Genomic DNA, 54357 nt, shown 5'->3' with positions numbered 1-54357 from the left:
GCGTACGCCACCCTGGCCGAGCGCGCCCGGCGCGAGATCGCCCTCCATCCGTCCGAGCTGGCCTGTATCGACTTCCAGGTCGAGGTCCTTTCCCTGGCGTGGGACCCGAGCGGCGGGGCCATCGTCGTCGCGGGCCGATCCCGGTGGGTCCGCGTCTACGACACCACCGGTGTGGAGCGATCGAAGCTGAGAGGCGGAGGCTTGCGGTCCACCGTGTCCGCGGTGGCGTTCAGCGCGGACGGCCGCCGGATCGCCACGGGCAACGCGAGCCGTGCCGCGCGGGTGTGGGACTCGGTGACGGGCCGCCCGCTGCTGGATGTGAGCCACGCCTCGGGCGTGAACGCGGTGGCGTTCGACGCGGAGGGCGCCCGGCTGGCCACCGGCAGTTCGGATTCCACGGCCCGAGTGTGGGACGTCACGAGCAGCCACAAGGACTTGCTCAGCCTGCCTCACAAGGGCAGCGGGTGGGCCTTCGTAAACGCCGTGGCCTTCAGCCCGGACGGAACCCGGATCGCCACCGGCAGTTCCGACCACACCGCGCGCCTGTGGCCGGTCGGCGAGCCCTAGGAAGAGAACCGCGAGGGAAGGGAACACCTGGAATGGGACGTCTGGTTGAATTTCCCACGGCGGCGGGCGCCACCGTACTGATCGAGGTCAGGGACCCGCCGTCCGCGATGGTGACCCGCGGGCTCCGCGACACCGGGGTGACCGAACGGGCGCAGAAGACCTTCGAGGAGGCCGTCCGCTGTGCGCGGCCCGCGGTGGAGGGAGTGGTCGCCCAGCTCCGGGCGATCGCCGAGACTCCCGATGAGATCCACGTCGAGTTCGGTCTCGACCTGCACGCCGAGGCGGGGGCCTTCATCGCCGCTGCCAGCACCACCGCCAACTTCACCGTGGCCGTCACCTGGCGCCGGAAGGAACCCCGTCCGGCGGCCGGATGACCCCCTCCGGGGAGCCTGCCATCGAACGCCGGGCGGCTGGAACCGCTCTCCGGGCAACCCGGCGCCGCACCCCTTGGCCCCAGGGTCAGAGGGCCGCGGCCAGGGCGGCCAGGAAGGCGGCTACCTGGGGCGGGCCCGCGAGGGTCAGGTCGGCCCGGGCGGCCAGCTCGGGGACCTCGGCCGAGCCACTGCACACCAGCAGCCCCGGCACCCCCTCCGCCCGCACCTTCTCCACCGCGGAGAACGCGGCCAGGTCCCCCAGATCGTCCCCGGCGTACAGCACCGCCCCGGCCCCGACCTCCGCCAGGTACTCCGTCAGCGCGACCCCCTTGTCCATCCCCGGCGGCCTCAGCTCCAGCACGGCCCGCCCCGGCTCCACCACCAGCCCGTGCCGCGCCGCCAGCTCGCCCAGCGGCTCCCGCAGCGCGTCGAAGGCCGCCGCCGGATCCTCGGCCCGGCGGGTGTGGACGGCCAGGGCGCGGCCCTTCTCCTCGATCCAGGTGCCGCGCCACGCCCCGATGGAGTCCAGGAAGCCCGGCAGCTCGGCCCGTACGGCCGCCACCCCGGGGTGTTCGGCGGGGGTGTGGACGATCCCGGTGACCGCGTCCCAGCGCTCGGCTCCGTAGTGCCCGAGCACGACGAGGTGTTCCAGCCCCGGAACCCCCGCGAAGCCCCCGTGGCGGACGGCGACCCCGGCGGGCCGCCCGGTGATCACAGCCACCGAGGCCACCCGCGGCGCGAGCGCGGCCAGCGCGGGCACGGCGTCGGCGTGGGCGCGCGCCTGGTCGGGGTCGGGCACGATCTCGGCGAGGGTGCCGTCGAAGTCGAGGGCGATCACCGAGCGGCGCGGGTCGCGCAGCAGGGCGTCGAGCCCTTCGCGTCCGGCGGCGGTGACGGGCATCGGCAGGCTGTTGGCAGGCAGGCTGTGCGGATGGCTCCCCATGCCCACGACCCTAACGGTCCCTCCGGAGGAGGGCTATCGCCGGGCGCGCTGGGCTTCGCGCAGCCTGCGCAGCCGGTTGACGGTGCCGGGCGCGTGGGCGAGCGCGCGCGGGTCGTCCATCAGCGCGTTGAGCAGCTGGTAGTAGCGGACGGGGTGCATGCCGAGCCGCTCCCGTATGGCCCGCTCCTTGGCACCGGGACCGGGCCAGGTGCGCCCCTCGTAGGCGAGCACGGCGGCTTCCGTCTCCGTCAACCGCCCGCCCTCCGTCATACCGCCAGGTTAACTCCGCCCACCGACAGGACCACCGACAGCACCACCGGCAGCGGGAGCCACGCGCTCAGTGCGCGTCCTCCGCCCGCGCCGTGCGCGCCATCTCCTCCAGCGTCTTGCCGGGCTGCCCGCCCGGCTGGACGGTCTTGCCGATGTTCTGCTTGATGTTCTCGCTCACGCCCGCCCAGGACTTCTTGCCGACCGGGTAGAGCCGCGAGGAGGGCAGCGCCTGGAGGAAGGTCTTGAGCTGGGTCGAGCCCGCTCCGGTGGCCGCTTCCATCGACCGGTAGCCGCTGGTGGTCACCGGCAGCAGGTCGTAGCGGCTGGTGAAGGCGGTCTGATTGTCGGCCGAGTAGAGGAAGTCGAGGAACTTGCCCGACTCCTTGCGGTGGCCGTTCTTGAAGGCCATGACCCAGTCGGCGACGCCCATGGCGGGCTTCTCCGAGCCGTCGGAGGTCGGCAGCGCGACCATGCCGAACTTCAGGCCCTTCGCCGCGGCCTGCTTGATCAGCGTCGGGTGGCCGTTGAGCATGCCGACCTCGCCGCGCGTGAAGCCGTCGAAGGCGGCCTGGCGGTCCAGCTTCGCCGGTTCGACGGGGCCGGTGAGGCCGCCGCCGACCAGGGTGTCGCGCAGGTACTCGAAGGTCTTGACGTTGTCCGGGGCGTCGAGGGAGTAGGACTCCTCGTTGTCGGTGTAGCCGCCGCCGCCCGCGAGCAGCCAGTTCATGGTCTCGGCCTGCGCCTCTTCGCGGCCGAGCGGCAGCGCGAAGGGGGTGCGGACCTTGGCCGCCTTCAGCTTCTTGGCCGCGGCTTCCAGCTCGGCCCAGGTCTTGGGCTGCCAGCCCTTGCCGGTGCCGACGGCGCCCGCCGGGATGACGCCCGCGTCGGCGAAGAGCTTCTCGTTGTAGAAGAGCAGCCGGGTGCTGGCCACGAAGGGCATGCCGTACTGGACGCGCTTGACCTTGCCCGCGTCGGCGAGCGGCGCGAGGAAGTCGGCCTCGGTCTGTACGGAGAGCAGCTCGTCGGTCTTGTAGAGCTTGTCGGCGGCGGCGTAGTCCGCGTAGGCGCCGATCTGCGCGACGTCGGGGGCCTTGCCGGCCTTGACCATGTCGGCGACCTTCGCGTCGACCTCGGTCCAGGAGTAGACGTCGACCTGGACCTTGATGCCGGGCTGGTCCTTCTCGAAGCGGTGGGCGAGGTCCTTCCAGTACGTGGCGGAGGAGTTCGCGGGATTGTCCCCGTAGTCGGCCGCCACGACGTGCAGGGTCACCTCGTTGTTCCCGCCGAGGACCTCGGTTCCACAACCGGTCAGGGTCACGCTCATGCACAGTGCGGCGCCGGAGGCCACCAGGCTCAGATAACGGGCTCTCACAGCTCTCGGTCCACCCCATTGTCGTCCGTCAGATCCACGTAAGGTCTACACCACTTTCGCGGAGTGTCCACAACCGGACGGCACCCGGGGTCCCCCATTTGTATGGCTACTCAACAATCCCTCTCAGTGGACTAGACCTTTCCCTGCCGAGCACGCGAGACTGTCACCTGTGAAACCCGTGAAACACGTCATCGCCCTCGATGTGGGCGGCACCGGGATGAAGGCCGCCCTCGTCGCCCGGGGGCCCCACCCAGCGGTAGCTGGGGGAGGCTCCCTGCTCCACGAAGCGCGCCGCGCGACCGGCCGCGACCGGGGCCCCGACGCCGTCGTCGAGTCGATCCTGGAGTTCGCCGCGGAACTGCGCGACCTGGGGGTGGAACGGTACGGAGAGACCGCGTCCGCCGCCGGAGTCGCCGTCCCCGGGATCGTCGACGCCGAGAACGGGGTCGCCGTCTACGCGGCGAACCTGGGCTGGCGCGACGTACCGATGCGCGCCCTGCTCAGCAGACGCCTCGGCGGCATCCCCGTGGCCCTGGGCCACGACGTGCGCACCGGCGGCCTCGCCGAGGGCCGGATCGGCGCGGGCCGCGGCGCCGACCGCTTCCTCTTCGTCCCGCTCGGCACCGGCATCGCGGGCGCCATCGGCATCGCGGGCCGGATCGAGGCGGGCGCGCACGGCTACGCCGGCGAGATCGGCCACATCGTGGTCCGCCCCGGCGGCCCCGCCTGCGGCTGCGGCCAGCGCGGCTGCCTGGAGACCCTCGCCTCCGCCTCCGCCGTCACCCGCGCCTGGGCCGCCGCCTCCGGCGACCCCGAAGCGGACGCCGCGGACTGCGCGAAGGCCGTCGCCGACGGCGACCCGCGCGCCCAGGAGGTCTGGCTCGCCGCCGTCGGCGCCCTGGCCGACGGCCTGGTCACCGCCCTCACCCTGCTGGACCCCCGCACGCTGATCATCGGTGGCGGGCTGGCCGAGGCCGGGGAAACCTTGTTCACACCGCTTCGGACGGCCGTCGAGGAACGCGTGACGTTCCAGCGGCTGCCCGAGATCGTTCCGGCTGCCCTCGGGGACACCGCCGGATGCCTGGGCGCGGGTCTGCTCGCCTGGGACCTACTCGCCACGGAGGTACCAGCCTGATGGCCGGAAGCGCACACAGCACCGTTCTCTCCGGCGCCAAGGTGGTGCTGCCCACCGGGACCGTCACGGGCGGCCGCGTCATCGTCGAGGGCGAACGCATCGCGGGCAGCGCCCACGAGGGCGCCGCCGCCGTCGACCTCGCCGGCCACTGGATCGTCCCCGGCTTCGTGGACATGCACAACCACGGCGGCGGCGGCGCCTCCTTCACCTCCGGCACCCCCGAGGAGATCCTGCGGGGCGTGCGCACGCACCGCGAGCACGGCACCACCACGCTGGTCGCCTCGACCGTCACCGGCGAGCTCGACGAGCTGGCCCGGCGGGCCGCGCTGCTCGCCGAGCTGACCCAGCAGGGCGAGATCGCGGGCATCCACTTCGAGGGCCCCTTCATCAACCCCTGCCGCAAGGGCGCGCACAAGGAGGACCTGCTGCGCGACCCGGACCCGGCCGAGGTCCGCAAGCTGATGGACGCCGCGCACGGAGCGGCCCGGATGTTCACCCTGGCGACCGAGCTGCCGGGCGGGCTGGACTCCGTACGCCTGCTGGCCGAGCACGGGGTGATCGCGGCGATCGGGCACACCGACTCCACCTACGACCAGACCCGCGAGGCCATCGACGCCGGCGCCACGGTCGCCACCCACCTCTACAACGCGATGCCCGGCCTGGAGCACCGCGCGCCCGGCCCCATCGCGGCGCTGCTGGAGGACGAGCGGATCACCGTCGAGCTGATCAACGACGGCACCCACCTGCACCCGGCGATGCTGGAGCTGGCCTTCCACCACGCGGGCGCGCACCGCGTGGCGCTGATCACCGACGCGATGGACGCGGCGGGCTTCGGCGACGGCACCTACCACCTCGGTCCGCTGGAGGTCGAGGTCAAGGACGGCGTGGCCCGGCTCGTGGAGGGCGGCTCCATCGCGGGCTCGACGCTGACCCTGGACACCGCCTTCAAGCGGTCGGTGACCGTGGACCGACTGCCCGTCGAATCCGTGGTCCAGGCGATCTCGGCCAACCCGGCCCGGCTGCTCGGCATGTACGACCGGGTCGGCTCGCTGGAGCCCGGCAAGTACGCCGACCTCGTCGTCCTCGACGCGGACTTCGACGTCAAGGGCGTCATGCGGCACGGCGAATGGATCATCGACCCGCGCGCGTGAGCACGCGGCGCACCGGCGCGGGTGGCGGCTGACGGCCCGCCAACCGGCTGCAACGGCACGGCGGTCGGCCCGGGGGACTGGGCCGACCGCCTTCTGTTTGGCATGATCCCGGCAGACCGAGACCCGGGGGTCCGCCACATGATCGTCACCGTCACGCTCAACACCGCACTCGACGTCACCTACCGGGTGCCGCGGATGCTGCCGCACGCCTCGCACCGGGTGTCCGACGTCATCGAACGCCCCGGCGGCAAGGGCCTCAACGTGGCCCGGGTGCTCGCCGCCCTCGGCCACGCCGTCACCGCCACCGGTTTCGCCGGCGGGCCGGCGGGCGAGGCGGTCCGCGCGGGCCTGGCCGCCCACGCGCCCGGGGTCCTCGACGCGCTGCTGCCCTGCGCGGGGCCCACCCGCCGCACGCTGGCCGTGGCCGACGCGGCGAGCGGCGACACCACCCAGTTCAACGAACCCGGCCCGCTGATCACGGCGCCGGAATGGGCCGCCTTCCTGGAGCGCTACGACGCCCTCGTGGGGTCCGGCGCGCAGGCCGTGGCCCTGTGCGGCAGCCTCCCGCCCGGCGTCCCCGTCGGCGCCTACGCGCTCCTCGTCCGCAGGGCCCGCGCGGCCGGCGTCCCGGTGCTCCTCGACACCGGCGGCGAGGCCCTGCGCCGCGGGATCGCCGCCCGGCCCGACATGATCAAGCCGAACTCCACCGAACTCGCCGAGCTGACCGGCTCCCGCGACCCGCTCCCCGCCACCCGCGACGCCCGCCGCCGCGGCGCCCACGCGGTGATCACCTCGCTGGGCCCGGCCGGCCTGCTCGCCGCCACGCCCCAGGGCAGCTGGCGCGCCGCCCCGCCCCGCGCGCTGTCGGGCAACCCCACCGGAGCCGGAGACTCCGCCGTCGCGGGCCTCCTGTCGGCCCTGGCCGAGGGCCTGGAGTGGCCCGCCCGCCTCGCCCGCGCGGTCGCCCTCTCGGCGGCCACCGTGCACTCCCCGGTGGCGGGAGAGTTCGACCCCCGCACCTACGAGGAGGTACGGGGGTCGGTCAGCGTCACGCCGACGCCCGATCAGTGACCGGGCGGGACCGGGGCCGGAACCGGCCTCAGCCGTTCTCCAGCCACAGCTGGTCGATGACCACGTCGCACTGGTTGCCCGTCTCGCACGAGATCTTGACGGTGTTCGCACCCGCCTTGAGCTCGACCAGCGAGTAGGTGTTGGTCCAGCCCTTGTCCCACTCGCCGGGCTTCGCGTTCGCCCAGTTCTTCATGTTGATCGGGCGGCTCTGCGCCTCGCCGTTGACCGTCAGCGTGGTGCTGCCGTCCTTGCCGGGCACCCCGTACGTCATCTTCAGCTTGTACGAACCGGCCTTGGGCACGTCCAGCGACCAGGTCAGCGACGCACCGGGCTTGTTGAACCCGCCCGCGTACTGACCGGTGCTCGACTTAGCGCCCGGGATGGTGTTCTGCACGATCGCACCGCCCGCGAGGGCGAAACCGGAGCCCGTCGCGTCCGCCTTCGGCAGGTTCGCGGCCGCCGGGGGCGACGCCGAAGTGCTCGGCCCCGGCGAGGACGGCTGCTGGGACTGCGACTGGGTCGGGCCGGCGGGCTTGCCGTCCGCCTTCTCCTTGCCCTTGTCGCCGCCGAACATCACGGCCGCGCCGATGCCGATCGCCACGGCGGCGACCACCGCGACGGCGGCGATCAGCATGCCGCGGCGGCTGGAGCCGCCCTGCGCCGGACCCTGCTGGCCGCCGTGGTACTGCGGGGACTGCTGCTGCGGCGGTACGCCGTAGCCGCCCGCCTGGAGCGTCTCCGGGGCCTGGTACTGCGCCTGGTAGCCGGGCTGCTGGTAGGGGGGCTGGGCGGGCGGACCCTGCTGGTAGGGAACCTGCCCGCGCGGGCCGCCGTACGGCCGGTCGCCGACCGTGCGCACCTGGTTGTAGGAGGTCCTGGGGACACCTGGCTGCGCGCCACCGGCGGGGCCGGGGTAGCCGTATCCACCACCCTGTCCGGGCGGTGTGGCTCCGGCTGCCTGCCCGTCCTCGTAGAGGTAGCCGAACGGATCGTCGTCCTCGGGCTTGTTCGCCCCACCGTGCGAGCCGTTGTTCGCGGGCGTCGTCATCGCAGGTCACTCCTTTCGACCCACGGGAGCCTACCTCGAACAGGCGCGCTCTAGGTGTGGCGGCGCCCGGCGGACGGCCTCAGCCGGCCCTGCGGTGGGCCTTGGAGCGGGACCGCTTCTCGATGTACATCCGCTGGTCGGCGGAGCGCAGCACCTCGTCCGCGGACATCCCGCAGCTGGCCCAGCCGATCCCGAAACTCGCCCCCACGCGGACCGCCCGGCCGTCCACGCGGATCGGCGGGATGATCGCGTTGCGCAGCCGGACGGCGAGATCCGCGGCGTCCGCGGCGCCGAGCCCGTCGGCCAGCACCACGAACTCGTCGCCACCCAGTCGGGCGACGGTGTCACCGTCCCTGACCCCGGTCGTCAGCCGCCGGGCCACCTCGATCAGCACCGCGTCGCCGGTGTGGTGCCCGAACCGGTCGTTGATCGACTTGAAGCCGTCGAGGTCGCAGAAGAGGACGGCGAGCCCCTTGGTGCCGTCGTCGACCTCCGTCTCGGGCGCCACCGTGTGCACGTGGTGGTCGTACGGTCCCGGTCCCCCCGCACCGCCCGGTCCCCCCGCACCACCGGGGCCGCCGGCCTGCCCGGGCACGCCGGGGAACTCGAAGCCGTCGGGCCCGGCATCGGGGGGAAAGCCGTGCTCACCGCCGCCGCCCGCCCCGGCCCGACCGTCGCGCCCCTCGAAGGCGGCGTCCAGGGCCTCCACCGCCGTCGCCCGCACGGACTGGGGCCGGCGACACAGCCGGGCGCCGAGCCGGGCCCGTAGCTCCGCGCTGTTGGGCAGCCCGGTCAGCGCGTCGTGGCTGGCCCGGTGCGCGAGCTGGAGCTCGTGCCGCTTGCGCTCCTCGATGTCCTCGACGTGGGTCAGCAGGAACCGCGGCCCGTCGGCCGCGTCCGCCACGACGGAGTTGCGCAGCGACACCCATACGTACGTCCCGTCGCGCCGCCCCAGCCGCAGCTCGGCCCGGCCGCCCTCGGCGGAGGTCCGCAACAGGGTGCCGATGTCCTCGGGGTGGACGAGGTCGGAGAAGGAGTAGCGGCGCAGGACCGACGCGGGCCGGCCGAGCAGCCGGCACAGCGCGTCATTGGTGCGCAGCAGCCGCCCGTGCTGGTCACCGCCCATCTCGGCGATGGCCATGCCGCTGGGCGCGTACTCGAAGGCCTGGCGGAACGACTCTTCGCTGGCCCGCAGCGCCTGCTGCTCGCGTTCGAGCCGGACCAGGGCCCGCTGCATGTTCGCGCGCAGTCGCGCATTGCTGATCGCAATCGCCGCTTGGAAGGCGTACATCTGGAGGGCTTCGCGCCCCCAGGCCCCGGGACGGCGTCCGTTGCGCGGCCTGTCCACCGAAATGACGCCCAGCAGTTCCCCGGCGGACGCGTGCATGGGGGCATAGAGCCGGTCCTCGGGGTGCCACTCGTCCTCGAACCGCGGATCGGGGCCCTCGGTGTGCCACTGGGGGACGTCGTCCTCGATCAGGACCCAGCCCTCGGTGTGCGGGATGAAGCGCAGCCCGTCCCAGTTCTCGCCCATCGTCAGACGGCGGTCCCAGGAGGCGCGGGAGCCCACGCGGCCGGTGATGAGGGCCTCCGCGGCGGGGTCGCCCGCGAAGGCGGCGACGACGAGATCACCGTCAGGGCGTACGAGGTTGACACAGGCGAGTTCGTAACCGAGCCCCACGACGATGCCGTCCACGACCGTCTGCAGGGTGTCCGCGAGACTCCGGGCCGTATTCAGCTCGGCGACCACCCTGTGCAGCTGCCGCAGGGTCGCAAGACGGACGTAGGGCTCCGACTCGGTCTCCATCGTTCGCTCTCCCCGAGACCTCGACAGCAACTCCAGGTTTGTCATCGGCGTTTCGTTGCGGTGTCCCGCCCACTGAATCACAGTGAGCTGTGCCGCAGGTACACAGGGTCAACAAATCTTGCCCTCTGTGACTCAAGTCACATGAGATGGATAATGGGGCCCTTGCCACCTGGGAGCGCTCCCCTACATTCCCGTGAGCAAACGATACGCCGGGCACCGGGAAGACCGGGAGATATGGCCTAGGTCGCGGGTCGCGGAGCACCTGGGACCACGGCCCGATGTGGCGGGCGGGACGCGGGACTAGCGTTCCCGGTGTGCTGAAGACGAGACCCGCGATACCCCTGATCCCCACCGTGCTCCCCGCGCCCCCGGCCACCCCTCATGCTGAGGGAGTGAGCAACGACGAGTTCCGGGAAGCCATGTCCCGGCTGGCAGCGGGCGTGGTGCTGGTCACCGCACGCGAGGAACCCCTGTCCGCGGACGGCCCCGACGGCGAGGACGTCGGCATGACGGCGACCGCCTTCATGTCGGTCTCGCTGGACCCGCCGCTGGTCCTGGTGAGCCTGCGCGAGGGCTCCCGGATGGACGACCTGCTGGCCGAGCAGCCGCTGTGGGGGGTCTCGGTGCTCGCCGAGGGCCAGCGCCACGTGGCGGGCCGGTTCGCGATGAAGGGCCGGATCAGCGACCGGCTGCTCTTCGAGGACCTGCCCCGCACCCGGGGCCCGGCCAGCGGCGCACTGCTGATGGGCGGCGCACTGGCCACCTTGGAATGCCGGACCGAGAGCCGCGTCGAGGCGGGCGACCACACCCTGGTCATCGGGCGGGTGCTGAGCGCCGCCCTGCCGCCCCTGCCCCTCTCCGACGGCGGCCCCCTCACCTACTACCGGGGGCGCTACCGCCAGCTGGGGGCCTAGGGCGTCGCGGTCCGCTCGCTCACCAGTCCCGGCCGGTGCGGCCGCGCTTGGTCTCGGCCCGCGCCTTCTTCTCCCGCAGCCGGCGCTCGTTGATCCCGCGCGGGATCTTCGTCGCCCGCCGCGGCTTCGGCGGCGGCGCCGTCGCCTCCGCCAGCAGCGCGGCCAGCCTGACCAGCGCCATCTCCCGGTTGCGCAGCTGCGAGCGGTGCTCGGAGGCCCGTACGGTCACCACCCCGTCCACCAGCCGGGAGGCGAGCCGCTCCAGCGCCCGCGCCTGCCACACCTCGGGCAGCGCCTTGGTGGCGCCGATGTCGAAGAGCAGCTCCACCCGGGAGTCGGAGGTGTTGACGTGCTGCCCCCCGGGCCCCGAGGAGCGCGAGAAGCGCCAGGCGAGCTCGGCCTCGGGCAGCACGACCGAACCGCGGATGACATAGGGACCAGGCATGCCCCTATGATCCGATGCCGCCCGCCCCCGCGTCACCCGCATTTCGCACGGGATGTGACCCGCGCCCCCCGCTTTTGTGCCCGGGGCTGGAACCTCTGCACCCCCTCCCCGCGTTATGTCAGTCAGCGGTAACGTCACCAAGGCGTCAGAGGACGTCGCACGGCGTCGCAGGGCGCCGGCAGCACAGAGGAAAGGGACATCCCCATGGCTGTAAGCCTGTCCAAGGGCGGCAACGTCTCGCTCAGCAAGGAGGCTCCCGGCCTCGCCGCCGTCACGATCGGCCTCGGCTGGGACGTCCGCACCACGACCGGTGTCGACTTCGACCTGGACGCGTCGGCGATCGCGGTGAACCCGACGGGCAAGGTCGTCTCCGACGGCCACTTCGTCTTCTTCAACAACAAGTCCACCCCGGACCAGACCATCGTGCACACCGGTGACAACCGCACCGGCGAGGGCTCCGGCGACGACGAGTCCATCAACGTCAACCTGGCGGGCCTGCCGGCCGACGTGGACAAGATCGTCTTCCCGGTCTCCATCTACGACGCCGAGGCCCGCAGCCAGAACTTCGGCCAGGTCCGCAACGCGTACATCCGCGTCGTGAACCAGGCCGGTGGCTCCGAGATCGCCCGCTACGACCTCTCCGAGGACGCCGCGACCGAGACCGCCATGGTCTTCGGCGAGCTCTACCGCAACGGTGCGGAGTGGAAGTTCCGCGCGGTCGGCCAGGGCTACGCCTCCGGCCTGACCGGCATCGCCCAGGACTTCGGCGTCAACATCTAGTCACTGCCGCCGGACCACGACGCGGGTCCGACGCAGCTCGCCGCTCGGGACCCGTCCGTCCCGACGTCCCGCCGAGGCCCCCCGTGCCCGTCCGCACGGGGGGCCTCGGCGCACCCGCGTGCGGGTGGGGACTCCTCGCCGCGGTCGCGGGTCACCGTGGTCGCCGATCGCTGCGGTCATCGGTCACCGTGGTCGCCGATCGCTGCGGTCGCCGGTTGCTACGGTCATCGGGTGATCATCGAACCCCTCGTCCCCGTCGACGGCGCCCTGCCCGGCCCGGTCCTCACCGAGGTCGCCGCCCTCTACGCGACGAACCGCGCCTTCTTCGAACTCAGCGGAGACTTCCCCGACCCGGCGCGGATCACCGTCGAACAGGTCGCGGCCGCGCTCGCCGACGAGCTGGCCCACGACGGCGCCCAGGTGCTGCTGGCCCGCTCGGCGGGCCGCCTCGTCGGCCTGGCCGCCACCCTCGACCACCACCCCGACCCGGCCTCCGGCGACCCGGACCCCTGGATCGGCCTGCTGCTGATCGACGCGACCGCCCACCGCGCGGGGTACGGACGTACGCTCGCCACCCTCGTCGAGGACCGCTTCCGCGCCGCCGGGCGCGACGGCCTGCGCCTCGCCGTACTCGACGACAACGCGGCCGGCCTCGCCTTCTGGACCACCCAGGGCTACACCGAGGTGCGCCGGGGCCCGGACCTCGAACACGGCCGACCCTGCACGGTCATGCGCAAGCCGCTCACCGACCGTCGCTGACCTTCGGCTTGTCCTTCCCGTACAACCACACGTCCCAGACCTCGCCCAGGTCGTGCCCGGTCGACTTCTCGGCGTAGGCCGTGAAATCGCGCGTACCGGCGTTCCCGTGCCGGTGCTCGGCCGCCCAGCCGCGCACCAGCGCGAAGAAGGCCGGGTCCCCGACCTCCTGGCGGATCCGGTGCAGGACCATCGCACCCCGGTAGTACACTGGGTCGTCGGAGATGTGCTCGGGCCCCGGCGGCTCGGCCGGCGGGAACTCCCCCCACGGCCGGTCGGCGTCGGGATCGACGTGGGTGTCGCCCTCCAGGAAGGCGGTGAAGCGGTCCTGCGCGCTCGGCCCGCCGTGGTCCTCCGACCACAGCCACTCGGCGTAGGTCGCGAAGCCCTCGTTGAGCCACATGTCCTTCCACGCCTTGGGCGACACGGAGTTGCCGAACCACTGGTGCGCCAGCTCGTGCAGGACGAGCAGCTCGCTCGGCGCACCGGAGAACACCGGCCGGGTCTGCGTCTCCAGCGCGTAGCCGAGGGTGCCGCGCCGCTCGACGATCGCCCCCGTCGTACTGAAGGGGTACGGCCCGAACCGCCCGCTCCCCCACTCCACCATCTCGGGCAGCCGGGCGAGCGGGCCCGCGCTGGCCGCCTCCTCCTCCGGCGCGACGGCGTCGTACACGGGGATCCCCGACGGCGTCTTCCCCGTCGTGATCCGGTACTTGCCGATCGCGGCCACCGCCAGGTAGCTCGCCATCGGCTCGGCGCCGTGCCACGCGAAGACCGTCCGCCCGGCGCCGTCGTCCGTCCGGGAGCGCAACTCCCCGTTGGACACCGCCTCGTACCCCTGCGGAACGGTGAGCGTGATGTCGTACGTCGCCTTGTCGCTCGGATGGTGGTTGCCCGGGAACCAGGCCATCGAGCCGACCGGCTCGCCCACCCCCACCGCGCCGTCGTCCGTGGGGATCCAGCCCTCCTTGGAGTCGTCCACGTCGCGGATGACCTTGGGAGTGCCGGAGTAGCTCACCTGCGTGCGGAAGACCTCGCCCTTCTTCAGCTCCTCGGCGGGGCGCACCGTCAGCTCGTTGCCCGTCCGGTTGAAGCGGGCGCCGGCGCCCTCGACGGTGACGCCCTTCACGTCGAGCCCGGCGAGGTCGAGGTTGAAGGAGCTGAGGCCCTGGGTGGCGCGGGCCGTGATGACGGCGGTCCCCGTCAGGTGCCGCTGACGGGGCTCGTAGCCGATCTGGAGCGTGTAGTGCTGTACGTCGTAACCGCCGTTGCCCGCCTTCGGGAAGAGCGGGTCGCGCAGCCCGGACGCCCCCGGCTTGCCCTGCACCGGACCGCCCGTACACCCGGTGAGCAGTACGAGGAGCAGGGCGAGGCCGGTCGCGACGGCGGGGGCGGGGAGCAGGGCGCGGTGATCCACGCTCCGATAGTAGGGGTGTCCTACATTTCGGGACTTGCGCGGTGGGTGCGCGGCGCCCGCGACACCGCTACTTGGTGAGGGAGTCCGCGCCCGCCTTGGCGAACTTCTCGTCCAGGTCACCGCTCGGCGCACCGGCCACGCCGATGCCCGCGACCGGGGCGCCCTTGGCCTGGACCGGCGTGCCGCCGCCGAGGAAGAGGGTGCCCGGGATGTCCTTCAGGTTCGGGGTCTGGGCGAGGCGGCCCGCGAGGACGGAGGTCGGGGCGTTCCAGGACACGGCGGTGTACGCCTTGCGCTGCGCCGACTCGTAGGACTGCGGGCCGGCGCCGTCGCCGCGCAGGGTCACGATGGTGTTGCCGTTGCGGTCGACCACCGCGACCGTCACCTTCTGGTTCTCCTTCTCGGCCGCCTGCAGCGCGGCCTGGGCGGCGCGGGTGGCGGCGTCGATGGTGAGGTGGGTCGAGGTGGTGAAGTTCTTGTCGTCGCCCTTCTTCGCCGCGGCGGAGGCGGGGGCGGGGGCCGGGGTGGCGTCCGCCGCGCTGGCGCTGACGGCTCCGAAGGTGCCGGCGCCGAGGGCGAGGGCGAGGGCGGCACCGGTGAGGACGCGGGTACGGGTGTTCATGGCTGCTCCTGGGGTTACCGGGGGCCTGCTGGCCCGGGTTTCGGCTACCCCCCGATCGTGTCCCGGCGCCCCACCCCACCGGATCCCCGCACCGGCTCCCCCGCGCGGCCGCTCCGGTCGACCCGGGGGTCAACCGATCGGTCGATGCGGAGGCCGCCCGGAGGGGCCACGGTTGTCTTGCCCCGGCGAGCCCTCAAACGCCGGGCGGGCTTGATTTCAGCCGGGCCGGCCCTTGAGGCGCGGCCCCGGGGGCCTCCGGCAGGCCCTCAAACGCCGGGCAGGCTGGATTTCAGCCGGGCCGTACCCAGCCCCGCCGGCGTTTGAGGCGCGGCCTCGGGGGGCCTCCGGCGGGCCCTCAAACGCCGGGCGGGCTGGATTTCAGCCCCGCCGGCGTTTGAGGCGCGGGTCCGGGCCCGAACCCTTCGGGCCCGCCGGCGATCGAGGCGCGGCACCGCCCTCGGCCAGGCACGATGGACGGGACGCCCGCCCACCACCCACTCCGGAGGAGGAAGAAGAAGACCGTGACCCCGCCCCCACCCAGCCGCACGCTCACCACCGTCGTCCACGCCGCCTTCTTCCTCCTCCTCGGCTCCTCCGTGGCCCGCTTCCTCCTGCGCCACCCCGGCGAACCCCGCATCCCGTGGATCATCGCCCTGAGCATCACCCTGGCCCTGCTCTACGTCCTCGGCCCGACCACGGCCAGAGCCACCGGCAAGGCCAAGGCCACCGCCACCACCGGCACCGGCACCGGCACCGGCACCGGCACCGGCAAGGCCGAGCCCACCCCCCGCCACCTCACCTGGCTCGCCCTCGTCGTCACCACCTGGGTGGTCCTCGTCGTCCTCGCCCCCAGCTTCGCCTGGTGCGCCGTCCCGCTCTTCTACACCGCCCTGCGCACCCTCCCGCCCCGCGCCGCCGTCGTCCTCGTCGCCCTGCTCACCGCCTTCGTGGTCGCCGCCCAGCTCAAGCTCGCCACCGCCTTCGACCCGAACCTGCTGCTGGCCCCGCCCGCCGTCGCCGCCCTCGCGACCGCCGTGTTCGTCCACATGGAGCGCCAGACCCAGGCCCAGCGCACCCTCATCGACGACCTCCTGCGCACCCGCCGGGAGCTGGCCGCCACCGAGCGCCGCGAAGGCACCCTCGCCGAGCGCCAGCGCCTGTCCATGGAGATCCACGACACCCTCGCCCAGAACCTCTCCAGCCAGCAGATGCTGCTCCAGGCCGCCGAGCGGACCTGGGACGCGGACCCGGCCACCGCCCGGGCGCACGTCCGTACCGCCACCGACATCGCGGCCCGCGGCCTCGCCGAGGCGCGCCGCCTGGTGCACGACCTGGCCCCGTCCGAACTGGCCGACGGCGTCCCCCTCACCGAGGCGCTCCGCGGCCTGGACGCCGGCCCCGAGGTCACCGTCCGCTTCCACCTGGAGGGCGCACCCGTGCCGCTCCCGGCCCGCACCCAGTCCGCGCTGCTGCGCATCGCCCAGGGCGCCCTCGCCAACGTCCGCGAGCACTCCGGCGCCCGCACCGCGGCCCTCACGCTCAGCTTCCTCGGCGACCAGGTGGTCCTGGACGTCGCGGACGACGGCCGCGGCTTCCCCGCGCCCGCGACCGCCTCCGGGGCGCCCGCGCCCGGCCGCTCCGACCGGGGCCACGGCCTGCCCGCGATGCGCGCCCGGGTCCGCCAGCTGGGCGGCACGCTGACCGTCGAGTCCACCCCGTCCGAGGGCACGGTCCTCTCCGCGGCACTCCCCCTGACCCCCTCCCCCACAGCCCTGGAGTCCCCCCGATGACCTCACCGGCACGGCCGACGACACCGACGGCCGCGACGACGATCCTCCTGTGCGACGACCACCTCGTCGTGCGGGCGGGCCTGCTCGCCCTGCTCGGCAGCGAGCCGGACATCGAGGTGGTCGGCGAGGCCGGCAGCGGTGAGGAGGCAGTGGCCCTGGCCGCCGCGCTGCGGCCGGACGTCGTCCTGATGGACCTCCAACTCGGCGAGGGCATCGACGGCATCGAGGCCACCCGCCGCATCGTCGCGCTCCCCGGCCCGCCGCCGCCGCACGTGCTGGTGCTGACGACGTACGACACGGACGCCGACATCACCCGAGCCATCGGCGCGGGCGCCACCGGGTACCTGCTCAAGGCCGAGCGGCCCGAGGAACTCTTCGCGGCCATCCACTCCGCCGCCCAGGGCCGCACCACGCTCTCCCCGCCGGTGGCCAGCCGGGTGATGGCCCACATGCGCGGTACGAAGCCCACCCTGACGGAGCGCGAGCTGGACATCCTGGGCCAGCTCGCCCGGGGCCTGGGCAACCGGGACATCGCCCGCGCCCTGTTCATCAGCGAGGCCACCGTCAAGACCCACCTGGGCCGGATCTACGACAAGCTCGGCGTCGACACCCGCACCGGCGCCGTCTCGGTCGCCAAGGAGCAGCGCCTCCTCCCCTCCTGACCGCGCCCGGGCCCGTACCCGTACGCCGCCCCCGCACCCGCGCCCCGCGCCCCCGGCCCCCACCCGCCGTAATCCGGACAGTCACGCCCACTCTTCGGACAACCACGCCCCGGCACCCGTCACATCCCTGTCCCATCCGCACCCTCCGCTGGCACGCTCCGCTCACGCGCCACACCCCGGCCGCCGCCGCCAGCGAAGGAGCCAGAGTGACCCACCCCGCGTCCTCCCCCCGCACCCTCGTCCGACTCGCCACCGCCACCACCGCGGTGCTCGCCGCCACCCTCGCGACCCTCGCCGCCCCGGCGAGCGCGACCCCCGCGGGACCGGCCGGACCGAACGGCCCCGCCGCCGCCAGCGCCGAGCAGCTCACCGTCCGCCCCGGTGCCACCACCACCGACCCCGACGGCACCACCCACACTCACTACGACCGGGCCATCGGCGGGATCCCCGTCCTCGGCGGCGACCTGATCGTCCACCAGCGCCCCGACGGCACCCGCACCACCACCGACGCCGCCGCCCCGGCCGCCCTGCGGGCCGCCGCGGTCAGCGCGGCCACCACCTTCGCCGCCGCCCCGGCCGCCGCCCCCAGACCGGACGCCCGCCGGATCATCTGGGCCGCGACCGACACCCCCGCCCCCGCCTGGGACACCGTCACCCGCACTCCCCGCCCCGACGGCACCCCGAGCGAACTGCACACGGTGACCGACGCCCGCAGCGGCGCCGTGCTCGGCTCGTACGACACCGTCCACGCCGGCAGCGGCAACAGCCAGTACGCGGGCACGGTCCCCCTCGGCACCAACCCCAGCGGCTCCCTCTTCCAGCTGCGCGACCTCCCCCGCGGCGACCAGCGCACCCTCGACGCCCAGAACCAGAACACCGGCGGGATCCTCTTCACCGACGCGGACGACGTCTGGGGCAACGGCAAGCCGAGCAACCGCCAGACCGCCGGCGTGGACGTCCACTACGGCACCGCCGTCACCTGGGACTTCTACCGGGGCTTCCTCGGCCGCAACGGCATCCGCGGCGACGGCCGCGGCGTCGTCTCCCGCGTCCACTACGGCACCAACTACAACAACGCCTTCTGGGACGACTCCTGCGGCTGCGTGAGCTACGGCGACGGCGCCGCCGGCAGCGGGAAGCCGCCCACCTCCCTCGACATCGTGGGCCACGAACTCGCCCACGGCCTGACCTCCGCCACCGCCGGACTCCTCTACTCCGGTGAATCGGGCGGCCTCAACGAAGGCACCTCCGACATCCTCGGCACCGCCGGCGAGTTCTTCGCGGAGAACCCCACCGACATCGGCGACTACCTCATCGGCGAACGCGTCTACAAGGGCGCCCTGCGCACCATGGACCGCCCGAGCAGCGACGGCGTCTCCCGCGACTACTGGTCGAGCGACATCGGCACCCTCAGCCCCGACGCCGCCTCCGGCCCCGCCCGGCACTTCTTCTACCTCCTCTCGGAGGGCAGCGGCCGCAAGGTGATCAACGGGATCACCTACGACTCCCCCACCTACGACGGCTCGAAGCTGCTCGGCATCAGCCGGGAGAAGGCCGTCCGCGTCTGGTACCGGGCCCTGAGCGTCTACATGACCTCGACCACCAACTACTCCCGGGCCCGCGCGGCCACCCTCCAGGCCGCCACCGACCTCTACGGCGCGGCCGGCCCCGAGCGCGCGGCGGTCGCCGCCACCTGGAACGCCGTCAACGTCCACTGACCCGGACGACGGGCGGGCGGCCGCGGGGAGCGCGCCGGAGGGCCCGCGGGCTCCCCGCGACCGCCCCTGCGGCCGCGCGCACCCCCCACCCGTGACACCATCGACCACGTGCTCGACATCGGCTACTCCCTCTCCCGGCGCTTCCCGGACCCCCCGCAGACCGACTACCGCTCGGCGGACGTCCACTCCCTGCGCCACGACCTCTTCTGCGGCGACGTCTACCTCGCCGACACCAACGCGGACCGGGAAGTATCCACAGCCTGGGGATGGGTGCCCGTCCTGGACTTCGCCTGGGCGCTGTGCGACATCGTCGAGCAGCTCGACCAGGACCCCCGGGGCAGCCGCGCCGCGAACCGCCAGTACGCCGAACTCGACTTCACCGAGTCCTCGGACCGCATGCTCTTCGAGCGCCGCTTCGGCTGGGTCGACATCGAGGCCGACTGGATGGACGCCGAGGAAGCCCCCATCACCTTCAGCCACCGACTGCTGCGCCGCGAGGCCCGCGACTTCCTCCACGACGTGATCGCGGACCTCACCGACATGCACGACGGGCTGGCCGACAACCCGACCATCTGGACCCTCCAGACCCGCTTCCCCCGCGTCCCGGCGTAACCAGCGGTACGGGTATCGCCCCCTACACCTCCACCCGCAGACCCACCTGCGCCGCCAGCGCCGGAGCCAGGTCCAGCAGCTGCGGCGGGCTGATCACCGCACCCGCCAGCGACTCCACCCCCCGCGCGATGTCCAGCTCGGCCGCGCCCCGCAGGTCCACGTCCGTCATCCGCACCCCGCTGAAGTCCACCCCGCGCAGCGCGCAGTCACGGAACTCCACCCGCTCCAGCACCGCGCCCGCGAAATCGGCCTCGACCAGGACGCAGCCCTCGAAGACCACGTCCTTCAGCCGGGCCTTGCGCAGGTTCAGGTAATCGATCTTCCCGCCGCTGACCAGCACCCGCTCCAGCACCGCCCCGTGCAGCTGCACCCCGCCCAGCCGGGCGTCCCGCAGCTCCACGTCGCGCAGCGAAGCCGCCGCCAGATCGGTGCCGACCCCGCGCACCCCTTCCAGCACCGCGTCCATGAAGCGGGCCCGCGCCAGCCCCGTCTCGTCCAGGGCGCAGCGCCGTAGCGCGCAGTCCATGAACCGGGCCCCGACGCCCTCCTGCCCGCCCAGGTCCAGGTCCGCGAACTCCAGCCCGTCGTAGTCCCCGTCCGGCTCCAGCTCCACGTCCTCGAAGGGCCGCAACTCCGGCAACCGCACCTCTGCCCGCCGCACAGCCTTCACTTTTCGCGCCATGCGCCCATCCTGACCCAACCCACTGACAGGGCGGGCCGGCCCGGCGCCGGACCGGCGCCACACCCTTGACCTCAACCACGCTTCAGGTTGTTGAGTCGGTGCCATGCACGCCATCCGACTCCACGCCTTCGGCCCCGCCGAGAACCTCGTCCACGAGGTGACCGAAACCCCCGTCCCCGCCCACGGCCAGGTCCGCATCGCCGTCGCCGCCGCCGGGGTCCACCTCCTCGACACCCTGCTGCGCCAGGGCCGACAGGGCCCCCTGCCCGCCCTCCCCGACCTGCCCACCGTCCCCGGCCGCGAAGTCGCCGGTACCGTCGACGCCCTCGGCCCCGGCACCGACCCGAAGTGGCTCGGCCGCCGGGTCGTCACCCACCTCGGCTTCGCCCCAGGCGGTTACGCCGAATACGCCGTCGCCGACGCCGAACGGCTGCACCACGTCCCGCCCGGCCTCGACCCCGCCGCGGCCGTCGCCATGATCGGAACCGGCCGCACCACCCTGGGAATCCTCGGCTTCACCGACCTCGGCCCGGACTCGATCGCCCTGGTCCCCGCCGCCGCCGGCGGCATCGGCACCCTCCTCGTGCAACACGCGAAGAACGCCGGGGCCACCGTCATCGCCCTCGCGGGCGGCGCCGCCAAGGCCGAGATGGCCCGCGCGGGCGGCGCCGACCTCGCCCTCGACTACACCCGCCCCGACTGGCCCGTCGCCGTCCGCGCCCACCTCGACGACCTACCCGCCCCCGGCGCCACGGTCCTCTTCGACTCCGTCGGCGGTACGGTCGCCCGCACCGCCCTCGACCTGCTCGCCCCCGGCGCCCTGCACCTGGTCTTCGGCCAGTCCGGCGGCCCGCTGACCCTCACCGACGCCGAACGCGCCGCCCTCACCGCCCGCGGCATCACCACGCAGCCCGTCCTCGGCCCCGCCATGCTCCAGCGCGCCGGCGGCCCCGACCCGATCCGCACCCTGGAGACCCGCGCCCTGGCCGAAGCCGCCGCGGGCCGGCTGCGCCCCGCCCTCCAGCGCTACCCGCTCGCCGAAGCCGCGGCCGCCCACCGCGCCCTGGAAACCCGCGCCACCACCGGCAAGGTCGTCCTGGAACCCTGAGCCCGCAGCGCGGCAAGATCCGAAAGAGACGGCCTAACCGCCCAGCCGCGCCAAGGCCTCGTCCGTCAGCCGGAACACCGTCCACTCGTCCTGAGCCACCGCGTCCAGCGACTCGTAGAAGGAGATCGCCGGCTCGTTCCAGTTCAGCACCCACCACTCCAGGCGCTCGTAACCCCGCTCCCGGCAGAGCCCCGCCAACTCCCGCAGCAGCGCCTTCCCGTACCCACCACCGCGGTGCTCCGGGCGGACGTACAGGTCCTCCAGATAGATGCCGTGCACACCGCGCCACGTCGAGAAGTTCAAGAACCACAGCGCGAAGCCCGCCACCTCGCCCGCATCGGTCTCCGCGATGTGCGCGAAAACCGCGGGCCGCTCGCCGAACAGGGCCTCCCGGAGCTGGTCCTCCGTGGCCCGCACCTCGTGCAGGGCCTTCTCGTACTCGGCGAGTTCACGCACCATCGCGTGAATCGCGGGGACATCGGCTTCAGTCGCTGTACGGATCATCCCCGCAGCCTAAGCCGCCCCCTCACCCCCCTCACCCCCTCAGCGCCTCACCGCCCGAGCAACAACCGCGCCACCTCCGCCTGCTCCTCCCCCAGGGCCGACTCCCCGTCCGCCACGTCCCACACCGCGTTCTGCACCACCCGCCCCAGCGTCCACGCCCGAGCCCGCTCGCGGTCCAAGCCCAACTCCCCGGCCAGCAGGTCGAAGCGCCACAGCACCTCATCCGCACGGAACCGGTTCACGATCGCCGGCAGCAACTCGAACCCCGGATCCCCCGACAACGGCTTCGGATCGATCGCCACCCACTCCCCCCGCACGCCCCGCGCCCCGCCCGCGCCCGTACGGACCCCCGCACCCAGCACGTTGTCGAAGTGCAGGTCCCAGTGCAGCAGCCGGTCCCCCGGCTCGCCCGCCACCTCCGCCAGCGCCGCCGCGCAGTCCCGCAACAACCCCCGCTCCCCCGCGTCCGCCAGCCCCGCCACCGCCCCCGGCGCCTCGGCCGCCAACCCGGCCGCGATCTCCCCCAACCCCCGCAACCCCACCGGAGCCGGCACCCGCGTCAGCCGCCCCAACAACGCCGCGACCACCCGCACCGCACCCCGCGCGTCCCCCTCCGCCTCGGCCAGCGCCGACAGCGGCCGACCCTCGTCGAGCCGCTCCAGCAACAGCGCCCCCGAGCCCCCGTCGTGCTCCAGCAACCGCACGCACCCGTGCCCGTCCCAGGCCCGCAGCGCGAGCGCCTCCCCCGCGTTCTCCTCGTCCGGAAGGACGAGCTTGAGCACCGCCGCACTCCCGTCGGCCCGCCGCACCGGCAGCACCAACGCCGTCATCCCGTGCATCGCGGGGCCCGTGCGCCGCAGCTCCCACCGCTCCAGGAAACGCGCCGCGAGGCCCGGCAACGCGTCCAGGAACTCCCGCCCCCGCGCCCCGTTGCACTCCCGCTGCGCCTCGACCAGCCCGTCCGGAATGTCGACCATGCCCCGACCCTACCGAGGCCCGCTCCTAGCCGATCCCGGCCGCCTTCAACGTCCCCGCGAACGCGGCCGCGTCGAACATCGACCCGTCCGTCCCCACCGGCTTGCCGTCCAGCAGCACCAGCGGCGTCCGGTCGTTGCCCGTCGCCTCGAAGCCCTTCTCGGCCTCGGTGACCCACCCCTTGTACGTCATCCCCTTGACCGCCCCGTCGAAGTCCGCGCCCCGCAGCCCCGGCACCGCGGAGGCGATCTCCAGCAGGTGCCCGTCGGTGAACCTGCCCTTCGGCTGGCTGGCGAAGACCGCCGCGTGGTACTCCGCGAACTTCCCCTGGTCGAGGGAGGCCCGCAGCGCGTTCACCGCCTTGACCGAACCGCTGGCCCCGCCCTGGTCCGTGAAGGACGCCAACAGGTACTCCACCTTCACCTTCCCGGCACCGGCCAGCTCCGAGAGCGTCCGACCGCCGCCCTCCTCGAACTTCGCGCAGTGGCCGCACCGCGGATCCACCAGCACCTGCAGCGTCCGCGGCGCGTCCGGGCGGCCGACCACGATCTTCGAGCCGTCCACCCGCGCCGGCAGCTTCGACAGCTCCCCGGCGATCGGGCTGGTCCGCACCACACCGGCCGCCGCCTGCGCGCCCGCGCCCTGCCCCGCGTCCGAGGAACAGCCCAGCACCGCCCCGCCCAACAGCACCGCCGCGGCGCCCAGCGCGACCACCCGCGCCGCCACCGCCGCCGTCACCCTCTTGCGCATCCGACCCGCCCTCTCCGAACCCCGTACACCACACATCGATGGACATATCCGGACTCCACCTTAGGAACCACCCCCGCGGGGCCGCATCGGCCATAAGGCCCGCGATCGATCCCCTGGACACCCCTGCGGAACGCGGTGTACCACTCCCCCATGACCAGCGCGACGATCAACGGCGGCATCTCCTTCTGGTACGCCTCGGACGGCACCCCACCACCCCGCGAACCCCTCACCGGCGACGCCACGGCCGACGTCGTCATCGTCGGCGGCGGCTACACGGGCCTGTGGACCGCCTACTACCTCAAGCAGGCCGCCCCCTTCCTCCGGATCACCGTCCTGGAGCAGAAGTTCTGCGGCTACGGCGCCTCCGGACGCAACGGCGGCTGGCTCTACAACGGCATCGCCGGCCGCGACCGCTATGCCACGTTGCACGGCCACGACGCCGCCGTGCGCCTCCAGAAGGCCATGAACGACACCGTCACCGAGGTCATCGACACCGCGGCGAAGGAAGGCATCGACGCCGACGTCCACCGCGGCGGCGTCCTCGAAGTCGCCCGCAGCCCCGCCCAACTGGCCCGGCTCAAGGCCTTCCACGCCGCCGAGACCGCCTTCGGCGAGAACGACCGCGTCCTGCTCGGCGCCCGCGACACCCGCGCCCGCGTCGACGTCGCCGACGCCGTCGGCGGCACCTGGAGCCCGCACGGCGCCCGCATCCACCCCGCCAAGCTCGTCACCGGCCTCGCCAACGCCTGCGAACGCCTCGGCGTGACCATCCACGAATCCACCCCGGTCACCGCCATCGCCCCCAAGCGGGCCGTCACCCCCTACGGAACCGTCCGCGCCCCCTACGTCCTGCGCTGCACCGAGGGCTTCACCGCCTCCCTCAAGGGCCAGAAGCGCTCCTGGCTCCCGATGAACTCCTCGATGATCGTGACCGCCCCGCTGTCCGCCGCCACCTGGGACTCCCTCGGCTGGGCCGACCGCGCCACCCTCGGCGACATGGCCCACGCCTACATGTACGCCCAGCGCACCGCCGACGACCGCATCGCCATCGGCGGCCGCGGTGTCCCCTACCGCTACGGCTCGCGCACCGACAACGACGGCCGCACCCAGCCCGCCACCGTCGAGGCCCTCACCACCCTCCTCACGTCCTTCTTCCCCCAGCTCACCGGCACCCCCATCACGCACGCCTGGTCAGGTGTCCTCGGCGTCCCGCGCGACTGGTGCGCCTCGGTCACCCTCGACCGGGCGACGGGCCTGGGCTGGGCCGGCGGCTACGTCGGCTCCGGCGTAGCCACCGCCAACCTGGCCGCGCGCACCCTGTGCGACCTGGTCCAGCAGGACTCCGGCCAGGGCGGCCCCACGGCCCTGACCACCCTCCCCTGGGTGGACCACCGCGTCCGCCGCTGGGAACCGGAACCCCTGCGCTGGCTCGGCGTCCAGGCCCTGTACGCCGCCTACCGCGAGGCCGACCGCCGCGAAACCCGCACGCACACCCCCACGACGACCCCCCTGGCCCGCCTGGCCGACCGCATCTCGGGCCGCCACTGACCCCCGCGCACCCCATACGAAACCCCACGCAAAAGGCCCCGGGCAACCGCCCGGGGCCTTCCACTTCTGTACGAATCCCTTGCGGCCAACAACCCTCTGACCTGGGATGGAGCCGCCTGTCGGAATCGAACCGACGACCTACGCATTACAAGTGCGTTGCTCTACCAACTGAGCTAAGGCGGCGCGCGTGACACTGCACAGCGCACAGAATCGCCTTCACTCTACACAGCCACCAGACTCCGCCGCGAAGAGCTTTTCGGCCCCCGTAACCGCTCGCCCACCCGTTCGTTCTACGTACTGAAGTGCACATCCGACTATCGGACCGTAGGGGTGGGAGGGTTCGTGGCCGACGCCGCGGAGCAGCAGGAGCGCCTCACAGGCGCCGCTGCCGAACGCCTCAAGCGCGAGGTCCTGGGCATCCCGGACCCGCGCAAGCACCAGCAGCGGGCCGCCAGGCCGCTCAAGGGCCACCCGAAGGAACCGGGTACGCAGCAGCGGGCGTACCGCTACCGCTTCTACCCCACCGACGCCCAGGCCGAGCAGTTGGTGAGGACGTTCGGCGCCTGTCGTTGGGTCTACAACGAGGGCCTCGCCCTACGGGTGAAGGCCTGGGAGGAACACCACGTCTCCCTCGGTTTCGCCGAGACCTCCCGCGCTCTGACCGGCTGGCGCAGGGCCCCGGAGACCGCTTGGCTGGCAGACGTCTCGTCGACCGTGCTCCAACAGTCTCTGCGCCACCTAGACTCCGCGTTCAGCCGCTTCTTCAAGGGAGCCGCGAAGTACCCGAAGCCGAAGCGCAAGCACCGGTCGCGGGACTCGGCCACGTACGTCCGCACCGGCTTCCGGTGGCACGAGGACCCCGAGCGGCCCGGCACCGCGCTGATCACCCTGGCGAAGCAGACGGAGCCGTTGGACGTGCGCTGGTCCCGGGCACTGCCCGCCGGGGTCGCGCCGGTGAAGCTGACGGTCACCCGTGACCGCGCCGGCCGTTTCTTCCTCTACGTGCTCGTGGAGGAGCGCGTCGCCCCACTGCCCACCGCGTTCCTGCCGGGTACCGACGCTCCGAAGGCAGTCGGGATCGATCTCGGGCTGACCGCGCTGGTCACGCTGGACGACGGCAGCACAGTGGACCACCCCCAGCTGTTGAAGAAGCACAAGAAGAAGCTGGCTCGACTCCAGAAGGAGCTGCACCGCAAACAGAAGGGCTCGAACAACCGCGGCAAGGCCCGGTTGAAGATCGCCGAGCTGTACGCGTCGATCACCGACATCCGCAAGGACAGCCTCGACCAGCTCACCACCCGCCTCGTGCGCGAGAACCAAGTGCTCGTGGTGGAAGACCTGGCCGTCGCGAACCTCATGCGCACGAAGAGGCTGAGGAATTCCATGGTCGACGCCTCCTGGGGCACGCTCCTGGAAATGCTCCGGTACAAAGCGGCCTGGTACGGGCGCACCTTGGTGGTCGTCGACCGTTTCTTCCCGTCGACACGGCGCTGCTCGGCCTGCCACACCAAGGGCGAGCGACTCGACCTGTCCGTCCGGTCGTGGACGTGCGCCGCGTGCGGAGCAGTACACGACCGGGACGGGAACGCGGCGGTGAACCTGCGCGACGAAGGACTGCGGTTGTACCGGCTGGTGGCGCAGGCTCTGCCGCCCGACAAGAATCCACCGTCGATCATCCGCGCGTCCGGCCTGCCCGAATGCGTGACGGCCGTGTAGGCCGTACCTGATCAACAGGCCGACGGGTCGTCGGTCTTCTCGCCTGTGGAGTCCGTGTGAGACCTTCCGGTGCCGCCCCCAGGGCTGGACCGGCGGGCGGCGGACGGTGAAGCAGGAACCGTCGCCCGCGAGGGCGGCGACGGGGTCAAAGGGCAACTGCTCTCCGACAGGCCAAAAGAGTGATGCTCTGGCCGATATCCCTCACGCCCCCGGGTACCCGAGGCGCGCCAGCCACGGCGTGACCACCTCCAGGGGCAGGCCCGGGTTGAGGGCGTCCACGACGGCTTCCGTCAGGGGGCGCAGTTCCCATAGGTGGCGGACGGCGTCGAGGGGGAGGTCGGTATCCCAGTAGTCCTCGGCGAAGTCGCGGTAGGCCTCCGGGGTGCCGGCGGCGAGGACGGCGAAGAGGTGGTCGGTGCCGTCGGGGTCGGGGACGCCCTCCGGGAAGGCGACCGGGCCCGCGCGCCAGGCCGTGTCGCCGCTCTCGCGCCAGAAGACCGCCGTCGCGGGGAGGACGCCCTCGTCCGTGGCGAAGGCCGACTCCGACAGCTGCGGTGCGAAGGCCTCCGGTACACCGTCGAGCAGGCCGGGCCAGGTCGTCCGGTCCTCGTGGGCCCAGGGGCTCATCGGCGACTCGTGGTCGAAGCCGTACCCGAAGGCGCCGGCCGTGGTGAAGACGATCGCGTATTCGTCGCCGGAGCCGTTGTCCATCAGGGCCGCTTCCTCCCCCGGGCCCCACTGCGGGGCGTAGGAGAAGTAGCCGCCGTCCCCCTCGCCGCCGATCACCACTTCCAGGGCCGCCATCGCGCGGCAGCGGGCGCGCAGGGTCTCGATGTCGGGCAGGGCGCGGGTCAGGTCGTGGATGGTCATGGGTGGGATCGAAGCAGTCACCTCTGACAGCCAGCTCTGATAGCCGCCTCCGACAGTCGCGGAAGTCACCCCCGGCCAGGTGCTGACAGGAGGGGAGGGGGACGGGTAGCGTCGGGCGGAGTCCAGCGACTGGACTAGACCTTCCTACTCGGATCGTCCGGCACGTTCCTGCCGGTAGAAGGGATTCACCACCATGGCTTCTGTCACGTTCGACAAGGCGACCCGCATTTACTCCGGGGGCGACAAGCCCGCCGTGGACCAGCTGGAGCTGCATGTCGAGGACGGCGAGTTCCTCGTCCTCGTCGGCCCCTCGGGCTGCGGCAAGTCCACCTCCCTGCGCATGCTGGCCGGGCTGGAGGACGTCAACGGCGGCGCCATCCGCATCGGCGACCGCGACGTCACGCACCTGCCGCCCAAGGACCGGGACATCGCGATGGTGTTCCAGAACTACGCGCTGTACCCGCACATGTCCGTCGCCGACAACATGGGCTTCGCGCTCAAGATCGCCGGTGTGGACAAGGCCACCATCCGCAAGAAGGTCGAAGAGGCCGCGGACATCCTGGACCTGCGCGCGTACCTCGACCGCAAGCCGAAGGCGCTCTCCGGCGGTCAGCGCCAGCGCGTCGCGATGGGCCGCGCGATCGTGCGCCAGCCGCAGGTGTTCCTGATGGACGAGCCGCTGTCCAACCTGGACGCCAAGCTCCGCGTCAGCACCCGCACGCAGATCGCGAGCCTCCAGCGCCGCCTGGGCATCACCACCGTGTACGTCACCCACGACCAGGTCGAGGCCATGACCATGGGCGACCGGGTCGCGGTGCTCAAGGACGGCCTGCTCCAGCAGGTGGACACCCCGCGCAACATGTACGACCGCCCGGCGAACCTGTTCGTCGCCGGCTTCATCGGCTCGCCCGCGATGAACCTGGTCGAGGTCGCGATCACCGACGGCGGCGTGAAGTTCGGCGACGCACTGGTCCCGATCGCCCGCGAGGCGCTCTCGGCGGCCGCGGACGCCGGTGACCGCGTGGTGACGGTCGGCGTGCGACCCGAGCACTTCGACATCGCCAGCGAGGGCGGCCTGGCCGTCACGGTCAACGTGGTCGAGGAGCTGGGCGCGGACGGCTACGTCTACGGCACGGCGACGATCGACGACAAGCCGCAGGACATCGTGGTCCGGGTCAACGGCCGTCAGGTGCCGGAGAAGGGCGCGGTGCTGAACGTGGTGCCGCGCGCGGGCGAGACCCACGTGTTCTCCACCTCGTCGGGCGAGCGTCTCGCCAACTGATCGACCAACTGATCAACGGCTGGGGGGCGTTGGGCGCACGGGAGTGCGCCCAACGCCCTTTTACCCCGGCAGAACGTCGCTTTTCGAGCATCGTTCGTCAACGCCCCATTCGAAAAGCCACGTCGAACCGTCCCCCGACCGGGTGACTAAATGTCGCCAAATCTTCACCGAGCGCTACTCTCGCCCTCGTGACCCACTCTGCCCGCCGTATCGGCCGTTCCCTCGCCCTGGTCCTGCCCGTCGTCCTGGTCCTGTCCGGGACCCTCGCGGTCACCATGGTTCCCTGGGCCGACAGCACCCCGTCCCAGATCCTCACCGCCTCCTCCGAGAACGTGAACGTTCCCGCGAAGCCCCTCGCCGCGCAGGACGCGCTGCGCGAGAAGCTGCTCGGCGAACTGCAGCAGGGCAAGGAGCCCGGCGTCGTCCTCACGCACCTCCAGCAGGAGGTGGACCGGCGGCCGTCGCTCGCCGACCACTGCGTGGGCATCGCCCGGGCGATCGGCCGGGCGGCCGTGGACGCGTACGGGCCCACCAAGGCCCAGACGTTCGCGCGCCCCGTGTGCGACACCTCGTACGCGGCCGGCGTCGCCTCCTTCAGCTGACCCGGCGCCCACCCGGCACCCCCTGAGGCCTGCCACCCACCCCCGTCCGCCCCGCCGGGCGACGACGGGGCGTCGACGGCAGGCCCTAGGCTGCCCGGTATGCCCCGTATGACGGACGCCCCCGCAGCCACCGACCCCCCGCCCGCCCCGCCCGTTCGGCATCCCGCGGCCGCGGACCCGGTCCCGTCCCCCCAGGCGCCCACCCAGGCGGTGGTCCTGGCGGGCGGCCAGGGTTCGCGGCTGCGGCCGTACACGGACGACCGGCCGAAGCCGATGGTGGAGATCCCGGGGACCGGGACGCCGATCATCGGGCACCAACTGGCCTGGCTGGCGGCCGAAGGCGTCACCGACGTCGTGATCTCCTGCGGGCACCTCGCCGGCGTGCTCCAGGACTGGCTGGCCGGGGCCGACCTGCCGTTGCGGGTCAGCACGGTCGTGGAGGACGAACCGCTGGGCCGCGGCGGCGGCCTGAAGTACGCCGCCGCGCACCTGCCGCAGCCGGACGCGCCGTGGTACGCGACCAACGGCGACATCTGGACCCGGTTCTCGCTGCGGGAGATGGCCGCCTTCCACGCCGAGCGCGCGGCGACCGCGACGCTCGCGCTCGCCCGGCCGCGGATCCCGTGGGGGGCGGTGGAGACCAACGAGTTCGGTCAGGTCCTGGACTTCATCGAGTCCCCGCCGTCGCCTTATCTGATCAACGCCGGCGTGTACGTCTTCGCGGCCGAATTCACCGCGCTCCTTCCCGACTTGGGCGACCACGAGCGCACCACCTTCCCGCGGCTGGCCCGCGAGCGCCGGCTGGCGGGCTTCCCGCTGCCCCAGGGGGCCTACTGGCGGGCGATCGACACGGCGAAGGACCTGACCGAGGCCGCGCGCGAGTTGGCGGCCCACAGGCCCGTCTAGGGCGTGTCCGACGGCAGGAGCGTGGCCGCGCCCACGCAACAGGGCCCGGTACGCAGGTCGCGTACCGGGCCCCGGTGTCGTGGTGCGGGCGTTCCGTGGTGCGGGCGTTCCGTGGTGCGGGGGGTGGTCAGCCGCCCAGCAGGCCGCCGACCAGGCCGGGCTTCTTCGCCGGTGCGGAGGAACCGGCGCCGCCCGTGGAGGTGGACTTCGGGGTGGACTGGCGCGGGGAGCTGCCGCGCCCGGGCTGGCCGGCTCCGGAGCGGGTCGCGGCCGGGGACTCGGCGCCGCTGCCCGCCGTCGACTTGGAGGGGGCGCCCGAGCCCGTTCGCGCGGCCTTCGAGGCGCTCTCCGACGGCTTCGCGGAGGGGGTGCCCGTCTTGGAGGGCTGCTGCTTCAGGGGCTGCCGCGAGGTGGAGGGCTCCTGCGGGAGCGGGGAGCCCGGCAGGTAGTTGCTGGGCGCCTGGCCCGGGCCGGGCACGGTGACCACGGTGGAGGAGCGGACCGCGCCGCCGAGCAGGGAGCCGACGAGGAGGGTGAGTCCGCAGACGACGGTCGCCATCATCGCGCCGCGCCGCAGGACGCGCCGGCGCAGCCGCCAGATCTCGGAGCGCGGGCCGAGCGTGCGCCAGGCCTCGCCGGCGAGGCGGCCGTCCAGGGAGTAGACGGGGGCGCCCGCGATGATCAGCGGGCTCCAGGCGGCGAGGTAGATGATGTCGGGGGCGTCGTAGGCCGGGACGGTCTTCCAGCTCACCGTCATCAGCAGGGCCGCCGACAGCAGCGCGCCGAAGCAGGCGGCGAAGCGCTGCCAGAGCCCGAACACCGTCAGCACGCCGACGGCGACCTGGAGGAAGGCCACGGTGAGCCCGGCGCCGACCGGGTGGGCGAGGGCGAAGTCGCGCAACGGTTCGGCGAGCGCCCAGGGGTGCAGGGTGCGCAGCCAGGTGACCATGGAGCCGCGCTCGCCGCCGTCGAAGTAGACGGGGTCGCAGAGCTTGCCCATGCCGGCGTAGATGGAGATGAAGCCGAGGAAGACGCGCAGCGGGAGCAGGACGACGCCGAGGTTCATCCGGCGGCCGGGGTAGTACGAGGCCTGCCCGCGCGCGTCGGAGGCGGCGCGCCGGTTCTCCTCGCCGGCGCCGCCCGCCGCGCCGTCGCCGTACTGCTGTTCGTAGGGCAGGCCGCGTACGGGCGCCATGGCGCGGGTGTCGTCCGGGTCGCCGTAGGTGCGCTGGCCGATGACGGTCGGCGTGGCGAGGGTGTCGTCGGCGAGGTCCTGGGCCAGGTCGATGCGCGGGATGACCTGGGTGTCGCCGCCGTCGTACTCGTCGTGGCCGCGGCCCGCCTCCCGTACGGCCTGCAGGAGACCGCCCATCGCGGCGGCGTCGCCGGGGGCGGACCTGCCGCTCCAGACGACGGGCGCACGGCGACGGCCCGCTCCGGCGGCGACGGCGGCGGCAGCGCCGAGGGCGGGGGCGCGGCCCGGGAAGGGGCCGTTCGCGGGGGGCTTGGGACGCGCGCTCGGGCTCGGAGCGAGCCGCACACGGAAGCTGGCGTGGTTGACGATGACCTGTGCGGGGTCGCACGGCACCTTGACCATGCTCAGCGCGGGCTGGTCGTCGAACCCTGGCGTTCTGGTGTCCACACTCATCTAACCGAGTGATGAGTGTTTAGGACACTGCCTTGACAGCAGGGATGTGTCCGAGACCCGTCAAGATCAGCCCAATTCGGGGGCCCGGGCGGGACCCGGCCGGGTGAAAGCGTTCACCCGGCCCGGTACCAAAGGGGACTGCTCAGGCGCGGCGACGCGCGGCCTCGTACAGGACCACACCCGCCGCGACACCGGCGTTGAGCGACTCGGCGCCGCCCGGCATCGCGATGCGGACGAGGTAGTCGCAGGTCTCGCCGACGAGACGGCCGAGGCCCTTGCCCTCGCTGCCGATGACGATGACGACGGGCCCGGCGAGCTGTTCGAGGTCGTCGACCGTGTGCGTGCCGTCGGCGGCGAGGCCCACGACCGTCAGGCCTTCCTTCTTGTACGCCTCCAGGGCGCGGGTCAGGTTGGTGACCCGGGCGACCGGGGTGCGGGCCGCGGTGCCGGCGGAGGACTTCCAGGCACCGGCGTTCATGCTGGCGGCGCGGCGCTCGGGGATGACCACGCCGTGGCCGCCGAAGGCGGAGGTGGAGCGGATGATCGCGCCGAGGTTGCGCGGGTCGGTGACGCCGTCGAGGGCGACGATGAGGGGCTCTTCGCCGTTGTCGTAGGCGGCCGCGGTCAGCTCGTCCGGCATCGCGTACTCGTACGGCGGGACCTGGAGGACCATGCCCTGGTGGTTGAGGCCGTTGGTCATGCGGTCGAGCTCGGGCCGCGGGGCTTCCATCAGGTTGATGTTGCCGCGCGCTGCGGCGAGCTGGAGGGCCTCGCGGACGCGCTCGTCGTTGTCGATGAACTGCTGCACGTAGAGGGTCGTGGCGGGCACGCCGTCGCGCAGGGCCTCGAAGACCGGGTTGCGGCCGACGACCATCTCGCTGGTGCCCTTGGGGCCGCCGCGACGGGGGGCCGGGCGGCGCTTGGCGGCCTGGCGGGCCATGGCGCCGGCGATGCGGTTGGCCTTGTGCTTCTTGCGGTCCTCGGCCTTGGGCGTGGGGCCCTTGCCTTCCAGGCCCCTGCGCCGCTGGCCACCGCTGCCGACCGTCGCACCCTTCTTGTTGGACGTGCGGCGGTTCCTGCGCTGGCTGTTCCCGGCCATGACCTCTACCTGTTTCGTTTGTTCAGCAGTGTGTACGTATGAAGAGTGTGCCGCCCGGAGCGCCGGGCGGCACCACGAGCCTCGGAGCTCAGCGGGGGCCGAGCGTCCAGCGGGGACCCGTCGGACCGTCCTCGATGACCAGACCGGACTGCTGGAGCTGGTCGCGGATCGCGTCGGCGGTCGCCCAGTCCTTGCGGGCCCGCGCGGACTCGCGCTGCTCCAGGACGAGGCGGACGAGGGTGTCGACGGCGCCGTGCAGGTCCTCGCCCCGGTCGGTCTCGCCGGCCCAGTGCGGGTCGAGCGGGTCGAGTCCGAGGACGCCCAGCATGGCCCGTACCTCGGCCAGGCGGGCGATCGCGGTGTCCTTGTCGTCGGCGGCGAGCGCGCTGTTGCCCTGGCGGACGGTGGTGTGGATGATCGCGAGGGCCTGCGGGACGCCGAGGTCCTCGTCCATGGCCTCGGCGAAGGCGGGCGGCACCTCGGTGGCGGGCTCGACGGGCTTGCCGGCCTTCTCGATGACGCGCTGGATGAAGCCCTCGATGCGGGCGAAGCCGGATTCGGCCTCGCGCAGGGATTCCTCGCTGTACTCGATCATCGAGCGGTAGTGCGGGGTGCCGAGGTAATAGCGCAGGACGATCGGGCGCCACTGCTTGACCATCTCGGAGACGAGGACGGAGTTCCCGAGGGACTTCGACATCTTCTCGCCGGACATGGTGACCCAGGCGTTGTGCACCCAGTACTTCGCGAACTCGTCGCCGAAGGCCTTGGCCTGGGCGATCTCGTTCTCGTGGTGCGGGAAGATCAGGTCGAGGCCGCCGCCGTGGATGTCGAAGGCGCTGCCCAGGTACTTGTGGGCCATCGCGGAGCACTCCAGGTGCCAGCCGGGACGACCGCGGCCCCAGGGGGTCTCCCAGTCGGGCTCGCCGGGCTTGGAGGCCTTCCACATGGCGAAGTCGCGCGGGTCGCGCTTGCCGGTGATGCCGTTCTCCGGGGGCTGGCGCAGGTCGTCGATGTCCTGGTTGGACAGCTGCAGGTAGCCCGGGAAGGAGCGCACGTCGAAGTAGACGCTGCCGTCCGCCTCGTAGGCGTGGCCTCGCTCGATGAGCGTGCGCATCATCTCGACCATCTCCGGCACGTGCCCGGTCGCGCGCGGCTCGTAGGTGGGCGGGAGGCAGCCCAGCGCGTCGTAACCGTCGTTGAAGGCGCGCTCGTTGTCGTAGCCGATGGACCACCAGGGGCGGCCCTGGTCGGCCGCCTTCGCGATGATCTTGTCGTCGATGTCGGTGACGTTGCGGATGAAGGTGACGTCGAGGCCGCGGTAGGTGAGCCAGCGGCGCATGATGTCGAAGTTCAGGTACGAGCGCACGTGCCCGATGTGCGGGGCCGCCTGCACGGTGGCACCACAGAGGTAGATCGAGACGCAGCCCGCGACGAGCGGAGTGAAGTCACGGATCTGCCGGGCGCTGGTGTCGTACAGGCGAAGGGTCACGGCATCCAGGGTAGTGCGCGCGTAGCAGTGCCCCGCGACCCTTTCGGGGGCGCGGGGCGCCTTTGTTGCCGAAGCGGTGCCGTGCGGGGCGTCCGTACGGTCGCCCTCAGGCCCCGCTCGTGCGGTACACCAGCGCCGTGGCGATCGCGGCGAGGCCCTCGGCCCGGCCGGTGAGGCCGAGGCCGTCGGTCGTGGTGCCGGAAACGGAGACGGGGGCTCCGGCCGCGGCCCCCAGCGCCTTCTGCGCTTCGTCGCGCCGCTTGCCGACCTTCGGGCGCACGCCGATGACCTGGACGGCGATGTTCCCGATCTCGAAGCCCTCGGCGCGGACGATCCGGGCCGCCTCGGCCAGGAGGGTGACGCCGGAGGCGCCCGACCACTCGGGGCGGGAGGTGCCGAAGTGCGCGCCGAGGTCGCCGACGCCGGCCGCGGAGAAGAGGGCGTCGCAGGCCGCGTGGGCGGCGACGTCGCCGTCGGAGTGGCCGGCGAGACCGTCCTCGCCCTCCCAGAGCAGACCCGCGCACCACAGTTCACGGCCGGTCTCGAAGGCGTGGACGTCGGTGCCGATGCCGATCTGCGGGACGAGCGGCCGGGGGCCGGCGGACACGGGGCCGGTGGACACGGCGCCGGTGGGCAGGGGGCTAGTAGACATCGGTGGCCCTCCTGCGGGCGAGTACGGCGTCGGCGAGGACCAGGTCGAGCGGGCGGGTGACCTTGAAGGCCTCTTCGTGCCCGGGGACGAGGACCACGGGGACCCCGAGCTTTTCCACCATTCCGGCGTCGTCCGTGGCGCCCTCGCCGTTGACGGCGATGCGCTCGTGGGCGCGGACCAGGGTGGCGAGGTCGAAGCCCTGGGGAGTCTGCACGGCGCGCAGCCGGGCCCGCTCGGGGGTGGCGACGACCGGCTCGGGCTCGCCCGGCTCGCCGGGCTCGACCTCCTTGACGGTGTCGGCCAGCGGCATCGCGGGCACCACGGCGGGGGCGCCGGCGCGGACGGCTTCGACGACCGCGTCCACCGTGTCGACGGGGACCAGGGGGCGGGCCGCGTCGTGGATGAGGACGGAGGTGATGCCGTCCGGAAGGGCGTCCAGGCCGGCCCGTACGGATTCCTGGCGGGTCTCGCCGCCGGGGACGACGAGGAAGTCGGTCCTTTCCGGCAGGGCGTGCTCGTCGAGGAGGTGCTTGACCTCCGCGGCCCCGTCGGGCGGAGCGACGACGACCACGAGGGAGACCGCGCGGGAGCGGGCCATGGCGCGCACGGCGTGGATCAGCATGGGGACGCCGCCCAGGGAGCGCAGGGCCTTGGGGGCCCCGGGACCGAGCCGGGTGCCGCGGCCCGCGGCGGGAATCACCGCCGCGGTGCGGTGGGGGCGCGTTTCGTCATACATCGGTGGTGGCTCCGGGTTTGTGACTTCGGCCGACGTGGGTATGGCCAGAAGGGTGCCGGGTACGACGCCCTCGCCCCTTCCGTGACGACCGGTCGAGCCGGCTGCCCGGACCCGGCACGCCACTGCGCCATGCGCGGGGTGGTGAGTGAGCGCTGCACGCGTGAGCGCGACGAACAGAAGTGCGACAAACAGAGATGCCGCAGCACCCGGCGACAGTCCTCTCGGCGAGCGAGAGGGCCGTCATAGGGCACCGCGGCACGACTGCTGTGTGGACGGTTCGTCGCGTCAGGACGCGAGAACCTCGTCGAGGAGGGCCTCGGCCTTGTCCTCGTTGGTGTTCTCGGCGAGCGCGAGCTCGCTCACCAGGATCTGACGCGCCTTCGCGAGCATGCGCTTCTCGCCCGCGGAGAGCCCGCGCTCGCGCTCACGACGCCACAGGTCACGGACGACTTCCGCGACCTTGATGACATCGCCAGAGGCGAGCTTCTCCAGATTTGCCTTGTAACGACGGGACCAGTTCGTCGGCTCTTCGGCGTACGGTGCACGAAGCACCTCGAAGACCCGGTCCAGCCCTTCCTGGCCGACCACGTCGCGGACGCCCACGAACTCCGCATTGTCCGCAGGGACGCGAACCGTCAGGTCACCCTGGGCGACCTTGAGCACCAAGTAGGTCTTGTCCACGCCTTTGATCTGGCGAGTTTCGATAGCCTCGATCAGCGCGGCCCCGTGATGGGGATAGACCACGGTGTCGCCAACCTTGAACGTCATGTGACAGGTACCCCTTCCGTGGCTATCCAGGGTAACACGAGAACCGACTGTTATGAATGGCGTTTTCGCAGGTCAGGGCCTATCTCGGGGCTTGACAACAGCGACACGAACGTGCTGCGCAGGGCTTCCGGAAGGGGGTATTCGCAGGTCGGAGCCACTGCGCGGACGGACAGAATCGACCACGCTACACCCGCGGAGCGTCGCGCTCGACGTGACGTACGTCCCGTTTTGACTGGTTCGGCGCGCGGAAACCGAACTACTCCGTTCGACTGGCGGGCCCCGTCTGTAGCGGGTTCCGGCCCAATCCCGAATTGATCACGGAGTCCTGTTCGAAGGAATCCCGGAATTGCCCGCCAATTGCAAGATCGACCGGACGGGTTCAGGGTGGCCCGGCCGCTGCGGAGGGTCGGGTGCGGGGGCGGGGCGGCGGCTCGGTAACCTAAGCCCGCTGACACACCCTTAGGCCGGCTTTACCCCCAGCCTGAGCGCCCCACCCCGTCCTCCGTCCGTACGTCCTAGGAGTTGCCGCCGCCGTGAGCCGCAGCCTTCGACGCGGCGCTCTCGCCGCCGCCGCCCTCGCGTTCTCGATCGCCTCGCTCGCCGCATGCGGCGCGGGCAAGGACGCTCAGACGCTCGAAATCAAGCCGGACAACGCCTTCGCGACCAAGGGCGACATCAAGGTCCAGAACGCTCTGGTGATCACCCAGGGCACGAAGGACGGCAAGGGCCCCGCCGTCGTCTCGGCGACCGTCTTCAACGGCGGCGACGCCCCGCAGACCCTCGACGCCGTCACTCTTGCGGGTGCCACCGGCAAGGTGACGCTGAAGGACGCCACGGGCGCCGCCAAGGTCACCGTGCCCGCGCACGGCTCCGTCGTGCTCGGCGGCAAGGGCAACGCCTCGGCCGTCATCGAGGGCGGCCGCCAGGCCGTCAAGGACGGCGACGCCCAGAAGGTCGTCTTCCAGCTGAGCAAGGCCGGTGACGTCGAGCTGGCCGCCTTCGTCGTCCCCGCGGCCGGCTTCTACGCGGGCTTCGGCCCGACCGAGGCCCCGGCCGCCGGTCCCACGCCGTCCACCGGCGCCTCCGCCTCCCCCTCGGGCGCGCCCTCCGGTTCCCCGGCCCCCTCGGGCTCGCCGTCCGGCACCCCCTCGGGCGCGGCCTCTGGCGCGGCGACGTCCCCCTCAGGCTCCGCTTCGCCGTCGCACAGCGCCGGTCACTGAGCCCGGCCGCTCCCTGATCGCAGCTCGCTGACGCGGCTCCTGGGAGCGCACGCACGTACAGCAGGAGGGCCTCCCCCGGAATCCGGGGGAGGCCCTCCTGCGTGCGGCCCCGCGCGGGGCCGCACGGCGCCGGGTTACGGCTCGAAGCGGTTCACGGCTCGAAGCGGTTTACGGCTCGAACTTGTAGCCGAGGCCGCGGACCGTGACCAGGTAGCGCGGCGCGCCCGGGTCCGGCTCGATCTTGGCGCGCAGGCGCTTGACGTGGACGTCGAGGGTCTTGGTGTCACCCACGTAGTCCGCGCCCCACACCCGGTCGATCAGCTGCATGCGGGTCAGCACGCGTCCCGCGTTGCGCAGCAGCATCTCCAGGAGGTCGAACTCCTTGAGCGGGAGGTCGACCTTGGCGCCGGCGACGGTGACCACGTGCCGGTCGACGTCCATCCGGACCGGGCCGGCCTCCAGGGCCGCCGGGGTCACCTCTTCCGGCTCGCCGCGGCGGCGCAGCACCGCGCGGATGCGGGCGACCAGCTCGCGCGAGGAGAAGGGCTTGGTGACGTAGTCATCGGCTCCTATCTCCAGCCCGACGACCTTGTCGATCTCGCTGTCCTTGGCGGTCACCATGATCACCGGGACGTTGGAGCGGCCGCGCAGCTGCCGGCACACCTCCGTACCGGGCAGCCCGGGGAGCATCAGGTCGAGGAGGACGAGGTCGGCGCCGTTGCGCTCGAACTCGTCCAGCCCGTCGGGCCCGGTCGCGGCGATGGCGACCTCGAAGCCCTCCTTGCGGAGCATGTAGGACAGGGCGTCGCTGAAGGATTCCTCATCCTCGACGACGAGCACTCGGGTCACGGAAGGACCTCCGGGGCAGGAATGGCTGGTTCGGTTTGGAGCACGGGTCGGGCGGGGTCGGCGGTTGCGGCGGAGACCGGTACGGCTGCCTCCGGGAGCCGCAGGGTGAAGGTGGAGCCCTGTCCCTCCGAGCTCCACACGGTGACCTCCCCGCCGTGCGAGGCGGCCACGTGCTTCACGATCGCGAGGCCGAGGCCCGTGCCTCCCGTGGCGCGGGAGCGGGCCGGGTCCACGCGGTAGAAGCGCTCGAAGATGCGCTCGCGGTCCTTCTCCGGGATGCCGATGCCCTGGTCGGTCACGGCTATCTCGATCAAGTCTCCACCCGGCGCGTTCACCCGGCGCGCGGCGATGCCGACGCGGGTGCGGGCGGGGCTGTAGTTCACGGCGTTCTCGACGAGGTTCCCCAGGGCGGCGGCGAGCTGCCCCCGGTTGCCCCATATCCGCAGGTCGGCGGTGCCGCCGACAGCCATGGTGATCTGCTTCGAGGAGGCCGTGTGACGGCAGCGGTCGATGGCCTCGGCGACGAGGGTGTCGGCCCGTACCGGCTCGGCGTCCTCCAGCGGGTCGTCGTTCTGGACCCGGGAGAGGTCGATCAGCTCCTGGACGAGGTTGATCAGCCGGGTCGCCTCGATCTGCATGCGGCCGGCGAAGCGGGTGACCGCCTCGGGGTCGTCGGCCGCGTCCATGACGGCCTCGGACAGCAGCGAGATCGCGCCGACGGGCGTCTTCAGCTCGTGCGAGACGTTGGCGACGAAGTCACGGCGGACCGCCTCGATCCGGCGGGCCTCCGTCAGGTCCTCGACCAGCAGCAGCACCAGCCGGGAGCCGAGCGGGGCGACCCGCGCCGAGACCGCGAGGGCCTCGCCGCGGCCGGTGCCGCGGCGCGGGAGGTCCAGCTCGATCTGGCGTATCTCCCCGTCGCGGCGGGTGTCGCGGGCCATGTGGAGCATGGGCTCCACGGCCAGCTTGCCGCCGCGGACCAGCCCGAGGGCGTACGCCGCCGAGCTGGCCTTGACCACGGCGTCGCCCTCGTCCAGTACGACGGCGGAGGAGCGGAGTACGGAGAGGACGGTGTCCACTCCGGGCGGGAGTACCGCATTGATGTCGGGGCGCATGGCGCTCCGCGTGGGGCGGGCCTGGTCGCGCTCGCTCCAGCGGAACGCCAGCATGGCGATCACACCGGTACACAACCCGGCGATCGCTGCAGCTGCGGCGACCGCCGCGTTCACGTCCATGTGTCCAGGTTAAGCAGGTGCGACGAGAGTTCCACAGCCGTTCGGGTGGCACCTCGAACACTCGTCGCCCAGAGTTCACCGTGGCGACGGTGCTGATTCACTTGTGATGCCGGAGTCGGACGCGTTCGCGTCCGATCGTGTCAACGTGGGGCAAGAGGCCCCGGCCCCCCGGGCACGGAGCAAGACGGGCGCGGGCACGGAGCAAGATCGGGCACGACGCAAGAGAGGGACACCCACCATGCGGGACGCGTACCACGAGGAACTGGACTCGATCGGAGAAGGCCTGGTCGAGATGGCCCGGCTCGTCGGTTCCGCGATCGGCCGGGCGACCACGGCCATGCTCGACGCCGACCTCAAGCTCGCCGAGAGCGTCATCGCCGCCGACCAGAAGGTGGACGACCTCCAGCACGACCTGGAGGCCCGCGCCATCGCCCTGCTGGCCCGCCAGCAGCCCGTCGCCACCGACCTGCGCATCGTGGTCACCTCGCTGCGCATGAGCGCGGACCTGGAGCGCTCCGGCGACCTGGCCCAGCACGTGGCGAAGCTCGCCCGGCTGCGCTTCCCGGACACCGCGGTCCCGCGGGACCTGCACGCGACCATCCTGGAGATGGGGCAGCTGGCGCAGCGCCTGATGGCGAAGGCCGCCGAGGTCATCATCACCAAGGACGTCGACCTCGCGCTCCAGCTGGAGCAGGACGACGACGAGATGGACCAGCTGCACCGCACGCTCTTCCAGCACCTCATGGACGACCGCTGGAAGCACGGCATCGAGACGGCGGTCGACGTGACGCTGCTGGGCCGCTACTACGAGCGCTTCGCGGACCACGCGGTCTCGGTCGCCAAGCGCGTCGTGTACCTGGTGACGGGCGAGCACGCGGACGAGCTGCAGGCGCCGACGGCGGTGGAGGGCGCCTGATCGGGCGTCACCAACCTTGCACCGATGCGCCGTTGACGCGCCCGTGCGGCTGGGCATGAATGAGGCAAAGGCAGTACGACCGGTACGCCTGCGAGGAGGAACCATGTCCGATTCCCCCGTCCCCATCACGCCCGAGCAGGAGCACCAGCCCCAGGAGGCCCTGCGCCTCCCCCTGCTCGCGGCCTGCGGCTGCGGCTCGGGCTGCGGCTGCGGCTGCCAGTCCGGCGCGCCCTGCCAGTGCGGCGGCTGAACCGCCGCCCGCCTGGTCACCCGCACGCGAAGGGCCCCGCCGGATCCCCGGTCGGGGCCCTTCGCGTCCGCCCACGTGCACTGCGGATACGGAGGAGACGACCGTGCGCCACGGCCGGCCCAGCGAGGAACAATTGCGGCGCAACTTCGACAGCGTCCTGACGGCGGTGCTGTCCGGACGCGGCGTCCGCACCGAGACGGGCCTGGACCACACGACCCAGACGGCCCTGTGGGCGATCGCCCGCGCCCGCCCGAAAGCCCCGAACCCCGCGAGCCCCGCGAACCCCCCGGAAGCACCGGAAGCGCTGGAGGCCCTGGTGGCCATGGAAGCCCTGGTGGCCGCGGCCCGACGCGCCTTCGCCGGCCAGTTGGACGGCACCAACGCCGCCGCGTGGCGCGCGGAGATGGACCGCCGGATCGCGGCCCGCGGGGCGGACCCGACGCCCTGAACGTGCCGCTCCACACCCTCTGTAGGCTCATGATCATCAGCGTGGGCAAGGGGAGAGCGTGCGGATGGATCTCACGGAACGCACCATCGTGGTCACCGGGGCCGGGCGCGGGTTCAGCCGGGCGTTGGCCCTGGAGGCGGGGCGCTCGGGCGCGCGCGTGTTCCTGTCCGCGCGCACCCTGGCCGCGGCCCGGCACGTGGCCGACGAGGTGGCGGCCGACAGCGGGGCCGAGGCCGAGGCGTTCGCCTGCGACCTGGCCGACCCGGGCTCCGTACGGGCCTTCGCGGACGCGGTGGCCGCCCGCACCGACCAGGTGGACGTCCTGGTCAACAACGGCGCCCGCTACCTGCGCGGCCCCGACCTGTGGGACGCCGAGGACGACGCGATCACCGACACCATCGCCTCCGGGGCCACCGGCACGATCCTGACGGTCAAGCACTTCCTGCCGCTGCTGCGGGCCTCCGCCGGCGCGGACGTGGTCAACCTGGTCTCCTCGGCCGCGGAGCCCCGCGACCTCCGCTCCCGGGCGCACCCCGCGTTCCACGCCGCCAAAGCCGCCCAGGCGGGCCTCGCCGACGTCCTCTCCCACCGCCTGCGCCCCGAGGGCGTCCGCGTCATCTCGCTCTACCCGCCGGACTTCACGGACGGCGACCCGCTCGCCGCCGACTGGGACGACGCTCCCCGCACGGCGCACGACCCACTGACCGCCCGGTCCGTGCTCGACTGCGTCCTCTTCGCGATCGGCCAACCGCGCAACTGCTACATCCGCTCCTTCCACTTCGAGCCGATGCAGCCATAGCCAACGAAAAACCCCTGACCCGCACGGTGCGTGCGGGCCAGGGGCATGATCGCGCGGGCTACTTCTTCTTGCCCTGGTTCTTGACGGCTTCGATGGCCGCCGCCGCGGCGGCCGGGTCGAGGTAGGTGCCGCCCGGGTTCAGGGGCTTGAAGTCGGCGTCCAGCTCGTAGGAGAGCGGGATGCCGGTCGGGATGTTCAGGCCCGCGATGTCCTCGTCGGAGACGCCGTCGAGGTGCTTGACGAGGGCGCGCAGCGAGTTTCCGTGGGCGGCGACCAGGACCGTGCGGCCGGACAGCAGGTCCGGGACGATGGCGTCGTACCAGTACGGCAGCATGCGGACGACGACGTCCTTCAGGCACTCCGTCTTGGGGCGCAGCTCCGGCGGGATGGTCGCGTAGCGCGGGTCCTCGGACTGCGAGAACTCGGTGCCGTCCGCGAGCGCCGGCGGCGGGGTGTCGTACGAGCGGCGCCACAGCATGAACTGCTCCTCGCCGAACTCGGCGAGGGTCTGGGCCTTGTCCTTGCCCTGGAGGGCGCCGTAGTGGCGCTCGTTCAGGCGCCAGGAGCGGTGGACCGGGATCCAGTGGCGGTCGGCGGCCTCCAGCGCCAGCTGCGCGGTGCGGATCGCGCGCTTCTGGAGCGAGGTGTGCACGACGTCGGGGAGCAGACCGGCATCCGTCAGCAGCTCACCGCCGCGGACCGCCTCCTTCTCGCCCTTCTCGTTGAGATTGACGTCCACCCAGCCGGTGAACAGGTTCTTCGCGTTCCATTCGCTCTCGCCGTGGCGGAGGAGGATCAGCTTGTACGGTGCGTCGGCCATGCGTACGAGCCTAATGGACGCCGGATGGCCACGCGCGCGCCGGACGGGCCGCTTCGGGAGCGCTGCGGGACGGTCCCCGATTGACGTACCGCGTCAATCGAGTGGCGCCCGCGCGGTCGGCCTCGTAATGTGCCGAAGGCATCAGCACCACTTACACGTCCAGGGGGATCCCGTATGTCCGTTGACAGGATGAGGCGGGGCGCGCGGGCCAGCGTCTCGGGGTTGCCGCGCGAGTTCTGGTGGCTGTGGACGAGCACGCTGGTGAACCGGCTCGGGGCTTTCGTCGCCACATTCATGACCTTGTACCTGACGCTGGACCGGGGCTACTCGGCCTCCTTCGCGGGCCTGGTGGTCGCCCTGCACGGGCTCGGCGGCGTGGTGTCCTCCCTGGTCGCCGGGGTGATGACGGACCGGCTGGGGCGGCGGCCGACGCTGATGGCCGCCCAGCTCTCCACGGCCTTCTCGGTCGCGCTGCTGGGCTTCATGCAGGACCCGGCGGCGATCGCCGCCGTCGCCCTGCTCGTCGGCATGACCTCCAACGCCTCGCGCCCGGCGGTGCAGGCGATGATGGCCGACATCGTGCGGCCGGAGGACCGGGTGCGGGCCTTCGCCCTCAACTACTGGGCGATCAACCTCGGTTTCGCGGTCTCCGCGACCGCCGCCGGCTTCATCGCGGAGTACAGCTACCTCGCCGGTTTCCTCGGCGAGGCGGTACTGACGCTGATCTGCGCGGTGCTCGTCTACGTCAAGCTCCCCGAATCGCGGCCCGACAAGGGCGCGGACGGCTCCGGTGGGGGCGCGGAGCCGGAGATCGGGATGGGGACCGTCCTGCGCGACCGCCGTTTCATGGGGGTCGTCGGGCTGTCGTTCCTGATCTCGTTGATCTTCATGCAGGGTTCGTTCGGGCTGCCGCTGTCGATGGGCGCCGCGGGCTTCACCCCCGGCGAGTACGGCATGGTCATCGCCCTCAACGGGGTGCTGATCGTGCTGCTGCAGATCCCGGTCACCCGCCTGATCGAGCACCGCGACCCGCAGAAGCTGCTGGTCGCCTCGGCCCTGCTGGCCGGGTACGGGTTCGGGATGACGGCCTTCGGCGGCTCGCTCGGCGTGATCGCGCTGACGGTGTGCGTCTGGACGGTGGCCGAGATCATCAACTCGCCCACCCAGATGGGCCTGGTCGCGCGGCTCTCCCCGACCCACGGCCGGGGCCGCTACCAGGGCATGTACACGATGTCGTGGGCGGTGGCCTCGCTGATCGCCCCGCTGTCGGCGGGCTTCGTCATCGACCGGCTCGGCGCGGGCTGGCTGTGGGGCGCGATGGCGGTCCTGGGCTCGCTGGCCGGCCTCGGCTACTGGCTGCTGATGCGGAACCTGCCGGAGGCGGGGGCGGAGGCGACGGCGGAGGCGACGGCGGAGGCGGAGGCGGAGGAGCACGAGGTGGACCGGCCCGAGGTGCAGGTGGATGCCGCGGCCGTGAGCACCACCGCCTGACCGGCCCGACCGGCCCGACCGGTCAGGCCCCGGGCCGCGTCAGATGCTTGAAGGCGTCCAGGTTGTGGGTGGGCTCGCCCCGCGAGACCCGCCACGCGTACTCCTTGCGGATGGAGCTCGCGAACCCCAGCTCCAGCAGGGTGTTGAACGCCCCGTCCGCGCCCTCCAGCACCGCCCCGAGCACCCGGTCCAGCTCCACCGGGGTCACCACGGCCAGCGGCAGCCGCGCCGTCAGGTAGACGTCGCCGAGGCGGTCGACGGCGTAGGACATGCCGTAGAGCTTGAGGTTGCGCTCCAGCAGCCAGCGGTGGACGGCCGGTTCGTTCTCGTCCGGGTGCCGGATGACGAAGGCGTTGACCGACAGCGAGTGCCGGCCCACCTTCAGGGAGCAGGTGGTCGACAGCTTGCGCGTGCCCGGCAGCTTGACGACGTACGAGCCGGGCTCGGGGCTCTCCCACTCCAGCCCGGCCTCGTCCAGCGTGCTCTCGATGATCTCCGTCGGGGCGGTCTCAGCCATGGTGGGAGCGTACGTGACGGCGGTGATCGTGCATCGCCGCCGTGTACACGTCCGCCGTGCCGCTGGCCGCGGTGTCCCAGCCGAAGAACTGCGCGTGGCGGGCCGCCTCGCGCCCCATCCGGTCGGTGAGCGTCGGGTCGTCGACGAAGCGGCGCAGCTCGCGCGCGTAGTCGACGGGGTCGTGGCCGGGTACGAGGATGCCCGTGACCCCGTCGTTGACCGCGACCGGGAGCCCGCCGACCGCGGCCGCGAGGACCGGCGTACCGGTGGCCTGGGCCTCGATCGCGACCAGCCCGAAGGACTCGTTGTACGAGGGCATGACCAGCACGGAGGCCGCCCGGAACCAATCCGCGAGCTGGTCCTGGCCGACCGGCGGGTGGAAGCGGACCAGGTCGGTGATGCCGAGCCGGGCCGCGAGCTTCTGCAGGCCCTCGGGCTTGGCGAGGCCGCTGCCGCTGGGGCCGCCGACGACGGGGACGAGGAGCCTGCGCCGCATCGAGGGGTCGCGGTCGACCAGCTCGGCGACGGCGCGCAGCAGGATGTCGGGGGCCTTGAGCGGCTGGATCCGGCCCGCGAAGAGCGGTATGACGGCGTCCTGCGGGAGGCCGAGGCGGGCACGGGCGGCGGCGCGGCCGTCGCCGACGGTGAAGCGCTGGAGGTTCACGCCGGGGTGGACGACGGCCACCTTGCCGGGGTCGGCCTCGTAGTGGCGCACGAGCTCGTCGGCCTCCTCGGCGGTGTTCGCGATGAGGCGGTCGGCGGCGGCCACGATCTGGGTCTCGCCTATGACGCGCGCGGCGGGCTCGGGGCTGTCGCCCTCGGCCAGCGCGGCGTTCTTGACCTTGGCCATGGTGTGCATGGCGTGGACGAGCGGGACGCCCCAGCGCTCGGCGGCCAGCCAGCCGACGTGGCCGGAGAGCCAGTAGTGGGAGTGGACGAGGTCGTAGTAGCCGGGGCGGTGTCCGGCCCAGGCCTGCATGACCCCGTGGGTGAAGGCGCAGAGCTGGGCGGGCAGCTCTTCCTTGGCCAGGCCCTCGTAGGGGCCCGCGTCGACGTGCCGCACCAGGACGCCCGGGGTCAGCTCCACGACGGGCGGCAGCCCGCCGGTGGTGGCCCGGGTGAAGATCTCGACCTCGATGTTGATGGCGGCGAGGCGCCTGGCCAGCTCCACGATGTACACGTTCATGCCGCCCGCGTCACCGGTGCCGGGCTGGTGCAGCGGCGAGGTGTGCACGCTGAGCATCGCGACCCGGCGCGGTTTGCGGTGGTGGCCCACGGCGGGGAGGCGCAGCCGGGGCGCGTCGAGGCGGGTACTGCGGGCGGCGGCGAGCCTGCCGCCGAGCCGGGACACGTACTGACTCAAGGAGCGGTCCTCTCACTCGGGCTCGTACGGCTACACGGTCATGGTCGGGCAGGGCAGCGCGGAGCGCGGCCCACGCCCTGCAAGGAGTGCAACCCGCGCGACCGTCCCGCGCATTCCGGGACGGCGCGAGGAATCCCGGCGGTTTACCGGATTTTTATCGAGCGCGCGCCCTCCGCTTACCCTCGGCTCATGGCCGCACGCACTCCTCCTCCCAGCCGACCCGTGGGTGCGGTGACCCGGGGAACCACGAATCCGAACCGGTTGCGCCGAATGGACCGCTGGATCGCGGCCGAGCACGGCGCCGCCCTGCGGCGGGCCGGGGCGCCGGTGGCGGTGGACCTCGGCTACGGCGCCGCGCCCTGGACGGCGGTCGAGCTGCTGGGCCGGCTGCGGCCGGTGGCCCCGGCGGTGCGGGTGGTCGGGATCGAGATCGAGCCGGCCCGGGTCGCGGGCGCGAAGCCGTACGAGCGCGAGGGGCTGAGCTTTAGGCACGGCGGCTTCGAGGTGCCGCTGGACGGGGGTGAACGGCCGGCGCTGATCCGGGCCGCGAACGTGCTGCGCCAGTACGACGAGGAGCAGGTCGCCGCGGTGTGGCAGCGCCTGTGCGGGCGGCTGGCGCCGGACGGGTTGCTGGTGGAGGGGACCTGCGACGAGATCGGGCGGCGGCACGTGTGGGTCGCGCTGGGCCCGGAGGGGGCGCGCACGGTGACCTTCGCGACCCGGATGGGCTCCCTGGAGCGCCCCTCGGACCTGGCCGAGCGCCTGCCGAAGGCGCTGATCCACCGGAACGTCCCGGGCGAACCGGTCCACGCGTTCCTGCGGGACTTCGACCGGGCATGGGCCGCGGCGGCCCCGTACGCCTCGCTGGGCGCCCGGCAGCGGTGGATCCGTACGGCGCGCTCCCTGGCGGTCGACTGGCCGCTGACGGACGGGCCGAAGCGGTGGCGGCAGGGCGAACTGACGGTTCGCTGGGATGCGTTGCGCCCGTTGGGGTGAGTGGTGCCGGATGGGGAACCGGGGGCGGGGGCGGCCCGTTGACTGCTCGAACGGCTCTTCGGGGCGGACCCGAACGGCCCTTCGGGGGTGGAGCGGCGCGCGGTGGGCACGGGGTTGCGCGACGGAGGGTGTTGCAATTCGCCGAGTCGTGGCACCATCCCGATGGCAGTGCGAAGTTACTGATGAATAGTCAGATCTGATACGGGATCTGGCGCGGGTGCCTGGGGGGACCATGAAGCGACACCGTGGCGCATCCGCGCTCACCTTGCTCTGTGCGATGGCGATACTGACGGCCCCGGGCCTGGCGGGCACGGCGTACGCCGCCCCGGCCGCCCCGGCGGCCCCCGCCGCGCCGGGCGCTCCGGGCACTCCGGCCGCTCCCGAGCCCGGGGCCAAGTCGCTGGAGCAGGTCCACAAGGAGATAGAGGCGCTGTACCGCCAGGCGGGCACCGCCACGGACGCGTACAACCTCGCGGTGGGCGAGGCCAAGACCCAGTCCGACAAGATCGTCGAGATCGCCAAGCAGGTGGTCGCCGGTCAGGAGCGGATCGCGACGCTCAAGAACCGCGCGGGCGCCGCGGCCCGCGCCCAGTACCGCTCGGGCGGCCTGCCGCCGGGCGCGCAGCTGGCCCTGAGCAACAGCCCCAGCATGTTCCTGAACGGCGCCGACCGGCTGCGCCAGGGCGAGAAGGCCGCCTCGGACACGCTCTCCGAGCTGTCCCGGACCCAGTCCGACCTCCAGCAGTACGCGGCGGACGCGAGCGCCCACTGGCAGACCCTGGAAGCCAACCGGGTCAAGCAGGAGAAGGCCAAGACCGAGATCCAGCAGAAGATCAAGGCCGCCGAGGAGCTGGAGAGCAAGCTCCAGGCCGAGGAGAAGGCCCGGCTCCTCCAGCTGGAGCAGGAGGAGCAGTACAAGGCGCAGACCGCCTGGCTGTCCTCGGGCGCGCTCAAGGACATCAACGGCGCGGCCTCGGAGGCGGGGAAGAAGGCGATCCAGTACGCCACCGCCCAGATCGGCAAGGCGTACGAGTGGGGCGCCGTGGGCCCCTCCACCTACGACTGCTCCGGCCTCACCTCCCAGGCGTGGCTGGCGGCGGGCAGGCCGATCCCCCGGACCTCGCAGGAGCAGCTGCGGCTGCTGCCGAAGGTCGCGGTGAAGGACATGCGGCCGGGCGACCTGATCATCTACTTCGACGACGCGAGCCACGTCGCCATGTACATCGGTGACGGCGCGATGGTGCACGCGCCCCGGACGGGGCGCAACATCACGATCGCGGGCGCGGGCTCGATGCCGATCAAGGCGATCGTCCGGCCGGACGCGTAGCGGGGGCGGTCGCGGGGCGGCCCCCGGGGTGGTTGCGGGGGCGGTTCCGGTTGCTGTGGGAGTTCCGGTCCCGGGTGGGGCGGAGCTTCCGGGCGTGGTTCCGCTTGCGTGCGGCGCCGGGCGGCAGCGACTCCGGCGCCAGCGTCGCTTGCGTGTGGCGCCGGATTCGCTGCCGCCCGGCGCCGGCCCCGGCGGACGGGACACGGGTGCGGCGCGAGGTGACGTTGGTCATCCCAGGACGGGCCATCCCACGCGATAAGGGCATATGCCGGCGGCGGCCGCCGGCCACACCATTCACGCGCCGGGCGGGGACCGCTAGGGTCGGGGCGCACGAGCGCACCCTCGGGGGGAGGGAAGGAACCGGAGACGATGCCCGCATCCGTACCGCGGCAGAGGGACACCCCGCCCGCGGAAAGCGGTCAGGCCCGCCCGCCCGCCACGTACGCCGTCGTACCGCCCCAGCCGGGCGGCACGGCCCAGTCCGGCACGCCCGAACCCGGCACGGACCGGTCCGGCGGCGCCGCACACCCGGGGGCTACACGTCCCGGCACGGACCGCCCCGGCACGACGCCTTCGGGGCCCGCCCAGAGCGCCGGCCCGCAGGCCCTGACGCTGCTGGTGATCCAGGACGACCCGGCCGGTCTCACCGTGCCCGAGATCCTCGACTCCGACGGCCACCGCATCCGCATCCGCACCGCCCGCAACCTCACCGAAGCGGAGCGGCTGCTCACCCATGACGTGCACTGCATCCTGCTCGACCTGTCCCTGCCCGGCGGCGGCGCCGACCCGGTGGACGACGAGCTCGCGGCCCTGCGCCAGGTGCTGCGCATGGCCCCGCGCCACGCCGTCCTGGTCCTGACCGCCGAGGCCGACGCCGAGCGGGCCGCCGAGGCGGTCCGCGTCGGCGCCCAGGACTTCCTCTTCGGCAGCGAGCTGGACGGCCGGCTGCTGAGCCGCGCCATCCGTTACGCGGTGGAACGAAAACGCGCCGACATCGCCCAGTACAAGCTGGCCGAGTCCCGGCTGCGCGCCCAGGAGAACGCCCGCCTGGAACGCGGCCTGCTCCCCCACCCCCTGCTGGAGGGCTCGGACCTGCGCTTCGCCGCCCGCTACCACGCGGGCCGCAGCCGGGCCCTGCTCGGCGGCGACTTCTACGACACCGTCCGGACCCCCGACGGCACCGTCCACGCGATGATCGGCGACGTGTGCGGCCACGGCCCGGACGAGGCGGCCCTCGGCGTGGAGCTGCGCATCGCCTGGCGCGCGCTGACTCTGGCGGGCCTGTGCGGGGACGATCTGCTGGCGACGCTCCAGGAGGTCCTGGAGGTGGAACGTCCCTGCGAGGAGATCTTCGCGACCCTCTGCACCGTGGACATCGCCCCGGACGGCCGCCGCGCGGGCCTGTGCCTCGCGGGCCATCCGGCCCCGCTCATATCCGGGCCGGGCCGCCCCGCACGGCTGCTCCCCTACGACGACAGCGGCCCGGCACTGGGTCTGCTGCCCCGGGCCCGCTGGCCCCGCCGCCAGGTCGAGCTTGGCGGCACCTGGAGCCTGTTGCTCTACACGGACGGCCTGATCGAGGGTCGGATCGGCGCCGGGCGCGAGCGCCTCGGCCAGGACGGCATGGTCGAGATGATCAACCGGCACCTCGGCCGCGGCCTGCGCGGCGAGGGCCTGCTGGAAGCGGCCGTCACCGAGGCCCGCCGGCTGAACGGGGGCGAGCTCACCGACGACGTCGCCGTCGTGCTCCTGGACCAAATGGACCGCGCGGCCGGCTGACGGCGGCGGTGGGGGCTGCGGCGGCGGCTGCTGCTGCGGAGGCCTCTGCGACTGTTGCGGCTGTTGCGGCTGCGGGCAGCTTCAGCGGCCGCCGTTGTAGGGCCCGTACGGACCGTCGCTGCTGCTGCCGCCCTTGCGCTTCCCGCCGCCCGAGACCTGCCTGACGGCGGGGCGCACGTCGACGAAGAAGACGATGCTCGCGACCAGCCCGGCGATCTGCAGGAACAGCATGCCGAGGAAGAAGTCCACCACAACCGTGACGCCGAGGAGCACGAGCCAGAAGGTCTTGGTCTGCTTGCCGGCGGCCCGGTACGCGTCCTCACGGGGCAGCAGCGCGAGGACGAACGCCGCGACGGCGAGCGCCAGCATGGCCCAACCCAGCAGGGGGAGAACCTCATTGTTGAAACCCTGCATCAACATCGAATCGACCGCCTTCTCGCGCGTGCTTGCGTCAGAACGCCCCCGTCGCCACGCTACCGGCTGAGCGATCTCATGGAAGGACAACGGACCGGGCCCCGGCAAAGGTGCCCGGTCCGGTCCGTGTCATGCGTACGGGGTACGGCGTACCGCCCGCGGCGCCGCGGGCGCCCCGGTCGGGGTGCCTCAGCTGGCGTCGTCCGGCGCGGCGGCGGCCTTCTTGGCCGTGCTCTTGCGCGCGGAGGTCCGCTTCGCGGCGGGCTTGTCCTCGCCTGCCGGCGCGTCGTCGACCGGCTCGGCCGGGGCGACGACCACGGCCACGGGGGCGGGCGCGGGCTCCGGCTCGACGATCTCGGCGATGTCGACGATCTCCTCGGAGACCTCGCCGCGCCATGCCCGTACGGCCTGCTCGCCGTGCTCGGCGACCTTGTCGTAGGTCTCCTTGGCGCGCACCGCGTACTCCGCCGCGACGCCCACCCCGCGCAGCGCCAGGTCCTGCGCGCTCTCCCCGAGCTTCTTCGGGTCGAAGGCCCCGAGGACCTCGGCGACCTTGGCGGTCACCGCTTCCTGGGCCTCGCGCGCCTTGTCCTGCACGACCTTCGGGTCGGTGTTCTTCACGGCCTCGATCCGCGCGGGGGCCTCGGCGCGCAGCTGCTCGATGAGCCCGGGCACCTTCTTGGCCTGCTGCACCGCCAGGTCGGCGGTACCGGCGGCGAAGTAGAGCGGGGTCGGGTCGGTGAGGGTCTTCTTCAGGTCATCGGCGATGGCCATGTGCTGGTCCTCCCGGATCACAGTTCAGTTCGCGTGGGGCATCGCGTCGTCGGAGCCGGCGCCGGGGCCGGCCTCGGCGTCGGCCTCGGCGTCGGCCTCGGCGTCGAGCGCGTTCTCCTTGCGGAACGACTCGTAGATCTGCAGCAGGACCTGCTTCTGCCGCTCGTTGATCGACGGGTCGGCGAGGATGACGGCGCGCGTCTCCACCTCGTCGCGGTCCCGCTCGTCGAGGATCCCGGCCTGCACGTACAGCGTCTCCGCGGAGATCCGCAGCGCCTTGGCCAGCTGCTGCAGGATGTCCGCGCTCGGCTTGCGCAGCCCGCGCTCGATCTGGCTGAGGTACGGATTGGACACCCCCGCCGCATCGGCCAGTTGCCGCAGCGAGAGCTGTGCCTGCCGCCGCTGCTCGCGGAGGTACTCGCCGAGGTTCCCGACGTTGAGCGATGCCATGCCCCGATCCTGCCGCACCCTGCTAACTATTGCAAGCAGCCGCTTGCAATAGTTCCCACCCGCCCCACCGTCCGCTTGCGCGCCTCGCGGCCGAAGCCTCGCCCCGTCCACGATCGCGATCACTACCCGAGCCCGAAATTCCCCAGGCCACGGCGGCGTCAGCCACTACTTTGGTGCGCGTGGAGACACGCCATCGACCGTCCGGATCCACCCACGAGGTGGTCTTTCGCCGATGCCACTCGTGCCGGGAGCTCAACATCGTGCGGGAGGCGCTCCTCGCCGCGCATGGGCCCGTCCGGCTGCGGTTGGCGGGTCCCGTTCCCGGTCTCGTCCCAGCTCTGAAGGTCTTTCGGGAGGTCACAGCAGCCTCGTTGTCGCGGGCCCGCGAACTGGTCGGGGAACTGAGCAACGAGGGTCTGGTGGGGACGTTGTCGGAGATGGAGTTCCTGAAGGCCCGGCTGCGGATGCGCGGAGTTCCCGTCGACCTCGAACGGTAGCCGTCCCTGGGGCCTGGGCCGCAGCCCACAATGATCGGGCGCCTGCCGTCGGGGGCTGGTAGAACCGGGTCACGGCGGCGCTTGCGTCACGAAGCTCTGGGGGCGGCATGTCAGGACCGGCAGTGGGGCTGTGGCTCTTCGAACCACGCGGGTTCGCGGACATCCTGGCCGATGTGGTCCCGTGGTTGGAGACCTTCTGCGAGCCGGTCGAGGTCAAGTCCGGCGGAGACCTGGACTTCTGGGTTCGAGACGCCCCCGTTCTGGGCCGCCCGGGCTTCGACCCGGCCGACGTCGGCGTGTTCTTCCTGTCGGAGGACGAGGAGCTGCCTGCCGACGACGAGGACTACTCGGCCTTCTCCCGGCCACCGGTGCAGGGGCTGATAGTCGGCGCCGGCTGCTCGGGGCCGGTGAACCACGTGCTGCTCGGCCACCTGACGCTCGCTCTCGCCCGTCGTCTTGATGCGCTGATCGACTTCGACGGCCTCTTGAGTGCTCGCCCCACCGCGGGAGACGACACGAGCAACGGGGCGGTCCTGGCCCGGGCGAGAGCACTGGCGTCAACGCTCCCGGGAAGGATCGCGGAGGTCTCCTACGACACCGGCGGTGGGGGGCGATGGCTTCGACACGTCGGGGACGTGGAGTTCCTCGAAGCCTGGCTGCAACACCCCGGCTTCCACTTGGTCAAGTAGCGCTTCGGCGGCCGTCAGCCGGGTGCGGGGTGGGGGCCGCGACGGTGTCTCGGGTCCAGGCGTAGGCCATGACGGGAAATCCGAGGTCGTGCAGGAGCAGCCGGGCCGTCCTCTGCGCGGTGACGGCTACGGGCGCACCCCGGCGGGGTGCGCCCGTAGCCGCGGCGGTCGCCGTCAGCCCTTGCAGGCCTTGGTGGTGTCGCCGGCCTTGCAGATGACGACCCAGGGGCCGTCCCAGAAGCTGTGCGGGCCCGTCGTGGCGGACACGTCGATCGTGCCGGGGCCGCACTGCTTCTGCGGTGCCTTGGACCAGATCTGGGGACCGCGCGGCTTGCCGATGAAGCCGACGCCGACCGAGATCGTGTAACAGGCCGTGGGGTCCGTGACCTTCAACGTGCCCTTCGCCGTCACCTTGCCGGCGTTGCCGGTCCAGACGGTGCTGACCGTGCCGGTGCTGCTCGCACCGGCGACGCTCTCGTTCCAGGGGGCGGAGATGACCGAGTCGGCGGAGGCGGTGCCCGCGCCGACGGCCAGCATGAGCGCGGCGCCGGTGGTCGCGGTGGCGATGGTCATGAGCTTGCGCATGCCGTCGTGTTCCTTTCGTCGTGGCCGTGCCGAGACGCACTGCCGAAAGGACGCTACGAAGCCCACGTATCGCACCGATATTGGCCGGTCAGCGGCGGCACAAGGCGGTGTCCACGAGGGTGGACATGTGGTCCAGGGTGGCCTTGTCC

Annotated in this window: 58 protein-coding genes and 1 tRNA gene (2 of these 59 only partly in view); 29 read left to right on the top strand and 30 right to left on the bottom strand. The window is 72.6% G+C overall.

Annotated elements, in window-relative coordinates:
* Both ACIQWR_RS25180 and ACIQWR_RS25175 read left to right on the top strand, forming a co-directional pair.
* On the top strand, positions 1-567 hold the end of the coding sequence (locus ACIQWR_RS25180; RefSeq protein ID WP_404013536.1) for a CHAT domain-containing protein. The gene continues 1866 nt to the left of window position 1, outside the view; 567 of the gene's 2433 nt are visible here — the last part of the coding sequence; its start codon lies beyond the left edge, outside the window; the stop codon is at positions 565-567.
* Positions 568-599: 32 nt separating this feature from the next.
* Positions 600-941: a CU044_2847 family protein gene (locus ACIQWR_RS25175; RefSeq protein WP_404013533.1), complete on the top strand. Its 342-nt coding sequence runs from the start codon at positions 600-602 to the stop codon at positions 939-941.
* 85 nt (positions 942-1026) lie between these two features.
* Here ACIQWR_RS25175 and otsB read toward each other — a convergent pair whose 3' ends face one another.
* The 3 genes from otsB to ACIQWR_RS25160 all read right to left on the bottom strand — a co-directional run bounded on the left by otsB (position 1027) and on the right by ACIQWR_RS25160 (position 3478).
* A complete protein-coding gene (gene otsB, locus ACIQWR_RS25170; protein ID WP_404013531.1) occupies positions 1027-1884 on the bottom strand; it encodes a trehalose-phosphatase in 858 nt (285 codons plus the stop codon).
* 33 nt (positions 1885-1917) lie between these two features.
* Positions 1918-2154: a DUF3263 domain-containing protein gene (locus tag ACIQWR_RS25165; protein WP_354381239.1), complete on the bottom strand. Its 237-nt coding sequence runs from the start codon at positions 2152-2154 to the stop codon at positions 1918-1920.
* 67 nt (positions 2155-2221) lie between these two features.
* On the bottom strand, positions 2222-3478 hold the full coding sequence (locus ACIQWR_RS25160) for an extracellular solute-binding protein (RefSeq protein WP_404013875.1): 1257 nt from the start codon (positions 3476-3478) through the stop codon (positions 2222-2224).
* A gap of 226 nt (positions 3479-3704) precedes the next feature.
* On the opposite strand from ACIQWR_RS25160, the gene ACIQWR_RS25155 reads away from it, so the two are divergent.
* From ACIQWR_RS25155 to ACIQWR_RS25145, 3 genes are all read left to right on the top strand, one after another.
* Positions 3705-4661: an ROK family protein gene (locus tag ACIQWR_RS25155; RefSeq protein WP_404013872.1), complete on the top strand. Its 957-nt coding sequence runs from the start codon at positions 3705-3707 to the stop codon at positions 4659-4661.
* Positions 4661-5812, top strand: a complete 1152-nt coding sequence (nagA, locus tag ACIQWR_RS25150; protein ID WP_404013529.1) for an N-acetylglucosamine-6-phosphate deacetylase — start codon at positions 4661-4663, stop codon at positions 5810-5812. The genes ACIQWR_RS25155 and nagA overlap by 1 nt, the downstream gene beginning before the upstream one ends.
* A gap of 138 nt (positions 5813-5950) precedes the next feature.
* Positions 5951-6883: a 1-phosphofructokinase family hexose kinase gene (locus ACIQWR_RS25145; RefSeq protein WP_404013526.1), complete on the top strand. Its 933-nt coding sequence runs from the start codon at positions 5951-5953 to the stop codon at positions 6881-6883.
* A gap of 28 nt (positions 6884-6911) precedes the next feature.
* Here ACIQWR_RS25145 and ACIQWR_RS25140 read toward each other — a convergent pair whose 3' ends face one another.
* Both ACIQWR_RS25140 and cdgB read right to left on the bottom strand, forming a co-directional pair.
* On the bottom strand, positions 6912-7931 hold the full coding sequence (locus tag ACIQWR_RS25140; protein WP_404013524.1) for a CBM35 domain-containing protein: 1020 nt from the start codon (positions 7929-7931) through the stop codon (positions 6912-6914).
* Between the two features lie 79 nt (positions 7932-8010).
* Positions 8011-9738: a diguanylate cyclase CdgB gene (cdgB, locus tag ACIQWR_RS25135; protein ID WP_404013522.1), complete on the bottom strand. Its 1728-nt coding sequence runs from the start codon at positions 9736-9738 to the stop codon at positions 8011-8013.
* Between the two features lie 419 nt (positions 9739-10157).
* Here cdgB and ACIQWR_RS25130 point away from each other — a divergent pair, with 419 nt between their 5' ends.
* On the top strand, positions 10158-10652 hold the full coding sequence (locus tag ACIQWR_RS25130; protein ID WP_404013869.1) for a flavin reductase family protein: 495 nt from the start codon (positions 10158-10160) through the stop codon (positions 10650-10652).
* Between the two features lie 19 nt (positions 10653-10671).
* Here ACIQWR_RS25130 and arfB read toward each other — a convergent pair whose 3' ends face one another.
* Entirely contained in the window at positions 10672-11097 is a 426-nt protein-coding gene (gene arfB / locus ACIQWR_RS25125) for an alternative ribosome rescue aminoacyl-tRNA hydrolase ArfB (RefSeq protein ID WP_399266602.1), read from the bottom strand.
* A 204-nt stretch (positions 11098-11301) separates the two neighbouring features.
* Between arfB and ACIQWR_RS25120 the strand changes: the two genes are divergently transcribed.
* Positions 11302-11877 carry a TerD family protein gene (locus ACIQWR_RS25120; protein WP_399266601.1) on the top strand — a complete coding sequence of 192 codons (576 nt, stop codon included), beginning with the start codon at positions 11302-11304 and terminating at the stop codon, positions 11875-11877.
* 231 nt (positions 11878-12108) lie between these two features.
* A complete protein-coding gene (locus ACIQWR_RS25115) occupies positions 12109-12636 on the top strand; it encodes a GNAT family N-acetyltransferase (RefSeq protein WP_404013519.1) in 528 nt (175 codons plus the stop codon).
* On the opposite strand, the gene ACIQWR_RS25110 is transcribed toward ACIQWR_RS25115, so the two are convergent.
* Both ACIQWR_RS25110 and ACIQWR_RS25105 read right to left on the bottom strand, forming a co-directional pair.
* A complete protein-coding gene (locus tag ACIQWR_RS25110) occupies positions 12620-14050 on the bottom strand; it encodes a M1 family metallopeptidase (RefSeq protein ID WP_404013516.1) in 1431 nt (476 codons plus the stop codon). The genes ACIQWR_RS25115 and ACIQWR_RS25110 overlap by 17 nt on opposite strands.
* Before the next feature lie 67 nt (positions 14051-14117).
* On the bottom strand, positions 14118-14672 hold the full coding sequence (locus ACIQWR_RS25105; protein WP_404013514.1) for a heme-binding protein: 555 nt from the start codon (positions 14670-14672) through the stop codon (positions 14118-14120).
* A gap of 470 nt (positions 14673-15142) precedes the next feature.
* On the opposite strand from ACIQWR_RS25105, the gene ACIQWR_RS25100 reads away from it, so the two are divergent.
* From ACIQWR_RS25100 to ACIQWR_RS25085, 4 genes are all read left to right on the top strand, one after another.
* Positions 15143-16462, top strand: a complete 1320-nt coding sequence (locus ACIQWR_RS25100; protein ID WP_404013511.1) for a sensor histidine kinase — start codon at positions 15143-15145, stop codon at positions 16460-16462.
* Positions 16459-17124, top strand: coding sequence for a response regulator (locus ACIQWR_RS25095; protein WP_404013508.1), 666 nt, complete (start codon positions 16459-16461; stop codon positions 17122-17124). The genes ACIQWR_RS25100 and ACIQWR_RS25095 overlap by 4 nt, the downstream gene beginning before the upstream one ends.
* Before the next feature lie 206 nt (positions 17125-17330).
* Positions 17331-18842 carry a M4 family metallopeptidase gene (locus tag ACIQWR_RS25090; RefSeq protein WP_404013505.1) on the top strand — a complete coding sequence of 504 codons (1512 nt, stop codon included), beginning with the start codon at positions 17331-17333 and terminating at the stop codon, positions 18840-18842.
* A 108-nt stretch (positions 18843-18950) separates the two neighbouring features.
* On the top strand, positions 18951-19454 hold the full coding sequence (locus tag ACIQWR_RS25085) for a hypothetical protein (protein ID WP_404013502.1): 504 nt from the start codon (positions 18951-18953) through the stop codon (positions 19452-19454).
* Positions 19455-19476: 22 nt separating this feature from the next.
* Here ACIQWR_RS25085 and ACIQWR_RS25080 read toward each other — a convergent pair whose 3' ends face one another.
* On the bottom strand, positions 19477-20136 hold the full coding sequence (locus tag ACIQWR_RS25080; protein WP_404013499.1) for a pentapeptide repeat-containing protein: 660 nt from the start codon (positions 20134-20136) through the stop codon (positions 19477-19479).
* 103 nt (positions 20137-20239) lie between these two features.
* On the opposite strand from ACIQWR_RS25080, the gene ACIQWR_RS25075 reads away from it, so the two are divergent.
* Positions 20240-21244, top strand: a complete 1005-nt coding sequence (locus tag ACIQWR_RS25075; protein WP_404013496.1) for a zinc-binding dehydrogenase — start codon at positions 20240-20242, stop codon at positions 21242-21244.
* Positions 21245-21277: 33 nt separating this feature from the next.
* Here the strand turns inward: ACIQWR_RS25075 and ACIQWR_RS25070 are convergent, their stop codons facing one another.
* From ACIQWR_RS25070 to ACIQWR_RS25060, 3 genes are read right to left on the bottom strand one after another with little or no spacing between them, the layout of a single operon-like run.
* Positions 21278-21748 (bottom strand): GNAT family N-acetyltransferase, encoded by a 471-nt coding sequence (locus tag ACIQWR_RS25070; protein WP_404013493.1) that lies wholly within the window; start codon positions 21746-21748, stop codon positions 21278-21280.
* 47 nt (positions 21749-21795) lie between these two features.
* A complete protein-coding gene (locus tag ACIQWR_RS25065) occupies positions 21796-22725 on the bottom strand; it encodes an aminoglycoside phosphotransferase family protein (protein ID WP_404013491.1) in 930 nt (309 codons plus the stop codon).
* Positions 22726-22750: 25 nt separating this feature from the next.
* Positions 22751-23473, bottom strand: a complete 723-nt coding sequence (locus ACIQWR_RS25060) for a DsbA family protein (protein WP_404013490.1) — start codon at positions 23471-23473, stop codon at positions 22751-22753.
* Between the two features lie 150 nt (positions 23474-23623).
* Between ACIQWR_RS25060 and ACIQWR_RS25055 the strand changes: the two genes are divergently transcribed.
* On the top strand, positions 23624-25021 hold the full coding sequence (locus ACIQWR_RS25055; protein WP_404013487.1) for an NAD(P)/FAD-dependent oxidoreductase: 1398 nt from the start codon (positions 23624-23626) through the stop codon (positions 25019-25021).
* A gap of 107 nt (positions 25022-25128) precedes the next feature.
* On the opposite strand, the gene ACIQWR_RS25050 is transcribed toward ACIQWR_RS25055, so the two are convergent.
* Positions 25129-25204: transfer RNA gene (locus tag ACIQWR_RS25050), tRNA-Thr, on the bottom strand.
* Positions 25205-25363: 159 nt separating this feature from the next.
* Between ACIQWR_RS25050 and ACIQWR_RS25045 the strand changes: the two genes are divergently transcribed.
* Positions 25364-26737, top strand: a complete 1374-nt coding sequence (locus ACIQWR_RS25045; RefSeq protein WP_404013484.1) for an RNA-guided endonuclease InsQ/TnpB family protein — start codon at positions 25364-25366, stop codon at positions 26735-26737.
* A 201-nt stretch (positions 26738-26938) separates the two neighbouring features.
* Here the strand turns inward: ACIQWR_RS25045 and ACIQWR_RS25040 are convergent, their stop codons facing one another.
* A complete protein-coding gene (locus ACIQWR_RS25040) occupies positions 26939-27607 on the bottom strand; it encodes a hypothetical protein (protein WP_404013481.1) in 669 nt (222 codons plus the stop codon).
* Positions 27608-27800: 193 nt separating this feature from the next.
* Here ACIQWR_RS25040 and ACIQWR_RS25035 point away from each other — a divergent pair, with 193 nt between their 5' ends.
* The 3 genes from ACIQWR_RS25035 to ACIQWR_RS25025 all read left to right on the top strand — a co-directional run bounded on the left by ACIQWR_RS25035 (position 27801) and on the right by ACIQWR_RS25025 (position 30397).
* Positions 27801-28889 (top strand): ABC transporter ATP-binding protein, encoded by a 1089-nt coding sequence (locus ACIQWR_RS25035; RefSeq protein ID WP_404013478.1) that lies wholly within the window; start codon positions 27801-27803, stop codon positions 28887-28889.
* A gap of 188 nt (positions 28890-29077) precedes the next feature.
* Entirely contained in the window at positions 29078-29491 is a 414-nt protein-coding gene (locus ACIQWR_RS25030; RefSeq protein ID WP_399266585.1) for a hypothetical protein, read from the top strand.
* A 108-nt stretch (positions 29492-29599) separates the two neighbouring features.
* Positions 29600-30397, top strand: a complete 798-nt coding sequence (locus ACIQWR_RS25025) for an NDP-sugar synthase (RefSeq protein ID WP_404013866.1) — start codon at positions 29600-29602, stop codon at positions 30395-30397.
* Positions 30398-30524: 127 nt separating this feature from the next.
* Here ACIQWR_RS25025 and ACIQWR_RS25020 read toward each other — a convergent pair whose 3' ends face one another.
* The 6 genes from ACIQWR_RS25020 to ACIQWR_RS24995 form a co-directional block, all read right to left on the bottom strand.
* Positions 30525-32045, bottom strand: coding sequence for a DoxX family membrane protein (locus ACIQWR_RS25020; RefSeq protein ID WP_404013474.1), 1521 nt, complete (start codon positions 32043-32045; stop codon positions 30525-30527).
* Positions 32046-32187: 142 nt separating this feature from the next.
* Complete coding sequence (gene rlmB, locus ACIQWR_RS25015; RefSeq protein ID WP_404013473.1) at positions 32188-33144, bottom strand: 23S rRNA (guanosine(2251)-2'-O)-methyltransferase RlmB; 957 nt, start codon at positions 33142-33144, stop codon at positions 32188-32190.
* Positions 33145-33232: 88 nt separating this feature from the next.
* Positions 33233-34633 (bottom strand): cysteine--tRNA ligase, encoded by a 1401-nt coding sequence (gene cysS, locus ACIQWR_RS25010; RefSeq protein ID WP_404013470.1) that lies wholly within the window; start codon positions 34631-34633, stop codon positions 33233-33235.
* Between the two features lie 106 nt (positions 34634-34739).
* Positions 34740-35285, bottom strand: coding sequence for a 2-C-methyl-D-erythritol 2,4-cyclodiphosphate synthase (gene ispF, locus ACIQWR_RS25005; RefSeq protein WP_404013467.1), 546 nt, complete (start codon positions 35283-35285; stop codon positions 34740-34742).
* Positions 35275-36021 carry a 2-C-methyl-D-erythritol 4-phosphate cytidylyltransferase gene (gene ispD / locus ACIQWR_RS25000; RefSeq protein ID WP_404013464.1) on the bottom strand — a complete coding sequence of 249 codons (747 nt, stop codon included), beginning with the start codon at positions 36019-36021 and terminating at the stop codon, positions 35275-35277. The genes ispF and ispD overlap by 11 nt, the downstream gene beginning before the upstream one ends.
* A gap of 285 nt (positions 36022-36306) precedes the next feature.
* Positions 36307-36789, bottom strand: coding sequence for a CarD family transcriptional regulator (locus ACIQWR_RS24995; protein ID WP_006380568.1), 483 nt, complete (start codon positions 36787-36789; stop codon positions 36307-36309).
* Between the two features lie 533 nt (positions 36790-37322).
* On the opposite strand from ACIQWR_RS24995, the gene ACIQWR_RS24990 reads away from it, so the two are divergent.
* Positions 37323-38009 carry a DUF461 domain-containing protein gene (locus ACIQWR_RS24990; RefSeq protein WP_404013461.1) on the top strand — a complete coding sequence of 229 codons (687 nt, stop codon included), beginning with the start codon at positions 37323-37325 and terminating at the stop codon, positions 38007-38009.
* A 168-nt stretch (positions 38010-38177) separates the two neighbouring features.
* Here the strand turns inward: ACIQWR_RS24990 and ACIQWR_RS24985 are convergent, their stop codons facing one another.
* Both ACIQWR_RS24985 and ACIQWR_RS24980 read right to left on the bottom strand, forming a co-directional pair.
* Positions 38178-38858 carry a response regulator transcription factor gene (locus ACIQWR_RS24985; RefSeq protein WP_007265514.1) on the bottom strand — a complete coding sequence of 227 codons (681 nt, stop codon included), beginning with the start codon at positions 38856-38858 and terminating at the stop codon, positions 38178-38180.
* Positions 38855-40093 (bottom strand): sensor histidine kinase, encoded by a 1239-nt coding sequence (locus tag ACIQWR_RS24980; RefSeq protein WP_404013458.1) that lies wholly within the window; start codon positions 40091-40093, stop codon positions 38855-38857. The genes ACIQWR_RS24985 and ACIQWR_RS24980 overlap by 4 nt, the downstream gene beginning before the upstream one ends.
* 238 nt (positions 40094-40331) lie before the next feature.
* Between ACIQWR_RS24980 and phoU the strand changes: the two genes are divergently transcribed.
* The 4 genes from phoU (at position 40332) to ACIQWR_RS24960 (ending at position 42506) form a co-directional block, all read left to right on the top strand.
* Complete coding sequence (gene phoU, locus ACIQWR_RS24975) at positions 40332-41009, top strand: phosphate signaling complex protein PhoU (RefSeq protein WP_351046453.1); 678 nt, start codon at positions 40332-40334, stop codon at positions 41007-41009.
* 103 nt (positions 41010-41112) lie between these two features.
* Positions 41113-41259: a hypothetical protein gene (locus ACIQWR_RS24970; protein WP_351046450.1), complete on the top strand. Its 147-nt coding sequence runs from the start codon at positions 41113-41115 to the stop codon at positions 41257-41259.
* A gap of 103 nt (positions 41260-41362) precedes the next feature.
* A complete protein-coding gene (locus ACIQWR_RS24965) occupies positions 41363-41707 on the top strand; it encodes a hypothetical protein (protein ID WP_404013455.1) in 345 nt (114 codons plus the stop codon).
* Between the two features lie 64 nt (positions 41708-41771).
* Complete coding sequence (locus tag ACIQWR_RS24960; RefSeq protein ID WP_404013452.1) at positions 41772-42506, top strand: SDR family oxidoreductase; 735 nt, start codon at positions 41772-41774, stop codon at positions 42504-42506.
* A gap of 58 nt (positions 42507-42564) precedes the next feature.
* On the opposite strand, the gene ACIQWR_RS24955 is transcribed toward ACIQWR_RS24960, so the two are convergent.
* Positions 42565-43326, bottom strand: a complete 762-nt coding sequence (locus ACIQWR_RS24955; protein ID WP_404013449.1) for a phosphoglyceromutase — start codon at positions 43324-43326, stop codon at positions 42565-42567.
* 174 nt (positions 43327-43500) lie between these two features.
* Here ACIQWR_RS24955 and ACIQWR_RS24950 point away from each other — a divergent pair, with 174 nt between their 5' ends.
* A complete protein-coding gene (locus ACIQWR_RS24950) occupies positions 43501-44817 on the top strand; it encodes an MDR family MFS transporter (RefSeq protein WP_404013446.1) in 1317 nt (438 codons plus the stop codon).
* Positions 44818-44839: 22 nt separating this feature from the next.
* Here ACIQWR_RS24950 and ACIQWR_RS24945 read toward each other — a convergent pair whose 3' ends face one another.
* Together ACIQWR_RS24945 and mshA are read right to left on the bottom strand one after the other, a co-directional pair.
* Positions 44840-45334 (bottom strand): YbjN domain-containing protein, encoded by a 495-nt coding sequence (locus ACIQWR_RS24945; protein WP_404013444.1) that lies wholly within the window; start codon positions 45332-45334, stop codon positions 44840-44842.
* Positions 45327-46697, bottom strand: a complete 1371-nt coding sequence (gene mshA / locus ACIQWR_RS24940) for a D-inositol-3-phosphate glycosyltransferase (RefSeq protein ID WP_399266572.1) — start codon at positions 46695-46697, stop codon at positions 45327-45329. The genes ACIQWR_RS24945 and mshA overlap by 8 nt, the downstream gene beginning before the upstream one ends.
* A gap of 189 nt (positions 46698-46886) precedes the next feature.
* Here mshA and ACIQWR_RS24935 point away from each other — a divergent pair, with 189 nt between their 5' ends.
* The 3 genes from ACIQWR_RS24935 to ACIQWR_RS24925 all read left to right on the top strand — a co-directional run bounded on the left by ACIQWR_RS24935 (position 46887) and on the right by ACIQWR_RS24925 (position 50799).
* Positions 46887-47693 carry a class I SAM-dependent methyltransferase gene (locus ACIQWR_RS24935; protein ID WP_404013440.1) on the top strand — a complete coding sequence of 269 codons (807 nt, stop codon included), beginning with the start codon at positions 46887-46889 and terminating at the stop codon, positions 47691-47693.
* Positions 47694-47970: 277 nt separating this feature from the next.
* Complete coding sequence (locus ACIQWR_RS24930; RefSeq protein ID WP_404013438.1) at positions 47971-49020, top strand: C40 family peptidase; 1050 nt, start codon at positions 47971-47973, stop codon at positions 49018-49020.
* 369 nt (positions 49021-49389) lie between these two features.
* Positions 49390-50799, top strand: a complete 1410-nt coding sequence (locus ACIQWR_RS24925; RefSeq protein ID WP_404013435.1) for a SpoIIE family protein phosphatase — start codon at positions 49390-49392, stop codon at positions 50797-50799.
* Between the two features lie 81 nt (positions 50800-50880).
* On the opposite strand, the gene ACIQWR_RS24920 is transcribed toward ACIQWR_RS24925, so the two are convergent.
* The 3 genes from ACIQWR_RS24920 to ACIQWR_RS24910 all read right to left on the bottom strand — a co-directional run bounded on the left by ACIQWR_RS24920 (position 50881) and on the right by ACIQWR_RS24910 (position 52437).
* A complete protein-coding gene (locus tag ACIQWR_RS24920; protein ID WP_404013432.1) occupies positions 50881-51219 on the bottom strand; it encodes a DUF2516 family protein in 339 nt (112 codons plus the stop codon).
* A 183-nt stretch (positions 51220-51402) separates the two neighbouring features.
* Entirely contained in the window at positions 51403-51987 is a 585-nt protein-coding gene (locus ACIQWR_RS24915; protein WP_385782210.1) for a hypothetical protein, read from the bottom strand.
* A 24-nt stretch (positions 51988-52011) separates the two neighbouring features.
* Positions 52012-52437: a helix-turn-helix domain-containing protein gene (locus ACIQWR_RS24910; protein ID WP_404013429.1), complete on the bottom strand. Its 426-nt coding sequence runs from the start codon at positions 52435-52437 to the stop codon at positions 52012-52014.
* 260 nt (positions 52438-52697) lie between these two features.
* Here ACIQWR_RS24910 and ACIQWR_RS24905 point away from each other — a divergent pair, with 260 nt between their 5' ends.
* Both ACIQWR_RS24905 and ACIQWR_RS24900 read left to right on the top strand, forming a co-directional pair.
* Positions 52698-52934 carry a hypothetical protein gene (locus ACIQWR_RS24905; RefSeq protein ID WP_404013426.1) on the top strand — a complete coding sequence of 79 codons (237 nt, stop codon included), beginning with the start codon at positions 52698-52700 and terminating at the stop codon, positions 52932-52934.
* A gap of 107 nt (positions 52935-53041) precedes the next feature.
* Positions 53042-53623 carry a DUF6368 family protein gene (locus ACIQWR_RS24900; RefSeq protein WP_404013423.1) on the top strand — a complete coding sequence of 194 codons (582 nt, stop codon included), beginning with the start codon at positions 53042-53044 and terminating at the stop codon, positions 53621-53623.
* Positions 53624-53797: 174 nt separating this feature from the next.
* Here ACIQWR_RS24900 and ACIQWR_RS24895 read toward each other — a convergent pair whose 3' ends face one another.
* Both ACIQWR_RS24895 and ACIQWR_RS24890 read right to left on the bottom strand, forming a co-directional pair.
* Positions 53798-54208 carry a hypothetical protein gene (locus ACIQWR_RS24895; RefSeq protein WP_404013420.1) on the bottom strand — a complete coding sequence of 137 codons (411 nt, stop codon included), beginning with the start codon at positions 54206-54208 and terminating at the stop codon, positions 53798-53800.
* Between the two features lie 88 nt (positions 54209-54296).
* Positions 54297-54357 carry the 3' end of a serine hydrolase domain-containing protein gene (locus ACIQWR_RS24890; protein ID WP_404013417.1) on the bottom strand. 1085 nt of this gene lie beyond the right edge of the window, so only the last 61 of its 1146 coding nucleotides appear in the window; the start codon falls outside the window, past its right edge; the stop codon is at positions 54297-54299.

This window comes from Streptomyces sp. NPDC098789 (assembly GCF_044759975.1).
GTDB lineage: Bacteria > Actinomycetota > Actinomycetes > Streptomycetales > Streptomycetaceae > Streptomyces.
The sequence above is the reverse complement of the archived record's forward strand: the minus strand, read 5'-3'. Positions and strand labels throughout refer to the sequence as shown.

Coding starts and splice junctions, on each gene's coding strand:
- ACIQWR_RS24945 (WP_404013444.1), bottom strand. CDS start 45,334: ATGGCTGAGACCGCCCCGACGGAGATCATCGAGAGCACGCTGGACGAG.
- nagA (WP_404013529.1), top strand. CDS start 4,661: ATGGCCGGAAGCGCACACAGCACCGTTCTCTCCGGCGCCAAGGTGGTG.
- ACIQWR_RS24920 (WP_404013432.1), bottom strand. CDS start 51,219: ATGTTGATGCAGGGTTTCAACAATGAGGTTCTCCCCCTGCTGGGTTGG.
- ACIQWR_RS25035 (WP_404013478.1), top strand. CDS start 27,801: ATGGCTTCTGTCACGTTCGACAAGGCGACCCGCATTTACTCCGGGGGC.
- arfB (WP_399266602.1), bottom strand. CDS start 11,097: ATGCCTGGTCCCTATGTCATCCGCGGTTCGGTCGTGCTGCCCGAGGCC.
- ispD (WP_404013464.1), bottom strand. CDS start 36,021: ATGTATGACGAAACGCGCCCCCACCGCACCGCGGCGGTGATTCCCGCC.
- ACIQWR_RS25145 (WP_404013526.1), top strand. CDS start 5,951: ATGATCGTCACCGTCACGCTCAACACCGCACTCGACGTCACCTACCGG.
- ACIQWR_RS25105 (WP_404013514.1), bottom strand. CDS start 14,672: ATGAACACCCGTACCCGCGTCCTCACCGGTGCCGCCCTCGCCCTCGCC.
- ispF (WP_404013467.1), bottom strand. CDS start 35,285: ATGTCTACTAGCCCCCTGCCCACCGGCGCCGTGTCCACCGGCCCCGTG.
- ACIQWR_RS25070 (WP_404013493.1), bottom strand. CDS start 21,748: ATGATCCGTACAGCGACTGAAGCCGATGTCCCCGCGATTCACGCGATG.
- ACIQWR_RS24900 (WP_404013423.1), top strand. CDS start 53,042: ATGTCAGGACCGGCAGTGGGGCTGTGGCTCTTCGAACCACGCGGGTTC.
- ACIQWR_RS24980 (WP_404013458.1), bottom strand. CDS start 40,093: ATGGACGTGAACGCGGCGGTCGCCGCAGCTGCAGCGATCGCCGGGTTG.
- ACIQWR_RS25080 (WP_404013499.1), bottom strand. CDS start 20,136: ATGGCGCGAAAAGTGAAGGCTGTGCGGCGGGCAGAGGTGCGGTTGCCG.
- ACIQWR_RS25095 (WP_404013508.1), top strand. CDS start 16,459: ATGACCTCACCGGCACGGCCGACGACACCGACGGCCGCGACGACGATC.
- ACIQWR_RS25165 (WP_354381239.1), bottom strand. CDS start 2,154: ATGACGGAGGGCGGGCGGTTGACGGAGACGGAAGCCGCCGTGCTCGCC.
- ACIQWR_RS25160 (WP_404013875.1), bottom strand. CDS start 3,478: ATGAGCGTGACCCTGACCGGTTGTGGAACCGAGGTCCTCGGCGGGAAC.
- ACIQWR_RS25020 (WP_404013474.1), bottom strand. CDS start 32,045: ATGAGTGTGGACACCAGAACGCCAGGGTTCGACGACCAGCCCGCGCTG.
- ACIQWR_RS25140 (WP_404013524.1), bottom strand. CDS start 7,931: ATGACGACGCCCGCGAACAACGGCTCGCACGGTGGGGCGAACAAGCCC.
- ACIQWR_RS24930 (WP_404013438.1), top strand. CDS start 47,971: ATGGCGATACTGACGGCCCCGGGCCTGGCGGGCACGGCGTACGCCGCC.
- ACIQWR_RS25100 (WP_404013511.1), top strand. CDS start 15,143: ATGGACGGGACGCCCGCCCACCACCCACTCCGGAGGAGGAAGAAGAAG.
- cdgB (WP_404013522.1), bottom strand. CDS start 9,738: ATGGAGACCGAGTCGGAGCCCTACGTCCGTCTTGCGACCCTGCGGCAG.
- ACIQWR_RS25065 (WP_404013491.1), bottom strand. CDS start 22,725: ATGGTCGACATTCCGGACGGGCTGGTCGAGGCGCAGCGGGAGTGCAAC.
- ACIQWR_RS25120 (WP_399266601.1), top strand. CDS start 11,302: ATGGCTGTAAGCCTGTCCAAGGGCGGCAACGTCTCGCTCAGCAAGGAG.
- rlmB (WP_404013473.1), bottom strand. CDS start 33,144: ATGGCCGGGAACAGCCAGCGCAGGAACCGCCGCACGTCCAACAAGAAG.
- ACIQWR_RS25060 (WP_404013490.1), bottom strand. CDS start 23,473: ATGCGCAAGAGGGTGACGGCGGCGGTGGCGGCGCGGGTGGTCGCGCTG.
- ACIQWR_RS24950 (WP_404013446.1), top strand. CDS start 43,501: ATGTCCGTTGACAGGATGAGGCGGGGCGCGCGGGCCAGCGTCTCGGGG.
- ACIQWR_RS24925 (WP_404013435.1), top strand. CDS start 49,390: ATGCCCGCATCCGTACCGCGGCAGAGGGACACCCCGCCCGCGGAAAGC.
- ACIQWR_RS24995 (WP_006380568.1), bottom strand. CDS start 36,789: ATGACGTTCAAGGTTGGCGACACCGTGGTCTATCCCCATCACGGGGCC.
- ACIQWR_RS25130 (WP_404013869.1), top strand. CDS start 10,158: ATGTCCCGGCTGGCAGCGGGCGTGGTGCTGGTCACCGCACGCGAGGAA.
- ACIQWR_RS24955 (WP_404013449.1), bottom strand. CDS start 43,326: ATGGCCGACGCACCGTACAAGCTGATCCTCCTCCGCCACGGCGAGAGC.
- ACIQWR_RS24895 (WP_404013420.1), bottom strand. CDS start 54,208: ATGCGCAAGCTCATGACCATCGCCACCGCGACCACCGGCGCCGCGCTC.
- otsB (WP_404013531.1), bottom strand. CDS start 1,884: ATGGGGAGCCATCCGCACAGCCTGCCTGCCAACAGCCTGCCGATGCCC.
- phoU (WP_351046453.1), top strand. CDS start 40,332: ATGCGGGACGCGTACCACGAGGAACTGGACTCGATCGGAGAAGGCCTG.
- ACIQWR_RS25175 (WP_404013533.1), top strand. CDS start 600: ATGGGACGTCTGGTTGAATTTCCCACGGCGGCGGGCGCCACCGTACTG.
- ACIQWR_RS25055 (WP_404013487.1), top strand. CDS start 23,624: ATGACCAGCGCGACGATCAACGGCGGCATCTCCTTCTGGTACGCCTCG.
- ACIQWR_RS24915 (WP_385782210.1), bottom strand. CDS start 51,987: ATGGCCATCGCCGATGACCTGAAGAAGACCCTCACCGACCCGACCCCG.
- ACIQWR_RS24910 (WP_404013429.1), bottom strand. CDS start 52,437: ATGGCATCGCTCAACGTCGGGAACCTCGGCGAGTACCTCCGCGAGCAG.
- ACIQWR_RS25025 (WP_404013866.1), top strand. CDS start 29,600: ATGACGGACGCCCCCGCAGCCACCGACCCCCCGCCCGCCCCGCCCGTT.
- ACIQWR_RS24935 (WP_404013440.1), top strand. CDS start 46,887: ATGGCCGCACGCACTCCTCCTCCCAGCCGACCCGTGGGTGCGGTGACC.
- ACIQWR_RS24970 (WP_351046450.1), top strand. CDS start 41,113: ATGTCCGATTCCCCCGTCCCCATCACGCCCGAGCAGGAGCACCAGCCC.
- ACIQWR_RS24960 (WP_404013452.1), top strand. CDS start 41,772: ATGGATCTCACGGAACGCACCATCGTGGTCACCGGGGCCGGGCGCGGG.
- ACIQWR_RS25075 (WP_404013496.1), top strand. CDS start 20,240: ATGCACGCCATCCGACTCCACGCCTTCGGCCCCGCCGAGAACCTCGTC.
- ACIQWR_RS25040 (WP_404013481.1), bottom strand. CDS start 27,607: ATGACCATCCACGACCTGACCCGCGCCCTGCCCGACATCGAGACCCTG.